General features: G+C 55.6%; 55 protein-coding genes, 1 other RNA gene and 1 other annotated feature (2 of these 57 running past the window's edge). Of the genes, 33 read left to right on the top strand and 23 right to left on the bottom strand.

Annotation, left to right across the window (positions count from 1 at the left end):
• The 8 genes from tig to ACR8BN_RS14410 all read left to right on the top strand — a co-directional run.
• Positions 1-559 carry the 3' end of a trigger factor gene (gene tig / locus ACR8BN_RS14445; protein WP_010255408.1) on the top strand. Its footprint begins 746 nt before the window's first position, so the window shows 559 of its 1,305 coding nt (coding positions 747-1,305); its start codon lies off the left edge, out of view; its stop codon occupies positions 557-559.
• Between the two features lie 336 nt (positions 560-895).
• Positions 896-1,519: an ATP-dependent Clp endopeptidase proteolytic subunit ClpP gene (gene clpP, locus ACR8BN_RS14440; RefSeq protein WP_010255410.1), complete on the top strand. Its 624-nt coding sequence runs from the start codon at positions 896-898 to the stop codon at positions 1,517-1,519.
• A gap of 134 nt (positions 1,520-1,653) precedes the next feature.
• Entirely contained in the window at positions 1,654-2,925 is a 1,272-nt protein-coding gene (clpX, locus tag ACR8BN_RS14435) for an ATP-dependent protease ATP-binding subunit ClpX (protein WP_010671205.1), read from the top strand.
• A gap of 186 nt (positions 2,926-3,111) precedes the next feature.
• Positions 3,112-5,466, top strand: a complete 2,355-nt coding sequence (gene lon, locus ACR8BN_RS14430; RefSeq protein WP_010255415.1) for an endopeptidase La — start codon at positions 3,112-3,114, stop codon at positions 5,464-5,466.
• A 214-nt stretch (positions 5,467-5,680) separates the two neighbouring features.
• Positions 5,681-5,953, top strand: a complete 273-nt coding sequence (hupB, locus tag ACR8BN_RS14425) for a nucleoid-associated protein HU-beta (protein ID WP_009091701.1) — start codon at positions 5,681-5,683, stop codon at positions 5,951-5,953.
• Positions 5,954-6,200: 247 nt separating this feature from the next.
• A complete protein-coding gene (gene ppiD, locus ACR8BN_RS14420; RefSeq protein WP_039388316.1) occupies positions 6,201-8,069 on the top strand; it encodes a peptidylprolyl isomerase in 1,869 nt (622 codons plus the stop codon).
• Positions 8,070-8,209: 140 nt separating this feature from the next.
• On the top strand, positions 8,210-8,563 hold the full coding sequence (locus ACR8BN_RS14415) for a ComEA family DNA-binding protein (protein ID WP_010255849.1): 354 nt from the start codon (positions 8,210-8,212) through the stop codon (positions 8,561-8,563).
• Between the two features lie 100 nt (positions 8,564-8,663).
• Complete coding sequence (locus tag ACR8BN_RS14410; RefSeq protein WP_010671209.1) at positions 8,664-9,062, top strand: YbgC/FadM family acyl-CoA thioesterase; 399 nt, start codon at positions 8,664-8,666, stop codon at positions 9,060-9,062.
• Between the two features lie 50 nt (positions 9,063-9,112).
• Here the strand turns inward: ACR8BN_RS14410 and queC are convergent, their stop codons facing one another.
• Positions 9,113-9,808, bottom strand: a complete 696-nt coding sequence (queC, locus tag ACR8BN_RS14405) for a 7-cyano-7-deazaguanine synthase QueC (protein ID WP_031592184.1) — start codon at positions 9,806-9,808, stop codon at positions 9,113-9,115.
• 41 nt (positions 9,809-9,849) lie between these two features.
• Positions 9,850-11,568 carry an SgrR family transcriptional regulator gene (locus ACR8BN_RS14400; protein ID WP_434747051.1) on the bottom strand — a complete coding sequence of 573 codons (1,719 nt, stop codon included), beginning with the start codon at positions 11,566-11,568 and terminating at the stop codon, positions 9,850-9,852.
• 92 nt (positions 11,569-11,660) lie between these two features.
• Between ACR8BN_RS14400 and cof the strand changes: the two genes are divergently transcribed.
• Positions 11,661-12,482 (top strand): HMP-PP phosphatase, encoded by an 822-nt coding sequence (gene cof, locus ACR8BN_RS14395; protein WP_434747050.1) that lies wholly within the window; start codon positions 11,661-11,663, stop codon positions 12,480-12,482.
• A 34-nt stretch (positions 12,483-12,516) separates the two neighbouring features.
• Here the strand turns inward: cof and ACR8BN_RS14390 are convergent, their stop codons facing one another.
• The gene (locus ACR8BN_RS14390) at positions 12,517-13,551 is read right to left on the bottom strand and encodes a PLP-dependent cysteine synthase family protein (protein WP_010255863.1); all 1,035 of its coding nucleotides are present in this window, start codon (positions 13,549-13,551) and stop codon (positions 12,517-12,519) included.
• A 117-nt stretch (positions 13,552-13,668) separates the two neighbouring features.
• On the opposite strand from ACR8BN_RS14390, the gene ACR8BN_RS14385 reads away from it, so the two are divergent.
• The 5 genes from ACR8BN_RS14385 (at position 13,669) to amtB (ending at position 19,609) form a co-directional block, all read left to right on the top strand.
• Positions 13,669-14,130, top strand: a complete 462-nt coding sequence (locus ACR8BN_RS14385) for an Lrp/AsnC family transcriptional regulator (RefSeq protein WP_031592177.1) — start codon at positions 13,669-13,671, stop codon at positions 14,128-14,130.
• 24 nt (positions 14,131-14,154) lie between these two features.
• Positions 14,155-15,924, top strand: coding sequence for a SmdA family multidrug ABC transporter permease/ATP-binding protein (locus tag ACR8BN_RS14380; RefSeq protein ID WP_434747049.1), 1,770 nt, complete (start codon positions 14,155-14,157; stop codon positions 15,922-15,924).
• Positions 15,917-17,692 (top strand): SmdB family multidrug efflux ABC transporter permease/ATP-binding protein, encoded by a 1,776-nt coding sequence (locus ACR8BN_RS14375; RefSeq protein ID WP_010671215.1) that lies wholly within the window; start codon positions 15,917-15,919, stop codon positions 17,690-17,692. The genes ACR8BN_RS14380 and ACR8BN_RS14375 overlap by 8 nt, the downstream gene beginning before the upstream one ends.
• Before the next feature lie 257 nt (positions 17,693-17,949).
• Positions 17,950-18,288 carry a P-II family nitrogen regulator gene (gene glnK / locus ACR8BN_RS14370; RefSeq protein WP_003850469.1) on the top strand — a complete coding sequence of 113 codons (339 nt, stop codon included), beginning with the start codon at positions 17,950-17,952 and terminating at the stop codon, positions 18,286-18,288.
• 34 nt (positions 18,289-18,322) lie between these two features.
• Positions 18,323-19,609: an ammonium transporter AmtB gene (amtB, locus tag ACR8BN_RS14365; protein WP_010255877.1), complete on the top strand. Its 1,287-nt coding sequence runs from the start codon at positions 18,323-18,325 to the stop codon at positions 19,607-19,609.
• A gap of 49 nt (positions 19,610-19,658) precedes the next feature.
• Here amtB and tesB read toward each other — a convergent pair whose 3' ends face one another.
• Entirely contained in the window at positions 19,659-20,522 is an 864-nt protein-coding gene (tesB, locus tag ACR8BN_RS14360; protein WP_010255880.1) for an acyl-CoA thioesterase II, read from the bottom strand.
• A 190-nt stretch (positions 20,523-20,712) separates the two neighbouring features.
• On the opposite strand from tesB, the gene ACR8BN_RS14355 reads away from it, so the two are divergent.
• Positions 20,713-21,270, top strand: a complete 558-nt coding sequence (locus ACR8BN_RS14355) for a YbaY family lipoprotein (RefSeq protein WP_010255881.1) — start codon at positions 20,713-20,715, stop codon at positions 21,268-21,270.
• A 39-nt stretch (positions 21,271-21,309) separates the two neighbouring features.
• Here the strand turns inward: ACR8BN_RS14355 and ACR8BN_RS14350 are convergent, their stop codons facing one another.
• Positions 21,310-21,621, bottom strand: a complete 312-nt coding sequence (locus ACR8BN_RS14350) for an MGMT family protein (RefSeq protein WP_031592174.1) — start codon at positions 21,619-21,621, stop codon at positions 21,310-21,312.
• A 175-nt stretch (positions 21,622-21,796) separates the two neighbouring features.
• Between ACR8BN_RS14350 and ffs the strand changes: the two genes are divergently transcribed.
• Positions 21,797-21,893, top strand: an RNA gene (gene ffs, locus ACR8BN_RS14345) — signal recognition particle sRNA small type.
• 139 nt (positions 21,894-22,032) lie between these two features.
• Here ffs and ACR8BN_RS14340 read toward each other — a convergent pair.
• From ACR8BN_RS14340 to ACR8BN_RS14330, 3 genes are all read right to left on the bottom strand, one after another.
• Entirely contained in the window at positions 22,033-22,248 is a 216-nt protein-coding gene (locus ACR8BN_RS14340) for an HHA domain-containing protein (RefSeq protein ID WP_003850458.1), read from the bottom strand.
• Positions 22,249-22,272: 24 nt separating this feature from the next.
• Complete coding sequence (gene tomB, locus ACR8BN_RS14335; RefSeq protein WP_003850455.1) at positions 22,273-22,650, bottom strand: Hha toxicity modulator TomB; 378 nt, start codon at positions 22,648-22,650, stop codon at positions 22,273-22,275.
• 147 nt (positions 22,651-22,797) lie between these two features.
• Positions 22,798-23,151 carry a hypothetical protein gene (locus tag ACR8BN_RS14330; RefSeq protein ID WP_010255885.1) on the bottom strand — a complete coding sequence of 118 codons (354 nt, stop codon included), beginning with the start codon at positions 23,149-23,151 and terminating at the stop codon, positions 22,798-22,800.
• A gap of 341 nt (positions 23,152-23,492) precedes the next feature.
• Between ACR8BN_RS14330 and ACR8BN_RS14325 the strand changes: the two genes are divergently transcribed.
• Genes ACR8BN_RS14325 through ACR8BN_RS14315 form a run of 3 tightly spaced genes read left to right on the top strand, consistent with a single transcriptional unit; the run spans position 23,493 to position 25,891 of the window.
• Positions 23,493-24,161 carry a metal ABC transporter ATP-binding protein gene (locus ACR8BN_RS14325; RefSeq protein WP_033766689.1) on the top strand — a complete coding sequence of 223 codons (669 nt, stop codon included), beginning with the start codon at positions 23,493-23,495 and terminating at the stop codon, positions 24,159-24,161.
• Positions 24,158-24,997 (top strand): metal ABC transporter permease, encoded by an 840-nt coding sequence (locus ACR8BN_RS14320; protein WP_010255890.1) that lies wholly within the window; start codon positions 24,158-24,160, stop codon positions 24,995-24,997. Before ACR8BN_RS14325 ends, ACR8BN_RS14320 begins: the two co-directional genes overlap by 4 nt.
• 15 nt (positions 24,998-25,012) lie before the next feature.
• Entirely contained in the window at positions 25,013-25,891 is an 879-nt protein-coding gene (locus ACR8BN_RS14315) for a metal ABC transporter substrate-binding protein (protein WP_434747048.1), read from the top strand.
• A 45-nt stretch (positions 25,892-25,936) separates the two neighbouring features.
• Here ACR8BN_RS14315 and ykgO read toward each other — a convergent pair whose 3' ends face one another.
• From ykgO to ACR8BN_RS14295, 4 genes are all read right to left on the bottom strand, one after another.
• On the bottom strand, positions 25,937-26,077 hold the full coding sequence (gene ykgO, locus ACR8BN_RS14310; protein WP_010255896.1) for a type B 50S ribosomal protein L36: 141 nt from the start codon (positions 26,075-26,077) through the stop codon (positions 25,937-25,939).
• A gap of 11 nt (positions 26,078-26,088) precedes the next feature.
• Positions 26,089-26,343 carry a type B 50S ribosomal protein L31 gene (locus ACR8BN_RS14305; protein ID WP_434747047.1) on the bottom strand — a complete coding sequence of 85 codons (255 nt, stop codon included), beginning with the start codon at positions 26,341-26,343 and terminating at the stop codon, positions 26,089-26,091.
• A gap of 162 nt (positions 26,344-26,505) precedes the next feature.
• Positions 26,506-29,661, bottom strand: a complete 3,156-nt coding sequence (locus tag ACR8BN_RS14300; protein WP_031592166.1) for a multidrug efflux RND transporter permease subunit AcrB — start codon at positions 29,659-29,661, stop codon at positions 26,506-26,508.
• Between the two features lie 16 nt (positions 29,662-29,677).
• Entirely contained in the window at positions 29,678-30,871 is a 1,194-nt protein-coding gene (locus ACR8BN_RS14295) for an efflux RND transporter periplasmic adaptor subunit (RefSeq protein WP_010255904.1), read from the bottom strand.
• A 142-nt stretch (positions 30,872-31,013) separates the two neighbouring features.
• Here ACR8BN_RS14295 and acrR point away from each other — a divergent pair, with 142 nt between their 5' ends.
• Positions 31,014-31,652: a multidrug efflux transporter transcriptional repressor AcrR gene (acrR, locus tag ACR8BN_RS14290; RefSeq protein WP_010255906.1), complete on the top strand. Its 639-nt coding sequence runs from the start codon at positions 31,014-31,016 to the stop codon at positions 31,650-31,652.
• Here acrR and rsmS read toward each other — a convergent pair.
• From rsmS to priC, 3 genes are read right to left on the bottom strand one after another with little or no spacing between them, the layout of a single operon-like run.
• Complete coding sequence (gene rsmS, locus ACR8BN_RS14285; protein WP_010255907.1) at positions 31,649-31,801, bottom strand: pleiotropic regulatory protein RsmS; 153 nt, start codon at positions 31,799-31,801, stop codon at positions 31,649-31,651. The two genes, acrR and rsmS, sit on opposite strands and share 4 nt — an antisense overlap.
• Before the next feature lie 8 nt (positions 31,802-31,809).
• A complete protein-coding gene (locus ACR8BN_RS14280) occupies positions 31,810-32,055 on the bottom strand; it encodes a hypothetical protein (RefSeq protein WP_434747046.1) in 246 nt (81 codons plus the stop codon).
• 57 nt (positions 32,056-32,112) lie between these two features.
• Positions 32,113-32,634 (bottom strand): primosomal replication protein PriC, encoded by a 522-nt coding sequence (gene priC, locus ACR8BN_RS14275; RefSeq protein ID WP_191923362.1) that lies wholly within the window; start codon positions 32,632-32,634, stop codon positions 32,113-32,115.
• Positions 32,635-32,691: 57 nt separating this feature from the next.
• On the opposite strand from priC, the gene ACR8BN_RS14270 reads away from it, so the two are divergent.
• The 6 genes from ACR8BN_RS14270 to htpG all read left to right on the top strand — a co-directional run bounded on the left by ACR8BN_RS14270 (position 32,692) and on the right by htpG (position 38,985).
• Complete coding sequence (locus ACR8BN_RS14270) at positions 32,692-33,081, top strand: DUF454 family protein (RefSeq protein ID WP_010255914.1); 390 nt, start codon at positions 32,692-32,694, stop codon at positions 33,079-33,081.
• A 144-nt stretch (positions 33,082-33,225) separates the two neighbouring features.
• A complete protein-coding gene (apt, locus tag ACR8BN_RS14265; RefSeq protein WP_010671221.1) occupies positions 33,226-33,777 on the top strand; it encodes an adenine phosphoribosyltransferase in 552 nt (183 codons plus the stop codon).
• Between the two features lie 158 nt (positions 33,778-33,935).
• Positions 33,936-36,020: a DNA polymerase III subunit gamma/tau gene (gene dnaX, locus ACR8BN_RS14260; protein ID WP_143990507.1), complete on the top strand. Its 2,085-nt coding sequence runs from the start codon at positions 33,936-33,938 to the stop codon at positions 36,018-36,020.
• Positions 35,362-35,423 (top strand) — a sequence feature (DnaX frameshifting element). (Overlaps the previous gene by 62 nt.)
• Positions 36,021-36,075: 55 nt before the next feature.
• Entirely contained in the window at positions 36,076-36,408 is a 333-nt protein-coding gene (locus ACR8BN_RS14255) for a YbaB/EbfC family nucleoid-associated protein (RefSeq protein WP_031592161.1), read from the top strand.
• Positions 36,408-37,013, top strand: a complete 606-nt coding sequence (gene recR, locus ACR8BN_RS14250) for a recombination mediator RecR (RefSeq protein WP_003850420.1) — start codon at positions 36,408-36,410, stop codon at positions 37,011-37,013. The genes ACR8BN_RS14255 and recR overlap by 1 nt, the downstream gene beginning before the upstream one ends.
• Positions 37,014-37,110: 97 nt before the next feature.
• Complete coding sequence (htpG, locus tag ACR8BN_RS14245; protein WP_029519428.1) at positions 37,111-38,985, top strand: molecular chaperone HtpG; 1,875 nt, start codon at positions 37,111-37,113, stop codon at positions 38,983-38,985.
• A gap of 358 nt (positions 38,986-39,343) precedes the next feature.
• Here htpG and ACR8BN_RS14240 read toward each other — a convergent pair whose 3' ends face one another.
• Positions 39,344-40,213, bottom strand: a complete 870-nt coding sequence (locus tag ACR8BN_RS14240) for a LysR substrate-binding domain-containing protein (RefSeq protein ID WP_022626103.1) — start codon at positions 40,211-40,213, stop codon at positions 39,344-39,346.
• A gap of 186 nt (positions 40,214-40,399) precedes the next feature.
• Here ACR8BN_RS14240 and ACR8BN_RS14235 point away from each other — a divergent pair, with 186 nt between their 5' ends.
• The 4 genes from ACR8BN_RS14235 to ACR8BN_RS14220 all read left to right on the top strand — a co-directional run bounded on the left by ACR8BN_RS14235 (position 40,400) and on the right by ACR8BN_RS14220 (position 44,467).
• Positions 40,400-41,260 carry a DUF6024 family protein gene (locus ACR8BN_RS14235; RefSeq protein WP_010255933.1) on the top strand — a complete coding sequence of 287 codons (861 nt, stop codon included), beginning with the start codon at positions 40,400-40,402 and terminating at the stop codon, positions 41,258-41,260.
• A 129-nt stretch (positions 41,261-41,389) separates the two neighbouring features.
• Positions 41,390-42,034: an adenylate kinase gene (gene adk, locus ACR8BN_RS14230; protein ID WP_010671225.1), complete on the top strand. Its 645-nt coding sequence runs from the start codon at positions 41,390-41,392 to the stop codon at positions 42,032-42,034.
• Positions 42,035-42,147: 113 nt separating this feature from the next.
• Positions 42,148-43,107 carry a ferrochelatase gene (gene hemH / locus ACR8BN_RS14225; protein ID WP_031592157.1) on the top strand — a complete coding sequence of 320 codons (960 nt, stop codon included), beginning with the start codon at positions 42,148-42,150 and terminating at the stop codon, positions 43,105-43,107.
• Between the two features lie 58 nt (positions 43,108-43,165).
• Entirely contained in the window at positions 43,166-44,467 is a 1,302-nt protein-coding gene (locus ACR8BN_RS14220; protein ID WP_010255936.1) for an inosine/guanosine kinase, read from the top strand.
• A 436-nt stretch (positions 44,468-44,903) separates the two neighbouring features.
• On the opposite strand, the gene ybaL is transcribed toward ACR8BN_RS14220, so the two are convergent.
• A complete protein-coding gene (gene ybaL, locus ACR8BN_RS14215; RefSeq protein WP_031592155.1) occupies positions 44,904-46,598 on the bottom strand; it encodes a YbaL family putative K(+) efflux transporter in 1,695 nt (564 codons plus the stop codon).
• A gap of 591 nt (positions 46,599-47,189) precedes the next feature.
• On the opposite strand from ybaL, the gene ushA reads away from it, so the two are divergent.
• Positions 47,190-48,905, top strand: a complete 1,716-nt coding sequence (gene ushA, locus ACR8BN_RS14210; protein ID WP_221932381.1) for a bifunctional UDP-sugar hydrolase/5'-nucleotidase UshA — start codon at positions 47,190-47,192, stop codon at positions 48,903-48,905.
• 34 nt (positions 48,906-48,939) lie between these two features.
• Here the strand turns inward: ushA and ACR8BN_RS14205 are convergent, their stop codons facing one another.
• Positions 48,940-49,371 carry a multidrug/biocide efflux PACE transporter gene (locus ACR8BN_RS14205; RefSeq protein WP_022626100.1) on the bottom strand — a complete coding sequence of 144 codons (432 nt, stop codon included), beginning with the start codon at positions 49,369-49,371 and terminating at the stop codon, positions 48,940-48,942.
• Between the two features lie 89 nt (positions 49,372-49,460).
• Here ACR8BN_RS14205 and ACR8BN_RS14200 point away from each other — a divergent pair, with 89 nt between their 5' ends.
• Positions 49,461-50,330, top strand: a complete 870-nt coding sequence (locus ACR8BN_RS14200) for a LysR family transcriptional regulator (protein ID WP_010671230.1) — start codon at positions 49,461-49,463, stop codon at positions 50,328-50,330.
• On the opposite strand, the gene ybaK is transcribed toward ACR8BN_RS14200, so the two are convergent.
• The 3 genes from ybaK to copA form a co-directional block, all read right to left on the bottom strand.
• Entirely contained in the window at positions 50,327-50,806 is a 480-nt protein-coding gene (ybaK, locus tag ACR8BN_RS14195) for a Cys-tRNA(Pro)/Cys-tRNA(Cys) deacylase YbaK (RefSeq protein ID WP_022626098.1), read from the bottom strand. The genes ACR8BN_RS14200 and ybaK overlap by 4 nt on opposite strands.
• Before the next feature lie 174 nt (positions 50,807-50,980).
• Positions 50,981-51,784 carry a TraB/GumN family protein gene (locus ACR8BN_RS14190; protein WP_064704609.1) on the bottom strand — a complete coding sequence of 268 codons (804 nt, stop codon included), beginning with the start codon at positions 51,782-51,784 and terminating at the stop codon, positions 50,981-50,983.
• Between the two features lie 71 nt (positions 51,785-51,855).
• Entirely contained in the window at positions 51,856-54,369 is a 2,514-nt protein-coding gene (gene copA / locus ACR8BN_RS14185) for a copper-exporting P-type ATPase CopA (protein WP_434747045.1), read from the bottom strand.
• 97 nt (positions 54,370-54,466) lie between these two features.
• On the opposite strand from copA, the gene cueR reads away from it, so the two are divergent.
• On the top strand, positions 54,467-54,871 hold the full coding sequence (gene cueR / locus ACR8BN_RS14180) for a Cu(I)-responsive transcriptional regulator (RefSeq protein WP_039388344.1): 405 nt from the start codon (positions 54,467-54,469) through the stop codon (positions 54,869-54,871).
• Here the strand turns inward: cueR and ACR8BN_RS14175 are convergent.
• The gene (locus tag ACR8BN_RS14175) at positions 54,859-55,305 is read right to left on the bottom strand and encodes an NfeD family protein (RefSeq protein ID WP_010671234.1); all 447 of its coding nucleotides are present in this window, start codon (positions 55,303-55,305) and stop codon (positions 54,859-54,861) included. The two genes, cueR and ACR8BN_RS14175, sit on opposite strands and share 13 nt — an antisense overlap.
• Positions 55,305-55,837, bottom strand: partial view of an SPFH domain-containing protein gene (locus ACR8BN_RS14170; RefSeq protein ID WP_010259065.1) — the 3' portion only. Its footprint extends 382 nt past the window's final position; only the last 533 of its 915 coding nucleotides appear in the window; its start codon lies off the right edge, out of view — the gene reads right to left on this strand; its stop codon occupies positions 55,305-55,307. Before ACR8BN_RS14170 ends, ACR8BN_RS14175 begins: the two co-directional genes overlap by 1 nt.

Below are 55,837 nucleotides of genomic sequence, written 5' to 3'. Positions count from 1 at the left end.
TGAAGAGTTCATCAAACGTTTCGGCGTTGAAGATGGTTCAGTTGCCGGTCTGCGTACTGAAGTGCGTAAGAACATGGATCGCGAGCTGAAAGGCGCGATCCGTAATCGCATCAAAACTCAGGCAATCGACGGTCTGGTTGAAGCGAACGAAATCGACGTGCCAGCTGCGCTGGTTGACAGCGAAATCGACGTTCTGCGCCGTCAGGCTGCACAGCGTTTCGGTGGCAACGAACAGCAGGCGCTGGAACTGCCACGCGAACTGTTTGAAGAGCAGGCTAAACGCCGTGTTGTTGTCGGTCTGCTGCTGGGCGAAGTGATTCGTACCCACGAGCTGAAAGCTGACGAAGCACGCGTAAGCACCATGATCGAAGAGATGGCTTCTGCGTATGAAGATCCGCAGGAAGTCATCGAGTTCTACAGCAAGAATAATGAGCTGATGAACAATATGCGCAACGTTGCGCTGGAAGAGCAAGCGGTTGAAGCGGTCCTGGCGAAAGCTAAAGTGACCGAGAAAGAGACCAACTTCCAGGATCTGATGAATCAGACCGCTCAGGCCTGATCACGCATTTAACCGTCTGTGCTAAGCCCGTGACTGAAAAGTCGCGGGCTTTTTTGTGTTTTGCGTCCGGATAGCCACACTTCGCCGCTATTTGTTTAATAAACAGGCGAATTATTCACGCATCGCTTTTTCCGGGTTAGCGAACAGGGAAAAGATTGTTATGCTTGAAACATGCGTGCAGCATCCCCAGATACAGGGAGTATGCAGAAATGAGAGTGAGGCTGGCTGATTAACCGTCCTGAAGGTGTCGGAAAAAGGCGCGGCGTGGAGTTTCCCGCGCGTCTTACGTAGAATCGGTACAGAATGTTGCCAATGAAATTTATCCAGGAGACGGTAATGTCATACAGTGGCGATCGTGAATATACAGCACCGCACAATGCGCTGGTGCCAATGGTGGTTGAACAAACTTCGCGTGGTGAGCGTTCTTACGACATTTACTCCCGTCTGCTTAAAGAGCGCGTCATTTTCCTGACCGGCCAGGTCGAAGACCACATGGCTAATCTGATTGTGGCGCAGATGCTGTTTCTGGAAGCTGAAAACCCGGAAAAAGATATCTATCTCTACATTAACTCGCCAGGCGGTGTGATCACGGCCGGTATGTCGATTTACGACACCATGAAATTTATCAAACCGGATGTCAGCACTATCTGTATGGGTCAGGCCTGTTCTATGGGCGCTTTCCTGCTGACGGCGGGCACCAAAGGCAAACGTTTCTGTCTGCCGAACTCACGTGTGATGATCCACCAGCCGCTGGGCGGTTATCAGGGTCAGGCGTCAGACATTGAGATCCATGCGCGCGAAATCCTGAAAGTTAAGCAGCGTATGAATGAGCTGATGGCTGAGCACACCGGTAAAACGCTGGAAGAAATTGAGCGTGACACCGAGCGTGACCGTTTCCTCTCTGCAAATGAAGCGGTAGAGTATGGATTAGTCGATTCAATTCTGACGCATCGCCAATAAGACCCGACTTACCGTTGTCCCTGGTCTATAGTTAACAGGACAACGGTACTATTATGGGTTGAATGAATTTCGGCCGTCTCTGCACGGCCTGAGCCGTACGCGGGTATGGCCTGAGAACAAGAAGAGGTTAACTGATGACAGATAAGCGCAAAGACGGTTCAGGAAAGTTGCTGTACTGCTCTTTTTGCGGCAAAAGCCAGCATGAAGTGCGAAAGCTGATTGCCGGGCCGTCAGTGTATATCTGCGATGAGTGTGTTGACCTGTGCAACGACATCATTCGCGAAGAGATTAAAGAAGTTGCCCCGCATCGTGAACGTAGTGCGTTGCCAACCCCACATGAAATTCGCCATCACCTCGATGATTATGTCATCGGTCAGGAAAGAGCGAAGAAAGTGCTGGCGGTTGCGGTTTACAACCACTACAAGCGTCTGCGCAACGGCGATACCAGCAATGGTATCGAGCTGGGCAAAAGCAACATTCTGCTGATTGGCCCGACCGGTAGTGGTAAAACGCTGCTGGCAGAAACGCTGGCACGTCTGCTGGATGTGCCGTTCACCATGGCTGATGCCACCACGCTGACTGAAGCCGGTTACGTGGGTGAAGATGTTGAAAACATCATCCAGAAACTGCTGCAGAAATGCGACTACGACGTACAGAAAGCACAGCGCGGCATCGTTTACATCGATGAAATCGACAAGATCTCACGTAAGTCTGATAACCCGTCGATTACCCGTGACGTGTCAGGCGAAGGCGTACAGCAGGCACTGCTTAAACTGATTGAAGGCACCGTGGCTGCCGTTCCTCCGCAGGGTGGACGTAAGCATCCGCAGCAGGAATTTTTGCAGGTTGATACCTCTAAAATTCTGTTTATCTGCGGCGGCGCATTTGCCGGTCTGGATAAAGTGATCGCCCAGCGTGTGGAAACCGGATCCGGTATCGGCTTCGGCGCGACCGTAAAAGGGAAATCGCAGAAAGCCAGCGAAGGCGAACTGCTTGCGCAGTGTGAACCAGAAGATTTGATCAAATTTGGTCTGATCCCTGAGTTTATCGGTCGTCTGCCTGTTGTTGCGACCCTGAGCGAGCTGAGCGAAGAAGCGCTGATTCAGATTCTGCGTGAGCCGAAGAACGCCCTGACCAAACAGTACCAGGCGCTGTTTAACCTGGAAGGCGTTGAGCTGGAGTTCCGTGACGAGGCGTTAACCGCCATTGCTAAGAAAGCGATGTCACGTAAAACCGGTGCACGTGGTCTGCGTTCAATTGTAGAAGGCGCGTTGCTGGAAACGATGTATGACCTGCCTTCCATGGATGACGTGGAAAAAGTAGTGATTGATGAATCAGTTATTGAAGGTCAGTCTGAGCCCATGTTGATCTACGGCAAGCATGAAGCCCAGGCATCTGGCGAATAATTAAACAGATCGTCCATCCTGTAGTAATAAAAAAGGGGAAAATGTTTCCCCTTTTGCTTTTCTCGCCTCTGTGACGTTGAATGTCGGACAATCATCCCCATATACTCAGATACCTGTGGGTTTAACTGCATACCTGCCTGATGCGGTTCCCATCACCTGGCGGACATTAAACAAAGAGAGAGCTCTATGAATCCTGAGCGTTCTGAACGCATTGAAATCCCCGTGTTGCCGCTGCGCGACGTGGTGGTTTATCCGCACATGGTAATTCCGTTGTTTGTTGGCCGGGAAAAATCAATTCGGTGCCTTGAAGCCGCAATGGATCATGATAAAAAAATCATGCTGGTCGCACAGAAAGAGGCTTCAACGGATGAACCTGGCATTAACGATCTCTTCTCAGTAGGGACCGTTGCATCAGTATTACAAATGCTGAAACTGCCGGATGGCACCGTCAAAGTCCTGGTCGAAGGTTTACAGCGCGCCCACATTACGACGCTAGCCGATAACGGTGACCATTTTGTGGCACAAGCTGAATATCTGGTTTCGCCAGAGATCGAAGAGCGCGAGCAGGAAGTGCTGGTGCGTACGGCGATCAATCAGTTTGAAGGCTACATCAAACTCAACAAAAAGATCCCACCCGAGGTTTTAACCTCGCTGAACAACATTGACGATGCGGCCCGCCTTGCCGACACCGTCGCAGCACATATGCCACTGAAGCTGGCAGACAAACAGTCTGTGCTGGAGATGTCCGACGTCAACGAACGTCTGGAATATCTGATGGCGATGATGGAATCTGAAATCGATCTGCTGCAGGTTGAGAAGCGTATTCGCAACCGTGTTAAGAAGCAGATGGAGAAGAGCCAGCGCGAGTACTATCTGAATGAGCAGATGAAGGCGATTCAGAAAGAGCTGGGCGAGATGGACGACGCGCCCGACGAGTACGAAGCGTTAAAACGCAAAATCGATGCGGCAAAAATGCCGGAAGAAGCGCGCGAGAAAGCGGAAGCTGAGCTGCAGAAGCTGAAAATGATGTCCCCGATGTCCGCTGAAGCGACTGTGGTTCGCGGCTATATCGACTGGATGGTTCAGGTTCCGTGGAACGCGCGCAGCAAAGTGAAGAAAGATCTGCGTAAAGCGCAGGAGACGCTGGATACCGACCATTACGGGCTGGAGCGCGTGAAGGATCGTATTCTTGAGTATCTTGCGGTTCAGAGTCGCGTCAGCAAAATCAAAGGGCCGATTCTGTGCCTGGTCGGACCGCCAGGGGTAGGTAAAACCTCTCTCGGTCAGTCGATCGCCAAAGCGACCGGACGCAAATATGTGCGTATGGCGCTGGGTGGCGTGCGTGATGAAGCTGAAATCCGCGGTCACCGTCGTACTTACATCGGCTCTATGCCGGGTAAATTAATCCAGAAAATGGCGAAAGTCGGGGTTAAAAACCCACTGTTCCTGCTGGATGAAATCGACAAAATGTCATCTGACATGCGCGGCGATCCGGCTTCAGCGCTGCTGGAAGTGCTTGATCCTGAGCAGAACATTGCGTTCAACGACCACTATCTGGAAGTCGACTATGACCTTTCTGATGTGATGTTCGTTGCTACATCGAACTCAATGAACATCCCGGCACCGCTGCTGGACCGTATGGAAGTGATTCGTCTGTCGGGTTACACCGAAGATGAAAAACTGAACATCGCTAAGCAGCATCTGCTGACCAAACAGATTGAGCGCAACGCCCTGAAAGCCAATGAAATTACGGTTGAAGACAGCGCGATTGTGGGCATTATCCGTTACTACACCCGTGAAGCCGGTGTGCGTAGCCTTGAGCGTGAGCTGTCGAAATTGTGCCGTAAAGCGGTGAAATCACTGCTGATGGACAAGACGAAAAAGCACATCACCATCAATGGCGAAAACCTCAAGGATTTCCTGGGGGTTCAGCGCTTCGACTACGGTCGTGCGGACAGCGAAAACCGTGTGGGTCAGGTAACGGGTCTGGCGTGGACCGAAGTGGGTGGCGATCTGCTGACCATCGAAACCGCCTGCGTACCCGGTAAAGGCAAGCTGACTTACACCGGTTCTCTGGGTGAAGTGATGCAGGAGTCGATTCAGGCTGCGCTTACCGTGGTGCGTGCCCGTGCCGAGAAGCTTGGCATCAATGGTGACTTCTACGAAAAACGTGATATTCACGTTCACGTACCTGAAGGCGCTACGCCGAAAGATGGTCCAAGTGCCGGTATCGCCATGTGTACTGCGTTGGTCTCCTGTCTGACCGGTAACCCGGTGCGGGCGGATGTGGCGATGACCGGTGAGATCACCCTGCGTGGTCAGGTGCTGCCGATTGGCGGGCTGAAAGAGAAACTGCTGGCAGCGCACCGTGGTGGCATTAAAACCGTGCTGATCCCTGACGACAACAAGCGCGACCTGGAAGAGATTCCACAGAACGTGATTGCCGATCTGGAGATCCATCCGGTGAAACGCATTGAAGAGGTGCTGAATCTGGCACTGGAAAATGCGCCATACGGTATGCAGGTCGTAACAGCAAAATAGTGATTAACGGCAAAAACCGTTAAAAAGCGGAGCTGGCAAGGCAATTGGCGCTTGCCAGCTTTTTTTTGTGCCGTTAATTTAGGTGGCTGCCGACGCGACGTTCTCAGAGAAATTCCGTTGTTTCGGCTCCACAGGCTTGATATAACTTGCTGCGCGTTCGCACCCTGCCGGATGCAGGGTACGATGTGAAATAATAAAAGAGGGGATGAAGAGAGTGAATAAGTCACAATTGATCGACAAAATTGCTGCCGATGCTGATATTTCTAAAGCTGCAGCGGGACGTGTTTTAGATGCATTTATGGGCTCAGTTTCAGATGCGCTGAAAGACGGTGATGAAGTGGCTCTGGTAGGTTTCGGCACATTCTCTGTGCGTGACCGCGCTGCACGTACCGGCCGCAACCCGCAAACCGGTAAAGAGATCACCATCCCGGCCGGTAAAGTGCCAGGCTTCCGTGCTGGTAAAGCATTGAAAGACGCTGTCAATTAATAACAACGAATAGATTCATTGACGCATTTTCTTCAGTGGATTAGAGGACGATTAACCCGTTCTCATGTAACATACGGGCACATCAATCAGATGTGCCTTTTTTGTTTTAACCGGTGAGAATCGGGCCGTAAGATGGACCTGGACCGGATTGAGACTGCCAGCCAAGCCAGCAATTGCGTGAGTCGCCAGCCAATGGCGAATTGCGACCGAGCTTTACATTCACACTACAGCGGAGTGTTGCCATACCATGATGGACAATTTACGCGCGGCGTCGAACCATGTCGTGCTCAAGATTATTTTGGGGCTGATTATCCTCTCCTTTGTGCTGACGGGCGTTGGCAACTATCTGATTGGCGGCAATAACGACTATGCGGCCAAAGTTAACGGCCAGGAGATTAGCCGGGGACAGCTGGAGCAGGCGTTCAACAGCGAGCGCAGTCGTCAGCAGCAGATGCTGGGCGATCAGTTCTCTCAGCTGGCCAGCAACGATGGCTACATGCAGCAGATTCGCCAGCAGGCGCTGTCGCAGTTAATCGATCAGGCGCTGCTTGATAGCTACATCAAAGATCTCCACCTCAGCATCAGCGACGATCAGGTGAAGCAGGCTATCTTCAATCAGCAGGCTTTTCAGACCAACGGTAAATTCGACAATGCCAAATATCTGAGTCTGATCAGCAATATGGGCTTCAGCGCCGACCAGTATGCCGAAGCGCTGCGTAAGCAGCTCTCTAATCAACAGCTGATCAATGCCGTGGCTAACACCGACTTCACGCTGAAAGGCGAAGCCAGCAAACTGGTGGACCTGGTTTCACAGCAGCGTGAGATTCGACAGGCGACGCTGGACGTCAATGCACTGGCGGCGAAACAGGCCGTTACTGACGACGAAATCAGCCAGTATTATCAGCAACATAAAACCAGTTTTATGGCACCAGAGCAGTTCCGTGTCAGCTACCTCCTGATGGATGCGGCCAGCATGCAGCAGGATGCCAGCGAGGCCGATATTCAGGCCTGGTACGACCAGCATAAAGCGGACTATTCACAGCCACAGCGTACGCGCTACAGCGTCATTCAGACCAAAACTGAAGCCGATGCCAATGCGGTTCTGGCGCAGCTGAAAGCAGGTGCCAGCTTCGCTGACGTGGCAAAAGCCAAATCCATTGACCCGATCTCTGCGCGTAAGGGCGGCGATATGGGCTGGCTTGAGCCCTCTACGACTCCGGATGAACTGAAAAATGCCGGTCTGACTGAGAAAGGCCAGATGTCAGGCGTCATCAAATCTTCAGTGGGCTTCCTGGTGGTTCGTCTTGACGATATTCAGCCAGAGCAGGTTAAGCCACTGGATGAAGTGCGCAGCGCCATTGCAGCGAAAGTGAAGCAGGAGAAGGGCGTTGATGCCTTCTACAAAGTGCAACAGAAAGTCAGCGAAGCGGCCAGCAATGACAATGAGTCACTGGCGGGTGCAGAGCAGGCTTCTGGTCTGAAAGCGAAAGAGACTGGCTGGTTCAGTCAGGATTCGCTGCCAGATGAGCTTAACTTCGATGCGGTGAAGCAGGCGATCTTTAACGGGGGTCTGGTCGGGCAAAACGGCGCGCCGGGCAACAACTCCGATATCATCACTGTCGATGGCGATCGTGCCTTTGTGCTGCGTATCAGTGAGCATAAACCGGAAGCGGTAAAACCGCTTGAGCAGGTTAAGGCGCAGATCACTGACACGCTTAAGCATGATAAAGCGACGCAGCAGGCGAAAGCTCAGGCCGATAAACTGCTGGCCGATCTCAAAGCCGGTAAGCAGGATGCGCTGACTGCCGCAGGTCTGACGCTGAGCGCCAGCAAGACCGTTGATCGCAATGCGCAGGATCCGGTGGCACAGACTGCCTTTAACCTGCCTCAGCCTGCGGAAAATAAACCTTCCTGGGGTGTCAGCGAAGATATGCAGGGCAATGTGGTACTGGTGGCGGTTGATAAAGTTAAAACCGGCAGCATGCCGCAGGCGCAGATTGACGAAATGGTCAAAGGCGTCACGCAGAATAATGCGCAACTGGCGTTTGAAGCGTTACTGCAAAACCTGCGTAAAGAGGCCAAAATTAAGTACGGCGCTGCCGCACAAATGCAGTAAGCCTCGCAGAAACTGCGCAACGACTGTAACAATCAAAGGCCGCATTCGCGGCCTTTTCCATTTCTGAAATCCCGCTTTTGAGCCTTGCGTGCAGTAGTGCCACTCTGTCGCTGCTGTTTACACACAAGGAGAAACACAGCATGGCTAAACCTAAACTCGTTGCCTTCTATCTTTCACTCGCGCTGGGCGGCGCACTCTGTCACAGCAGCGTCTCTGCGGCACCTGAACCTGTCAGCGCAGCCGTCACGCAGAGCTCACACCCTGCGTCGAAGCCGGAAGCCGCCGCGCAGCCACAGCAGGAGCAGGTCAGCATCAATGAAGCGACAGCCGAACAGCTCTCTGCCGTTATGAATGGGGTGGGGCTGAAAAAGGCGCAGGCGATTGTGAGCTATCGCGAACAGTACGGACCATTTAGCGCGATTCAGCAACTCAGTGAAGTGCCGGGAATCGGCAATGCGCTGATAGAGCGAAATGCGGCCCGGCTGAAATTGTGAAGCAGTACACATCTGTGATGCTTAACCCACGATAGACAGGCGACTCTGCTAAAGTGAACAGGTCCAACCAGTTAATTCACAGCAGCAGGAGAGCATGACCATGCAGACCACCATAAAAGTGCGCGGCTATCATCTGGATGTCTATCAGCACGTCAATAATGCGCGCTATCTTGAGTTTCTGGAGGAGGCGCGCTGGGAGTGGCTGGAAGAGGTGGAAGCATTCCACTGGTTGCAGGAGCAGAAACTGGCTTTTGTGGTGGTAAACATCAACATCAACTACCGTCGCCCGGCCGTACTGGGCGACGTACTGACTATCGACAGTGAGATCACGCAGTTGAATGGCAAAAGCGGCATTATTGCGCAGCGGGTTTTACTTGCAGGTCAGGAGACCGTGGTGGCGGATGCCGCACTCACTTTTGTCTGTATTGATTTGCGGACTCAGAAGGCGGTTGCGCTGGAAGGGGAGTTACGCGAGCGACTGATGCGTCTGATGGCATGAGCCGATAAAAAGGCGGCAAACCAGATTCTCTGCCGCCACGTCAGACAGTCTTAGTTAAGACCGCTTTTTGCTTTCATTGCTGCCATTACGCCAGCACGATCGTTGAGATAACCCTGCAGGCCATTGGCCCGTAAATGACAGGCTGCACACTCACCACATCCGTCACCTTTTACGCCGTTATAGCAGGTCAGCGTCTGCTCGCGTACCAGCGCAAGCTGCTGCCAGTAATCCGCCAGCGCCCAGGTTTCCGCTTTATTGAGCCACATCAGCGGCGTCTCAAAACGAACATCGCGCGCCATGCCAAGCGACACCGCATGGTTCAGCGCTTTGACAAACTCATCGCGACAATCGGGATAGCCGGAGAAATCGGTCTCACAGACGCCAGTGATCACCGCTTCCGCTTCGACCTGATAAGCGTAAACCGAGGCCAGCGTCAGAAAGAGAATATTGCGACCCGGCACAAACGTACTGGGTAATCCACTGGCCTCGGGATTATAAGCCGGCACCGGAATGTTATCCCGCGTCAGGCTGCTGACGGCGAGTTCGTTCAGCATGGTGACATCCAGCACTTTGTGCGCACGTGCGCCCAGTTTAATCGCCAGGTCGCGGGCCACATCGATCTCTTCCCGATGGCGTTGTCCATAGTCGAAAGTGACGCAATGAACATCATCATATTGCTCTAAGGCCTGAATCAGGCAGGTAGTGGAGTCTTGTCCACCGCTGAAAACTACAACAGCGCGTTTCATGGTGTTTTCCTGATAATTAATTTTGCGCTTATGGTAATGCCTCAGTCCGCCGCTGAACAGCTGCATGGCGGATCAATGGGCGGCGGAATCCATGCGCGGCTGAAATCGAACCAGCCCAGCGCATTCAGTTCAATCCCTTCAACGCCCGGCGGCGCGTAGATTTGATAGCGATAATTGAACAGTGGCAGCAGGATGCCGCCCGTCATCAGCTGATGATAAAGCTGATGCAGCGAGCGGGCACGCGTTTCGTCGTCAGCAATTTGCTGGATAGCCAGCAGTTGCGCCTGAATCTCTTCGCCCTGCAGTGTGGGCCACAGCGGCCGCCATAGCGGGTCAGTCTGCAACCAGCTGGCCAGCGTAAAGACCGGCGCATCACCAATCAGTCTGTCGCCCATCACGATATCCGCCTCATCAAGCGGGTCGATGCCGTGCCAGTTTTTTACCGGATGAAAAACCACCTTCAGGGTGCAGCCATGCTGTTTTAACAGTGCAACCAGCGCCTGTGACATTTGATGCAGCTCAACCGGCAACTGATAATGCAGCGTCAGGGTCGCCGGTAAGGGAACCGTGACAGCATCAATCAGCGGCACGCTCCAGCCAGGTAATAGCTCTTTGCTGGGAGTGATGAGTCCCTCATCCAGTGGCAACCGGCTGACAATGCCGCTTTGCTGGATCAACTGGAAAAGCGTGCGCGCCTGATCAGGGGTAAATCCGGCTCGTGGTCGGCAGACCAGATAACAGAAGCCGAGGCTGATACTGCTGCTGACCGGTTGCAGCGTCCTGAGCTCTGTGGCATCCCCTATCGCAATCTGCACCGGATGACGACAGCTGCTGCCGAGAGCGGGATCAAACAGCTGAGGAGTAATCCAGTACTCCACCGCCTGCAGCAGAGGACGCTGCAGATGCCAGCGCGCGTGACTTTCAATCCTGACCAGCTCGGCGCTGAAGTGCCTGAGTTTCCACGGCCCGCTGCCCGTGGCGGGATCGATGGGATGGGGCAGCAGGCACAACAGGTGGGCGAGCCGATGTGGCAGCCAGAAATCAGGGCGTCGCAGTACGAAACGCACCGCAAGCGGATGGGGCGCATCCACGCTGAGCACATCGGCCAGTAACATACTGACGCGCGTATCCCGCAACAGCTGGCGGAACTGCGCCACCAGTTGTGCCGCCTGCAGAGGCTCGTCGTTGTGCCACATCAGCTGAGGCCGTAACCAGAATAACCAGCCAGATGACGCCTCGTCGTGTTGCCAGTGATGCGCCAGATCGCCGACCGGCTCATCCTGCTCAAAACGGGTCAGACCGGAATAGATCTGGCGGGCCAGGTGCTGTTCGGCCCGACCGGTAATCTGGCGCGGCTCGGTGCTCTCCATCGGGCGATAGTAGGGGATGCGCAGAACCGGCGTATCGTTCTGCCACTGTCCACCCATTAATGGCCGCAGCATATTGATCAATCTTTCCTGCGGCAGATCCAGCAGTTGCAAGGCCTCAGCTGCGTCTCCGGCGTCGAGCTGTTGTTGCAGCAACTGCTGACGTAATTGTTCAGGTGAGCGCAGAAACACTATCTGTCCCTGTTTGCCACGGCCTGGCTCGCCGCGCCAGCTGAGCCAGCCTGCATGCTGCCACTGTGACAGCAACGTGCGCAGATGACGCTCGCTGCAGATACAGTGGCGGGCCATCTCCGCCACGCAGGTTTGCTGTGGGGCACCCTGGCTCTGCTGCCACAGACGCTGAAACTGATTAAGACGGTTAAGCTGGCGCATGTTAAACCCGGAACAGTTTTTTAAAAGTATTCACTATTAGTTCCGCAATTAACAGGCAATAGTGGAGTTCATCTTTCAGCAGGAGGTAAATCATGGTGCGTTTAGCCGCGTTCGATATGGATGGCACATTATTGCTGCCGGATCATCAGCTGGGTCAGCAGACGCTGGATAGCCTGCAGGCGTTGCATCTGCGTGGCATTAATCTGGCGCTGGCGACGGGCCGCCATCTGCTGGAGATGCAGATCTTACGGGAAAAAATGACACTGCCCGCGTGGCTGATTACCGGTAATGGCACTCGTGTACACGACAGGCAGGGCAATCTGCTCTTTGCGCGTGATCTGCCCTCTGCGTTCGCCGAAGAGGTGATCCACCGCCGCTGGGATTCGGCCGCCACCATGCATGTTTTCAACGATCAGGGGTGGTTTACCGATCACCCACAGCCTGAACTGCTGGTGGCCCATCAGATCAGCGGATTTGGCTATCAGCTGTGCGATCTTAAAAGGTTGCCCGCGCATCAGGTGACAAAAATCTGTTTTATCGATCAGCATCAGCGCCTCTGTCAGCTAAAAACAGAGCTGGATGCCGCACTGGGCGAGCAGGCTAACATCTGCTTCTCTGCCGTGGATTGTCTGGAGGTGTTACCCGCCAGCTGCAATAAAGGCAGCGCGCTGGCACTGTTATGTGACCATCTGTCGCTGACCATGGCGGAGTGTATGGCGTTTGGTGATGCGATGAACGATCGCGAGATGCTGGCGCAGGCCGGACAGGGTTTCATCATGGGCAATGCGATGGCGCAGCTGAAAGCCGCGCTACCGCATCTGCCGGTATTAGGGCATTGCGAGACACAGGCGGTGTCTCACTATTTAAATCACTGGCTGGCAACACCCGACCTCGCGTATTCCCCCGAATGCTGAGGATTGCCGTGAACCGGACAGGATGTCCGGTTTTTTATTCCAGCTCGCGCTGCCACGGCGTGATATCGCCAATATGCTTTGCCACCCATTCAGGCTGATAGTAGCTATCAGGATAACGTTCGCCGCTGTCGCACAGCAGTGTCACCAGTGCTCCCTGCTGATTCGCTGCCCGTAAGCGTTTTGCCACCTGCATCATGCCCCAGAAATTGGTGCCGGTAGAGGCGCCAGGCTTGCGTCCCAGAATCTTTTCCAGTTTCAGCATGGCGGCCAGCGTTGCACCATCCGGCACTTTGATCATTTCGTCGATCACGTCAGGCATAAACGATGGCTCCACTCGCGGACGGCCAATTCCTTCGATCATGCTGCCGCGCGCGCTGGTCAGGGTGGCATCACGCTGCTGCCAGTAATCAAAAAACACCGAATGCTGCGGATCAACCACCAGCAGTTTGGTTTCCAGTCCCTGATAACGGATATAGCGGCCCAGCGTGGCTGAGGTGCCGCCCGTGCCCGCACTCATGATTATCGTATGGGGAATCGGATAAGGCTCATGCTCCATCTGACGGAAAATGCTCTCTGCAATATTGTTATTGCCGCGCCAGTCGGTGGCACGTTCAGCATAGGTAAACTGATCCATAAAATGGCCATTGAGCTCCCGCGCCAGCCGTTCAGATTCAGCATAGAGCTGGCAGGGATCTTCAACAAAATGGCACTGTCCGCCATAAAAAGTGATCTGCTCAATTTTACGCTTCGCCGTGCTCGCCGGCATCACCGCAATAAAGGGCAGACCCAGCAGCCTTGCGAAATACGCCTCAGAAACGGCAGTGCTGCCTGACGAGGCTTCGATAATCGGCGTATCCTGTTTAATCCAGCCGTTGGAGAGGCCGTAGAGGAACAGGGATCGTGCCAGCCGGTGTTTAAGACTGCCACTGGGATGGGTACTTTCATCTTTCAGATAGAACCAGATGCCGGGAAAGTCCGCCAGATCGAAACGGATCAAATGGGTCTCAGCCGATCGTTGAAAATCAGCGTTAATTTCGTTGATAGCGTGGCGAATCCAGCAGGTGTGCATCTCAGGCGTCCGGTAAAAAAGTGATGCGGCTATTTTATGGCACGTGCAGGAAAAAGAGATTGCACAATTACCGCTAAAATGGCGGTAATGGAGAAAATGATTCTCCTGGAGCCGCGAATGTTAGATAAAACTGACCTTAAATTGCTCTCACTGCTGCAGCATGACTGCACGCTGTCGCTACAGGCGCTGGCGGATGCCGTCAACCTCACCACCACACCCTGCTGGAAGCGCCTGAAAAAGCTTGAAGATGATGGCATTATTCGCGCACGGGTGGCGCTGCTGGATGGAGATAAAATCGGACTGTCACTGACGGCGTTTATGTTTGTTAAAACGCAGCAGCACAGCCGCGACTGGTATCAGGCATTTGTCTCGGTGGTGAGCAGCATGCCGGAGGTAATGGCCTTTTATCGTATGGCAGGCGAGTATGATTACCTGCTGCGCATTCAGGTGGCCGACATGAAAAGCTATGATGCTTTCTACAAGCGAGTAGTGAATGGGGTGCCCGGCCTGATTGATGTGACATCCAGCTTCGCCATGGAAGAGATTAAATACACCACGGCTTTACCTGTCGCCCCCTGAGGGCCTGAGATTGAGAGCAGCGTTGTGCGATTATTCAGTCAATTAAGTTGGTATTTTCTGCGGGAGTGGCGGCGCTATCTGGGCGCGGTCCTCCTGCTGATTGTTATTGCTATTCTGCAGCTGCTGCCGCCGCATGTGGTCGGGGTGATTGTCGATGGCGTGACGCGTGACAACATGAGCACCAGCCGCATCATGATGTGGATTGGGATCATGCTGGCAACGGCGGTGGTGGTCTATCTGCTGCGCTATGTCTGGCGTGTGCTGCTGTTTGGTGCCTCCTACCAGCTGGCGGTTGAACTGCGCGAAGATTTCTATCGCCAGCTGAGTCGTCAGCAACCGGCATTTTATCTGCGTCACCGCACCGGCGACCTGATTGCGCGCGCCACCAACGACGTGGATCGGGTAGTGTTTGCTGCCGGGGAAGGGGTTCTGACGCTGGTCGACTCGCTGGTCATGGGCTGCGTGGTGCTGCTGGTAATGAGCACGCAGATCAGCTGGCAGTTGACGCTGCTTGCGCTGGTGCCGATGCCCATTATGGCCATCGTGATCCATCGCTACGGTAATCAACTGCACCATCGCTTTAAGCTGGCACAGGCCGCCTTCTCCAGCCTCAACGATCAGACGCAGGAGAGCCTGACCAGCATCCGGATGATTAAATCTTTTGGCCTTGAACAGCATCAGTCGCAGCAATTTTCCGATATCGCCCGCGATACCGGTGAAAAAAACCTGCGCGTGGCGCGGGTCGATGCCCGTTTCGATCCCACTATCTATATCGCTATCGGCTTCTCAAACCTGCTGGCGATTGGTGGCGGCAGCTGGCTGGTCTGGCATGGAGAGATGACGCTGGGGCAGCTCACCAGCTTTGTGATGTATCTCGGCCTGATGATCTGGCCGATGCTGGCGCTGGCATGGATGTTTAATATTGTTGAACGCGGCAGCGCCGCCTGGAGCCGCATCGGCGCGCTGCTGGCGGAAGCACCAGCGGTGGAAGATGGCGATAAGTCACTGCCATCTGAACCGGGCACGCTGCAGGTCGCGATTCGCGCCTTCCACTATCCGGCCAGCGTGGGTCCGGTCTTAAGCGATGTCAGCTTCCAGCTGAAACCCGGCGAGATGCTGGGGCTGTGCGGGCCAACCGGCAGTGGCAAAAGTACGCTGCTTAGCCTGATACAGCGCCACTTTGATATTCAGCAGGGCGACATCCGTTATCACCAGATCCCGCTGCCGCAGTTGCGGCTGGACAGCTGGCGCAGCCGTCTGGCCGTGGTCAGCCAGACACCGTTCCTGTTCTCAGACAGCGTGGCGAACAATATTGCGCTGGGGAAACCGGGCGCAACTCAGCAGGAGATTGAGCATGCCGCCACGCTGGCCTGCGTTCATGACGATATCCTGCGTCTGCCGCAGGGCTATGAAACGGAAGTCGGGGAGCGTGGTGTGATGCTGTCGGGTGGACAGAAGCAGCGTCTTTCGATTGCCCGGGCGCTGCTGCTGAATGCGGAAATCCTGATTCTGGACGACGCGCTTTCCGCGGTGGATGGCCGTACCGAACACGAAATCCTGCATAACCTGCGCATCTGGGGGCAGGGACGCACGCTGATAATCAGCGCGCACCGCTTATCGGCACTGACGGAAGCCAGTGAAATCCTGGTCCTGCAGCAGGGCAGAGTAGCGCAGCGGGGTGACCACGACGCGCTGACCAGCAGTGCTGGCTGGTATCGGGACATGTACCGTTACCAGCAACTGGAAGCGGCGCTGGATGATGATGAAAATGAGAAAGGAGTGCCGCATGGCTAAGTCTGCACGCTTGTGGCCTACCCTGAAGCGTCTGCTGAGCTACGGTAAGCCGTGGCGTAAATCCCTGTCACTGGCGGTAGGGATGCTGTGGATCGCTGCCGCGGCGGAAGTGACCGGACCGGTTCTGGTCAGCTATTTTATCGACAACCTGGTGGCGAAACATCAGATGCCCTGGGGAGTGGTCGCAGGACTGGTGGTCAGTTTTATCCTGCTTCAGCTGCTGGCCGCCGGGCTGCACTACTGGCAGGCGCTGTTGTTTAACCGAGCCGCTATCGGCGTGGTACAGCGGTTACGCAGTGACGTGATGAATGCCGCACTCTGTCAGCCGCTGAGTGCCTTTGATACCCAGCCGGTCGGGCAGATTATTTCACGCGTGACTAACGACACCGAAGTGATCCGCGATCTCTACGTCACGGTGGTTTCAACCGTGCTGCGTAGTGCCGCACTGGTCGGCGCCATGATGGTGGCGATGTTCAGCCTTGACTGGCGCATGGCGCTGGTGGCGATGATGATCTTCCCGCTGGTACTGGTGGTGATGTTCATCTATCAGCGTTACAGCACGCCCATTGCCCGTCGGGTTCGCAGCTATCTGGCAGACATCAATAATGGCTTTAACGAAGTCATCAGCGGCATGAGCGTGATCCAGCAGTTTCGTCAGCAGGCGCGATTTGGTGAGCGAATGGGCGAAGCGAGTCGCTCTCACTATCTGGCGCGAATGGAAACGCTGCGTCTGGATGGCTTTCTGCTGCGTCCGCTGTTGAGCCTGTTTTCAGCGATGGTGTTGTGCGGGCTGCTAATCCTGTTTAGTTTCTCGATGCCTGGCGTGTTTGAAGTGGGGGTACTCTATGCCTTTATTACCTATCTGGGGCGTCTGAATGAGCCGCTGATTGAGCTGACCACTCAGCAATCGATGCTGCAGCAGGCAGTGGTTTCAGGTGAGCGTATTTTCGAACTGATGGATGCCGCACAGCAGCAGTATGGTGCCGATCAGCAACCGCTGGCTTCAGGTCGTATCACCCTGAACAATCTGAGTTTTGCCTACCGTGAAAACCGCGATGTGCTCAGTGATATCAACCTTGAGGTTGCCCCACGCGAGTTTGTGGCGCTGGTGGGACATACCGGCAGCGGTAAAAGCACGCTGGCGAACCTGTTAATGGGTTACTACCCGGTGACGCGCGGCGAGATCCGCATTGATGATCGACCCATCAGCGACCTGAGCCATGCCGTGCTGCGGCGCGGTATTGCGATGGTGCAACAGGATCCGGTGGTGCTGGCCGATACGCTGCTGGCGAATGTGCGGCTGGGACGCGACATCAGCGAAGAGGCCGTCTGGACGGTGCTGGAACAGGTGCAGCTGGCTCCGCTGGCGCATGCGTTGCCGGAGGGGATTCATACCCGGCTGGGCGAGCAGGGCAACAATCTGTCGGTCGGACAGAAGCAGCTGCTGGCACTGGCCCGGGTGCTGGTTGATCTGCCGCAGATACTGATCCTCGACGAAGCGACGGCCAATATCGACTCCGGCACCGAGCAGGCCATTCAGCAGACGCTAGAGACGCTGCGCCAGCACAGCACGCTGGTGGTGATTGCTCACCGCCTCTCAACGATTATTGAAGCAGACAAGATTCTGGTGCTGCATCGTGGTCGTGTGGTTGAGCAGGGTACGCATCAGCAACTGCTGGCGATGCAGGGACGTTACTGGCAGATGTATCAGCTGCAGCAGGCAGGTGAAGATCTAGTATCGGGCGTCGCTGTAACAACTGAAGGCTGACTTGCACCTTTTTTGCGCACCTTTATCAGATTAATCTGTATAAATGCACTCCTTTGACGCCTGAAGCACCAAAGGAGTGCAGTCCTCCGCTGCAATTTCCCCTGTACGGCCTCTCTGTTTCCCATCCTCTTTAAAGCATCCCTTGCCGCGTCTCGCCTGAACAATGGATTACCGACATTTTCACACTCTGGCACAGGCTTTGCTTATATACCTGCGTGTCCGTAAACGTTACCTATTTACTCGCTGGAGGGGATCCAATGAAGCTGGTTACCGTCGTAATTAAGCCATTCAAGCTGGAGGATGTACGTGAAGCTTTATCCTCTATCGGCATTCAGGGACTGACCGTCTCCGAAGTGAAAGGTTTTGGCCGTCAGAAGGGCCATGCAGAGCTTTATCGTGGCGCAGAGTACAGCGTGAACTTCCTGCCTAAGGTCAAAATTGATATCGCTATTGCCGACGATCAGTTAGACGAAGTGGTGGATGTCATCAGTAAAGCGGCTTACACCGGCAAAATTGGCGACGGTAAAATTTTCGTAGCTGAACTGCAGCGCGTCATCCGTATTCGTACCGGCGAGACCGACGAAGCCGCTCTGTAATAAAGACTCAGTACTGTGATGGGATGGAATAAAAATGAATAAAATTTTCGCTAAGTTGGGCCTCACCAGCCTGGCACTGTTACCCTCACTCGCGATGGCTGCGCCTGCCGTTGCGGACAAGGCTGATAACGCATTTATGATGATTTGCACCGCGCTGGTGCTGTTTATGTCAATTCCAGGTATCGCGCTGTTTTACGGTGGTTTGATTCGCGGTAAAAACGTGCTGTCGATGCTGACCCAGGTTGCCGTCACCTTCTCACTGGTCTGCGTATTGTGGATGGTTTACGGCTATTCACTGGCGTTCAGTGAAGGCAACGCATTCTTTGGCAGCTTTAACTGGGTGATGCTGAAAAACATTCAGCTGACCGCCGTCATGGGCAGCTTTTATCAATATATTCACGTCGCGTTCCAGGCCTCGTTTGCCTGTATCACGGTGGGCCTGATTGTCGGTGCTATCGCAGAACGCATCCGTTTCTCTGCCGTACTGATTTTTGTCGGCGTCTGGCTGACCCTGGCTTACCTGCCTATCGCGCACATGGTGTGGGCTGGCGGTTTCCTGGCACAGGATGGCGCGCTGGACTTTGCTGGCGGCACCGTGGTGCATATTAACGCCGCTGTCGCCGGTCTGGTGGGCGCTTATCTGGTGGGCAAACGTGCCGGCTTTGGTAAAGAGGCCTTCAAACCACACAACCTGCCCATGGTATTCACCGGCACCGCCATTCTGTATGTCGGCTGGTTCGGCTTCAACGCCGGTTCTGCTTCTGCAGCAAACGAAATCGCGGCGCTGGCCTTCCTCAACACCGTTGTCGCAACAGCGGGCGCCGTGTTGTCATGGACCTTTGGCGAGTGGGCGGTACGTGGTAAGCCTTCGCTGCTGGGTGCCTGTTCAGGCTTTATTGCCGGGCTGGTAGCGATTACGCCTGCCTGTGGTTATGTCGGCGTCGGCGGTGCATTAATCATCGGCCTGGTCGGCGGACTGGCGGGACTGTGGGGCGTGACCACCCTGAAAAAATGGCTGCGCGTGGATGATCCCTGCGATGTGTTCGGCGTGCATGGCGTGTGCGGCATTGTCGGCTGTATCCTGACTGGCGTGTTTGCCTCCTCATCACTGGGCGGCGTAGGCTACGCAGAGGGTGTCACCATGGGCCATCAGGTCTGGGTACAGCTCTTCAGCGTGGGCCTGACTATCGTCTGGTCGGGCGTTGTCGCCTTCATCGGCTTCAAGCTGGCTGATTTGATTGTCGGTCTGCGCGTTCCGGAAGAACATGAGCGTGAAGGTCTGGATGTAAACAGCCACGGCGAGAATGCTTACAACCAGTAATGGATGGGCACTGAAAAGATCAACCGGGGGCGAGTAATCGCCCCCTTTTTTATTCGCTGCGCTGACGCATCACTCCTTCCTGAACCGTTGAGGCCACCAGCACGCCCTGCTGATTGTAGAACTCGCCCCGGACAAAACCCCGTGCGCCTGACGCCGAAGTACTGACCACGCTGTAGAGCAGCCATTCACTGAAGTCGAACGGGCGGTGGAACCACATTGAGTGGTCGATAGTGGCAACCTGCATGTCCGGCTCTAAAAAGCCTTTACCGTGCGGCTGGAGCGCGACCGGCAGGAAATTGAGGTCGGAAGCATAGCCGAGCAGATATTGATGGATACGTAAATCGTCGGGCAGTGGGCCGGTGGCACGGATCCAGACCTGGCGCTCCGGCTTATCCACATGGCCCCGGAGAGGATTGTGAATCTGTACCGGGCGGATCTCCAGCGGACGTTCAGCAATAAATTTTTCACGTAGCTTTTCTGGCAGCAGATGCGCCATTTTCTGCGCCATCGCCTGTTCAGTTAACAGATTCTCTGGCCCCGCCACCTGCGGCATCGGATTCTGATGTTCAAAGCCGCTTTCCGGTGACTGGAACGAGGCGGTCATATAAAAAATCGGCTGCCCATTCTGAATGGCACTGACCCTACGTGCGCTGAAACTTTTGCCATCACGCAGCGTTTCAACATCATAAATAATCGCTTTCTGACTATCGCCGGGCCGCAAAAAATAGCTGTGAAAAGAGTGAATAATGCGATCTTCCGCCACGGTTTGCTTTGCGGCATACAGCGCCTGACCCACCACCTGACCGCCAAACACCTGACGAAGGCCAATATCTTCGCTCTGGCCGCGATATAAACCCTCTTCCAGTTTTTCCAGATTTAATAAATTCAGCAGATTTTGCAGTGCCTGACTCATGGCGCGTTCCTCAATATAGTGACCTGCTCAGTGTGAAAGATCGGACCAGTTGACGTCAATCAGACTTTCTGGATTGTCGGTGCCAGGCAAAATTTCATTTTTGTGCCAACATTAAGGACATACGGCGAGTGAAGCGCTGTAAGCAGGATTCGCTGCCGACAATCATTTTGATCAAATGGAGACGACATCAATGAAACTCAGGCATGTGTTCAGTGGAGTAGTTATGGCGGTTGCTGTTGTAGGATGCGCCGACAAGAGTAAACCCGTGCCAACGCCAACTCTGGGTTCTGCGGTTGCAGGACAGACGGCGGCGATTGCGCAGCCTAACGTAAGTGGTTCAGTCTTTATCCGCCAGCGCATTGCGCTGCCGCCGGATGCGGTATTAACCGTGACGCTTTCTGATGCGTCCGTCGCCGATGCACCCTCAAAAGTGCTGTCGCAGCGTGTAGTGCGTACCGAAGGCAAACAGGCACCGTTCCAGTTCGTGCTGCCGTTTAACCCAGCCGACATCAAGCCTGATGCACGCATTCTGTTAAGCGCAGCTATCTCAATCGACGGTAAGCTGGCCTTTATCACTGAAGGCGTGAAGCCGGTAATTAACCAGGGTGGCACCAAAGCAGAGCTGCTGCTGGTACCGGTTCCGTCTATGGCGATGCCAACCCAGCCGGGCGCAGCGACCACCGTTCCTTCAACCTCACCGACTCAGGTGACGCCGTCTGCTGCGGTTCCTGCTCCAACCCGTCTGTAATCTCTTTTCGGGGCGACATTGTCGCCCTTTTTACCCTGTCTAAAATCGCCAGCGATAAGCCTCGAGATCGAGCTGTCCGTCATCACTCACCTCTATGCCTTCCGCCTCCAGTGCATCCCGCTGCCGCAACAGACGGTCACCCTGAAGAGAAATTGTGCCGTGTCGGTTTACGACGCGATGCCAGGGAAGGGTAGTGCCCTCGGGTAAGCGACTCAGCACGCCACCAACCTGACGCGCCGCGCGCGGAGAACCGGCCAGTAGCGCCACATCGCCATAGGTGGTGACGCGGCCAGCCGGAATAGCGGCAACAATTTGCCAGATGCGTTGCTGGAAAGTGTCTGGCTGATTCATGTACTTATTTCATCAGGAAAAAGGGTTTTAACTTTAGCACGGGGAAAAGGCGGAGAAAGCGTAAAAGCAGTGGTTGTTCAAGAAAACAACGGTTGTCCCGACTACGCTTGCAATTGCCACCTCCTTCCCAGATAATGCCCCCGCTCTCGTAAAGAGGGCTTGTCAATGGGGGCCCTGTTGGTTCTCCCGCAATGCTAGCTTGTGAACTCGGTCAGATCCGGAAGGAAGCAGCCGTAGCAGGTGACGCGTGTGCCGGGATGTAGCTGGCAGGGCCCCCACCACTTTCTCCCTTCGATATTCTCTCACCTAAGCTGCAGACAGGCAAAACCCGCCTGGGCCGATCCTTTGCCGGCAGGCAGGATTATCTATCTGGTACTTTGTTGGGGTAAAACTGAGCAGTAAGCGATCAGATTAACGGACAAATTTCCATACTGAACCCGGGACTTTATCGTAGAGCTTGTTCATCGTCAGTTCCGCCAGGCGATGGTCAGCTGCTGAGTAAAATACCGCTAATTCATCTTCCGGTAATTCATACTTATTTTTTTCAATCACCCTTTCCAGGGTATCAAGAGAGCGGCAGCGCCGCAGTCGCATCAAATAATCGGTTTTAGTCAGGGTTTTGTTCATAAATAAACCGTTCTCATGTCTTTACTATAATGAATGGCTCGGTTGCTGGAGAAAAGCGCACTCTTCAGTGAACAGATTAAATAAGCGTTTTGCTGAACGTTGCCACCGCTGAAGATCCGGACTATTGACACCATAATTGCTGAATAGCATAAAAGTATCATCAAGATATTCATCGATTTGCGAAATCAGCGCTTCATCTTCAACGTGCTTAATTTTGTAATTCATGGTGAAAGAGGCGATATGCTCAATCAAATCGTTAAGCTGTAGATTGCTTTCAGAAGTGGGATCATTAACCCAGCCATGATGGCTGTCGGTTAATGTTGCCATGCTGTCGTCAAACAGACTCTCACAAAGGTATTTAAGCTGGGCAATATCATGCCGTTTCGGTGAGTATTCGTCCATCTTTTTCCCCTCCATAGCTAGCACAGTTGCCGCAGGGCGGCGAGAGAAGATCACGCGGCCAGGAAGCGATTATTCGGGCAGTTATTAAACGGGATGTCTTAAAGATAGTGTAAAACCATTAGTTCTGCTCACCTCCATTACTAAATATTACAATTCATCGCCAGGGGAGGGTTGCTCATTGTCGATCACATCAAACTCAAGTGCACCGGGCTTAATGTGAAAGTTTACCTGTTCTGACTGCGTCACGGTTTCATTTAGATCCAGGCAGGGACTAAATAAATTCCAGTCAAAATCGTAAAGTAATTTGAAACTATTCAGATCCTGGTATTCAACCGAAATGATTTTTAAACTGCCTGGAACTAACCGGGCATTTTGTGAGTACCAGCGTAAATCCCCTACCAGCAAATCGGTTATTTTGAGAATATTCCGCTGAACAATCTCTGCTATTTTTGCGCAGTCCGATTCACCCGCAGCAATATCACATTCAATACGTGACAGCATATCTGTTCCACTTATAACCGTTAATAAACCTATCATTGGTTTTCTGCAACTGGTTTGCAAGTCAGTTGAGCACAAAACTCTCAGTTTCTGAGATTTGCCAGACGCAGCCGCAGGCCTTACCGCCAGCGCGGGTCTGCCAATGCGTGCAGGTGGTATTTATCTTTTGATACACAATCCCACATTCAACAGAGAGCAACATCAGGTATCTTTACTGTTATGTTATAACATTATGGTGAAGTAATGCGTCAGAGTGGACTACTTATGTCACTGGGCGGGCGGCTGGGAGTAGCACTGCTATTTATCACGCTGCTTGCCGTGGCAATAAAATGGGGGATCAGCGCATGATCCTGTTTAACGCGCTTCGCGCGGGCTACCAGGGACAGGTTGTGACCCCGGCTATTACCGGCCAGCTCGCAGCAGGCTCGATGACCGCGCTGGTCGGCGCGAACGGTAGCGGCAAATCAACCCTGTTAAAAACCATTGCTGGCTTACTGCCACCGATAGCCGGGCGCTGCGAGCTGCAGGTTGCACGCCGGGATATCGGCTGGTTGCCGCAGCGCACCGAACTTGAGACCCGCTTTCCCCTGACGGTATTTGAACTGGTCTCTATTGGCTGCTGGCCACGCTGCGGCTGGTTCGGCGGCATTAACCGGATACTGCGTCGGGAGATCTGGCAGGCGCTGGAAGCGGTTCAGATGAGTGATTATGCGGATGCACAGCCCGCGACGTTATCCGGCGGACAACTGCAGCGGGTATTGTTTGCGCGGCTGATGCTGCAGCGCAGCCAGCTCTGGCTTCTGGATGAGCCTTTTAACGGCATTGACAGCCAGACGGTGACGCTACTGATGTCGATCCTTGAGCAGCAACAGCAGGCTGGAACAACCCTGCTGGTGGTGCTGCACGATCGTCCGCTGGTGGCGCGCTACTTCAGTAACGTGATGTCGATGGATGAACGTGAGGTTAACTGCACCTGCCTGCCTGCTTCCTCTCTGGGGAGTCGTGCGCCGTGACCCTGATTCAACCCTTTATTGAGTTTGGTTTTATGCGACGCGCGCTGGTGGCCTGTCTGGCGCTGGCCGTCAGCGCCACGCCGCTCGGGGTATTCCTCTCCCTGCGACGCATGAGCCTGATTGGCGATGCCTTATCACACGCGGTGCTGCCCGGTGCCGCCATTGGCTATCTGATCTCCGGATTGTCACTGGTCGCGATGGGTGTTGGCGGCCTGATCGCCGGTTTAGCCGTGGCGCTGCTCTCTGGCGCGGTCAGTCGCTACACGCCGCTGAAAGAGGATGCCAGTTTCGCCGGCTTCTATCTGGGTTCACTGGCGCTGGGCGTCACGCTGGTTTCATTACGCGGCTCAAGCGTGGATCTGCTGCACGTTCTGTTTGGCTCGCTGCTGGCGGTAGACAACGCAGCGCTGTTGCTGGTGGGCGGCATCGCTGCCTTTACGCTGATTCTGCTGGCGGTGATCTATCGTCCGCTGGTCATTGATGCATTTGACGGCGACTTCCTGCGTGCGCAGGGAAAATGGAGCGCGCCGCTGGTGCATGGTCTGTTTTTAATGCTGGTGGTGCTGAATCTGGTGGCGGGTTTTCAGGTGCTGGGCACTCTGATGTCGGTGGGTTTAATGATGTTGCCCGCCGCCAGCGCCCGCTTCTGGAGTCGCCATCTCGCCGCGATGCTGGTTATCGCCATTTTCATGGCAATGATTTCGGCGCTGGCCGGGCTGATGCTCTCCTGGCACTTCTCATTGCCGGCGGGTCCCGCTGTAGTGCTGAGCGCCGCCATGCTGTTTTTTTTCTCCATTCTTACAGGGCCGTGCGGCGGAATTTTACGCCGCCATTAATCTTAAGGGGTATCTATGAAAAAATTACCGGTTAGCCTGGCGCTCGCTGCGCTGTTTGCCACGCCTCTGGCGATGGCCAAAACGGTGGATGTCGTGGCCAGCTTTACCGTGCTGGCTGACATCGTTAAGCAGGTCGGCGGCGAGCATGTAAAGGTTAAAAGCCTGGTGGGGCCGAATGGCGATCCACATACTTTTGAACCGACACCGCAGGACAGTCAGGCGCTGGCGGAGGCCGATCTGGTGTTTGTCAGCGGACTGGGACTGGAAGGGTGGATGGATCGGCTGGTCAGCGCCTCAGGGTATCGCGGTCAGCCCGTTGTCGCTTCAACCGGTGTCACCACCCGCAGCATGGAGGAGGAGGGTAAAACCGTTACCGATCCTCACGCCTGGAACAGCATGCAGAACGGCGTTATCTACGCGACCAACGTGATGAATGCGCTGGTCAAAGCCGATCCTGAAGATGCTCCGGCCATTCGTCAGCGTGGACAGAATTACATTCAGCAACTGCAGGCGCTGGATCGCTGGGCAAAAACCGCCTTTGACGCTGTTCCAGCCGATAAGCGTAAAGTGCTGACCAGTCATGATGCGTTTGGTTACTTTGGACAGCGATATGGCGTGACTTTCCTGGCGCCGGTAGGGTTCTCTACTGAGGCGGAAGCGAGTGCCAGCAACGTGGGTAATTTAATCACCCAACTTAAGCAGCAGCACATCAACCGCTATTTCATCGAGAACCAGACCGACCCGCGTCTGGTAAAACAGATTGCCAGCGCCACCGGGGCAGAGCCGGGTGGTGAGCTCTACCCGGAAGCGTTATCCACGGCCTCTGGCCCCGCAGCCACCTATCAGGCGGCTTTTAAACACAACGTGAATGCGATGCTGAAGAGCATGCACTAAGCATAAAAAAGGCCGGGCAAGCCCGGCCAGTCATCACGACACAAACTAGCGTTTTTTCTTTCTTCCCTGTACTGCTTTAAACCGCGGGTTTGATTTACAGATAACGTAAATACGGCCTTTGCGGCGGACTACTTTACAATCCCGATGGCGATTTTTTGCTGAACGCAGCGAGCTTAATACCTGCATGATCCTCTCCTCTATTTCTTTCCAAGAAAACGCCCGAAACGCTGGTTAAAGCGTGCGGTGCTGCCCTCTTTGGCAAAATCTTTCTGTTTGCCGGTGTAGAACACATGTGAGGCAGACGACACATCCAGGGTGACGTAAGGCAGCGTTTCGCCTTCGAACTCCAAGGTGCGATCGGTTTTGATGGTTGATCCAATTTTGAACCAGACATCAGCCGACGTGTCATGGAAGACCACGTGACGATAGTGAGGATGAATATTCGCTTTCATAATGCACACCTATGTAATGTTATACTATAACAATATTATGCGATGCACAGGCCAGGATTGCAACTGTCCGTGAGACAGGAAAAGCAAGGGAACAGGAAATGAGAAGGGCAGAATCGCAGGCATAAAAAAAGGCCGCTTGCGCGGCCTCAGATGATTTACAGCTTAGTGAGTCTGGTTATGCTCAACCGGATGACTGTTCGCTGATTCTTCTTTTTTCTTGCCAAAGCGGCGGCGTACCACCACAAAGAACACAGGAACGAAGAAGATCGCCAGTATGGTCGCGGTGACCATACCACCGATAACACCGGTACCTACGGCGTTTTGCGAACCGGAACCGGCCCCGGTACTGATCGCCAGCGGCAGTACCCCGAGAATAAACGCCAGTGACGTCATCAGGATAGGACGCAGACGCATACGGCACGCTTCCAGCGCAGCTTCAATCAGCCCTTTACCTTCTTTATCCATCAAATCTTTAGCAAATTCGACGATAAGGATGGCGTTCTTGGTGGAGAGGCCGATGGTTGTCAGTAACCCCACTACGAAGTAGACGTCATTACTCAGGCCACGCAGGGTGGTAAAGATCAGTGCACCAATGACCCCGAGTGGGACAACCAGCATAACCGAGAATGGAATCGACCAGCTCTCGTACAGTGCGGCGAGACACAGGAAGACCACAATCAGTGAGATGGCATAGAGCGCAGGGGCCTGGTTGCCTGACAGGCGTTCCTGATAGGACATGCCGGTCCAGTCATAGCCGATACCGGCAGGCAGTTTCGCCGCCAGCTCTTCCATCAGGTCCATTGCCGCACCTGAGCTTTTGCCTGGCGCAGCCTGTCCCAGGATTTCCATCGCAGGCAGACCGTTGTAACGCTCAAGACGCGGTGAACCATATTGCCATTTCGCTGATGAGAAGGCAGAGAAGGGCACCATGGTTCCGCTGCTGTTGCGCACGTACCATTTACCAATGTCGTCCGGTAGCATGCGGGCGTCCGCTTTACCCATGACGTAAACTTTCTTCACGCGACCGCGGTCAATGAAGTCATTGACGTAGGAACCGCCCCAGGAAGCCGCCAGCGTGGTGTTGATATCACTCAGTGATACGCCCAGCGCCTGTGCTTTCTCCTGATCGATGGTCAGCTTGTACTGTGGCGTATCTTCCATCCCGTTAGGACGGACGCCAACCAGCGTATCAGGATGTTGCGCAATCATGCCGAACAGCTGATTACGCGCTTCCGTCAGCTTATCGTGGCCAAGGTTATTCTGGTCGATCAGCTCAAAGTCGAAGCCGGTCGCGTTACCCAGTTCAATAATGGCTGGCAGGTTGAAAGGAATGACCATTGCATCTTTGATCGCGCCCAGCGCCTGCATGGCACGGCCAGCAATCGCCGGTACTTTCATGTCGCTGCCGGTACGCTCATCCCACGGCTTGAGACTGACGAAGGCGATACCGGTGTTCTGTCCACGACCGGCAAAGCCGAAGCCGTTAACGGTAAACACCGATTTAACCGTGTCTTTCTCCTGGGTCAGGAAGTAATCCGTCACCTGATCCAGCACTTTCTGCGTACGTTCCTGGGTTGCACCAGCAGGCAGCTGCGCCTGAGCCAGCAGCAGACCCTGATCCTCTTCCGGTAAGAATGAAGAGGGCAGGCGCACAAACAGAAACGCCATACCGACCACGATCACCAGATAGATCAACATATAGCGACCCGTACTGCGAACCATGTGACCCACACCATCCACATAGTGGTTGGTGCTTTTGTCGAACATGCGGTTGAACCAGCCGAAGAAACCGGTGGTTTTACCGTGCTCGCCTTTTTTAATCGGTTTCAGCATGGTGGCACAGAGTGCCGGCGTCAGAATAAAGGCGACCAGCACCGACAGCGCCATTGCCGAAACGATAGTGATGGAGAACTGACGGTAGATAACACCGGTCGAACCACCAAAGAACGCCATTGGAATAAATACGGCAGCCAGCACCAGTGCGATACCGACCAGTGCGCCCTGGATCTGCTCCATTGAACGCTTAGTCGCTTCTTTTGGCGGTAATCCCTCTTCCGCCATCACGCGCTCAACGTTCTCGACCACTACGATGGCGTCATCCACCAGCAAGCCGATGGCCAGCACCATCCCGAACATCGTCAGGGTGTTTATCGAATAGCCAAAAGCGCTGATAACGGCAAACGTACCCAGCAATACCACGGGGACCGCGATGGTAGGAATGAGCGTGGCGCGGAAGTTCTGCAGAAACAGATACATAACCAGGAACACCAGCACGATCGCTTCGATCAGCGTTTTCACCACTTCGAAAATCGAGATCTTGACGAAAGGCGTGGTGTCATACGGATAGACCACTTTCAAACCGGCCGGGAACGTCGGCTGCAATTTGGCCAGTTCTTCTTTCACCGCATTGGCGGTATCCAGCGCATTCGCACCGGTGGCCAGCTTGATACCGATACCGGACGCAGGCTTGCCGTTATAACGGGCAACGATCTCGTAGTTTTCCGCGCCAAGTTCAATCCTTGCCACATCACGCAGACGAACCTGAGAACCATCTTCATTCACTTTCAGCAGGATTTTGCCGAATTCATCGGTAGAGGTGAGACGGGTTTGCGCAATGATAGAGGCGTTAAGCTGCTGTCCCGGAACCGGAGGCGTACCGCCCAACTGACCGGCAGCAACCTGGGTGTTCTGCGTATTCAGCGCGCTGATAACATCAACCGGCGTCAGGTTGTAGTTGTTCAGCTTGTGCGGATCCATCCAGATACGCATCGCGTACTGCGCACCAAATACCTGGGTATCACCCACACCTTTGGTACGGCTGATCGGATCTTTGATGGACGATGAAATAAAGTCAGAAATATCATTCTGCGTCATATTGTCATCGTCGCTGATGAAGCCCGCTACCATCAGGAAGCTACTGGAAGATTTCTTAACCTGAATCCCCTGTTGCTGTACTTCCTGCGGTAACAGCGGCGTCGCCAGCTGCAGTTTGTTCTGCACCTGAACCTGCGCGATATCGGCATCTGTCCCTGACTCAAAGGAGATCGTCAGGGTCAGCGTACCGGATGAGTCGCTGCTTGAGGACATATACATCAGTCCATCAATGCCGTTCATATTTTGTTCGATGACCTGGGTCACCGAGTCCTGCAGCGTTTTAGCATCTGCACCAGGGTAGGTGGCCTGAATCTCAATCGCCGGCGGTGCAACATTGGGATATTGCTCAATCGGAAGTTTGAGAATCGATAGCGCACCGACCAGCATAATGATGATGGCGAGCACCCACGCAAAGATGGGCCGATCGATAAAGAACTTAGCCATGAATCAACGGCTCCTGTTATGACGATGACTTGTCAGACTGCGGCTTTGAATCGGGTGCCGCTTTCGCATCGTCTGAGACTTCTTGTGGGGTAACCTGTGCGCCCGGCTTGGCTCGCTGCAGACCCGTGCTGATCACACGTTCACCCGCTTTAACACCGTCGGTGACTAACCATTTGTCGCCAATCGCCTGAGAGGTGGTGACCTGACGAGCTTCCACTTTGTTATCTGCACCCACCACCATGACCGTTGCCTGACCCGTTGGGGTACGGGCTACCGCCTGTTGCGGAACCAGCAACGCATTAGGATTGGTACCTTCATCCAGACGTGCGCGAACAAACATGCCCGGTAACAGCGCATGGTTCGGGTTCGGGACAATGGCGCGCAGAGTGATAGAGCCGGTGGTTTCATCAACGGTAACGTCAGAGAACTCCAGCGTACCGGTCTGCGGATAGCTGTTGCCGTTCTGCATCAGCAGGGTCACGTTGGCTTTACCATCGTTCTGCTTCAGCTGACCCGACTCCAGTTCTGAACGTAAGCGCATGAAATCTTCGCTCGACTGGGTGACGTCGACATACATCGGATCAAGTTGCTGCACAGTGGCCAGGGCGGTGGTTTGTGCGTTTTGTACCAGCGCACCTTCCGTTACCGACGATTTGCCGATGCGGCCACTGATAGGCGAGGTGACTTTGGTATAAGCCAGGTTAATGCGGGCCGTTTCTACGTTGGCTTTTGCTACCTGAACCGCAGCATCGTTTTGCGCGGCCGTGGCAACGGCGGTGTCGTAATCCTGCTGACTGATATATTTGGTGCCGAGTAAAGGCTTGTAACGTTTGACGGTCAGCTGAGCGATGCGAGCATTGGCCTGCGCCTGAGTCAAATCACCTTTAGCGCTGTCATAGGCGGCCTGATAGGTAGCAGGATCGATCTGATAAAGAGACTGACCTGCTTTGACATCGCTGCCTTCAACAAAGTTACGCTTCAGAATGATACCGGAAACCTGCGGACGGACTTCGGCGACACGATATGCCGAGGTGCGGCCAGGTAATTCAGTCGAGATTTTCAGGGGTTCAGTTTTCAGTGTTACAACCCCCACTGCTGGCGGTTGCTGGGCGGCTTGTTCGGATTTATTGTTGTCACATCCTGTTAACAAAAAGCTGCCTGATAGCATCAGGACGGCCGCCAGAGGCGATAATCCTCTGATTTTATTCATAAATAAACCTCTAGTGTCCGATATCAATTGGTCAATGGATCACAAACTGAAAAACCCATTGCTGTGTCAAGTCGCAGGTCATGCTATGGTACATACATTCGCAAATGTATGTAAACTTACCTGTTTGTAAAAAAAGCCCCTTATGGCACGAAAAACCAAAGCGCAAGCACTTGAAACGCGACATCAAATTCTTGATGCCGCCATTGTTCTGTTTTCGCAGCAGGGCGTTTCAGCCACTTCTCTGGCGGATATTGCAACCGCTGCCAGCGTCACGCGAGGGGCCATCTACTGGCACTTCAAAAATAAAGCCGATGTATTACATGAAATATGGCTTCGTTGTGATGCTGGTCTGGACGATGTGGAACTTGAGTATCAGACAAAATACCCTGGCGATCCACTCTCTGTGTTGCGAGCGATGCTGGTCTATATCTTTGACGCGACAGCAAAGGATCCGCAGCGCCGCGCCTTGATGGAGATCATTTTCCACAAATGTGAATTTGTGGGCGAAATGTCGGCACTGAAGAATATGCAGCAGAGCTTACTGCTGGAATGCTACGACAAAATTGAAGATGTCCTGCGCCAGTGTATCGAAGCCGGACAGCTTCCGGGCAGTCTCAGCACGCGTCAGGCCGCTCTTATCCTGCGCGGTTACGTCAACGGTATGATGGAAAGCTGGCTGTTTGCACCGGACAGTTTTGATTTAGCCGGAGACGCGCCGACGCTGGTCAATGCCTTTATCGATATGCTGCGCCTCAGTCCGACGCTGACTGCCCACCACTAAGCCGATGGGCGATCGCGCTTGTTTTCGAAATCGCGCTGCACCATGGCCAGCGCTGAAAGCACGGTTTCCACCGGCAGTTGATGCTCTTCCAGTAGCTGAATCAAATCAACTGCCAGTTTGACGTCGTCAGGGGCATTTTCCAGTGACATCTCTTCTCCTAAATACGTAGTCGGGCTGCGACCAGCAGCATCACTAATGCACCGATAATCGCCACGCCCAGTGCGCCGATATGCAGCGTTGCCAGGGTGCTCAGCTCAAAATAGGTGGCGATATAGCCGCCAATCAGAGCCCCGATCATCGACAGAGTCAGGGTAGCAACCAGGCCGCCCGGTGGTCCCGGCATCAGCAGGCGCTTCAGCAACCCCAGCAGTAAACCGCTTAACAGCCACACAAGTAAAGCCATGGTTCTTCTCCGCGCCGAATCACACCCAGTATAGGAGCGCTTTTGTCACGCTGCGCTTTATTCGCTGCTGCGCAACGACGAGGCCCATTCAACCGAGCGAATTGCCTGCCGACAGCGTGCCAGTCGCTGCTCTAACGTTTCCAGATCCTGTTTCAGCTGATGCTGTACCGCCAGCGTTTCGGCCAGCGCCAGTCGCTGCTCACGCTGATCGATCATTGCCAGCAAACGCCGTTCAAATTCACGGTACTCCTGATATTTTGCGGCGCGTGGGTTCCTGACGGGCTGTTCGCGGCGGGTACGCAGCTGTTGCGTACTCGCCTCACGTTGCAGGGCGGCAATCTGATCGACCAGGCGTTCAGCCAGCCAGGCACTGCGGGCCAGATCGTGGCTGCTGTCGCACAGCCTGGCAAAATTCTGTTCCACTTCCAGCAGGTAATCAGCCAGCCGCGTGCCTTTGGTGCGAAACAGCTGAGTATCAAAACGTGGCAGACGGCAAACCCCATCTGAATGGCAGGCAAGCTCCTGCCGCAGGGCGATAAGGAGCTGTTGCAGGCGCTGTTGTATGGCGATCGCACTCATCGCGTGACGCTCAATTGTGCTAACGTACGCTGATGAGGAAAGAGTTGGGCGGCATTCATGCAACGCATTCTGTTATTAACCCTCGGCTGGCTGGCGATTGTGCTGGGGACGCTGGGCATTGTATTACCTTTATTACCTACCACGCCATTCATGCTGCTGGCTGCCTGGTGTTTTGCCCGTTCATCGCCGCGTTTTCATCACTGGCTACTGTGGAAATCGCCATTTGGTCGCTATCTGCGCCACTGGCAGCAGCATCGGGCGATGCCGCCAGGGGCTAAAGTACGCGCTATCTGCCTGATAGTCGCCACCTTTAGTCTCTCACTCTTCCTGGTGCATCAGCTCTGGGTACGCATCATGCTGCTGATCATGCTGGCGGCGCTGCTGCTGTTTATGTGGCGTATTCCGGTGGTGGCAGAAGCAGCGGACGCGCCGCCGCCACCGCGATAAAGTTGCATTTAGCCGGTCATTTGCTTAGATTTGGGCGTCTTCGTGCGTGGCTTCCCTTTGTGAATTGACTTCCGCTGAGCCTTTTATCAGGTATAAGCGCTTTTGAAGCTGCGCGAAACAGAATTTTTTACCAGGCGTATCATTATGACCGACACTGCGCAGCAGCTTGAATTCATTAAAAACAGCATTAAAAGCATTCCCGATTATCCTAAGCCAGGCATCCTGTTCCGCGATGTCACCAGCCTGCTGGAAGATCCCAAAGCCTATGCCGCGTCGATTGCGCTGCTGGTTGAGCGTTACCGTAATAAAGGCATCACTAAGGTGGTGGGGACGGAAGCGCGCGGTTTCCTGTTTGGTGCACCGGTGGCGTTAGGCCTCGGCGTCGGTTTTGTTCCGGTGCGTAAGCCCGGCAAACTGCCCCGTGAGGTCTACAGCGAATCCTATGAGCTGGAGTACGGCACCGATAAGCTGGAATTGCACAAAGATGCCATCCAGCCAGGCGATCTGGTGCTGGTGGTTGACGATCTGCTGGCGACCGGCGGGACGATTGAAGCGACCGTTAAACTGATTCGTCGTGCAGGCGGTGAAGTCAAAGACGCGGCTTTCATTATTAACCTGTTCGATCTGACCGGAGAAACGCGTCTTAATGCTATGGGCGTTGAGAGCTACAGCCTGGTTAAATTCCCCGGTCACTAAGCCACTCTTTCGGCCTTGCCATCCGGCGAGGCCGTCACGCCCTCGGCGTCAAGATAACGAGTGCCAGCCAAAAGCGTAGCTGATAGACTACTGCAATCTTATACAGGGGTTGCAGAGCGTCTGCGCTCATCTTTCCATCCAACTTCGTCGAACTCCACATGAGCTATCAGGTACTTGCGCGAAAATGGCGTCCCCAGGCTTTTGCTGATGTTGTCGGTCAGGAACATGTTCTGACGGCGCTGGCGAATGGATTGTCTCTGGGACGCATCCATCATGCTTATCTCTTCTCCGGCACCCGCGGAGTAGGGAAAACCACTATTGCGCGTCTGCTGGCCAAAGGCCTTAACTGCGAAACCGGTATCACTGCCACCCCCTGTGGTCAGTGTGATAACTGCCGTGAAATTGAGCAGGGCCGCTTTGTCGATCTGATTGAGATCGACGCCGCTTCGCGTACCAAAGTTGAAGATACCCGCGATCTGCTCGACAACGTGCAGTACGCCCCGGCGCGTGGCCGCTTCAAAGTCTATCTGATCGATGAAGTGCATATGCTGTCGCGTCACAGCTTCAATGCGCTGTTAAAGACGCTGGAAGAGCCCCCATCACACGTTAAATTCCTGCTGGCGACCACCGATCCGCAGAAACTGCCGGTGACCATTCTCTCGCGCTGCCTGCAGTTCCACCTCAAAGCGCTGGATGTGGATCAAATCCGTCAGCAGCTTGAGCATGTTCTGAAACAGGAACAGATTGAGAGTGAAACCCGGGCGCTGCAGCTGCTGGCGCGGGCTGCCGATGGCAGTATGCGCGATGCGCTGAGCCTTACCGACCAGGCCATCGCCATGGGGCAGGGCGCGGTGACCAGCAGTACGGTCAGCGTCATGCTCGGCACGCTGGATGATGAACAGCCGCTGGGGCTGCTGGAAGCGCTGGTCGACGGTGACGGTCAGCAGGTGATGAACCTGTTGAGCCAGGCCGCGTCACGGGGTGTGGAATGGGAAGCGCTGCTGGTAGAAATGCTGCGCCTGCTGCACCAGATTGCGATGGTGCAACTGCTGCCGACCTCGCTCAACGACGATGATGAGAGTAACGCCCTTCGCTTGCGTGAACTGGCGCGCGTGGTGCCGCCCGCCGATCTGCAACTCTATTATCAGACCCTGTTGATGGGCCGCAAGGATCTGCCGATTGCGCCCGATCGTCGCATGGGTGTGGAGATGACGCTGCTGCGTGCACTGGCGTTTCATCCTAAAGCTGCCGTGGCTGAACCCATTGCGCGTCCCGCATTAACTCAGCAGACGGCACCTGTCGCCCCTGCGCAGACGTCCCCGGCAGCATCCGGGCCATCGCCGTTAGCACGGCAACCGGCAGCACAGCCAGCCTCACCGTCACCTGCCGCTGCGCCGCCGTCGCACACCGCGTCGCCCGTAGCGCAGCAGATGCCGGAGCAGACGCAGCAGCAGGTTGCTGCTCAGCCGCAGATGGCCGCGCCCGATGCTGCACCGCAGCATTCGCCGTCGCCAGATGCCGCACCTGACACTGCACTCTCCAGTTCCACCAGTCAGCTCCTGCAGGCGCGCACTCAGTTGTTGCGTCAGGGAGCGAACAAGCCAAAAAAGCGTGAGCCGGCAGCGCCAGGTGCGCGGCCGGCCAACTCCGCGCTGGAGCGGCTGGCCTCGGTCACCGAGCGCAGTCAGCAGCGTATCCGCGATCGCGAGCCTGCCGCCCCGGTAAAAGAGGAAGCGTACCGCTGGAAAGCGGTTAATCAGCCGGTAGAAGTGGCGGAGCCGGTGGCGACGCCAAAGGCCTTGCGTTCTGCGCTGGAGCATGAGAAAACCCCTGAGCTGGCGGCGCGTCTGGCCGAAGAAGCGCAGCAGCGCGATCCCTGGGCCGCAGAGATTGCGATCCTGCCACTGCCGAAACTGGTGCAGCAGCTGGCGTTAAATGCCTGGAAAGAGACCACCGAAAGTGGGGTCTGCCTGCATTTGCGTAGCAGCCAGCGTCACCTTAATTCACCGTCGGCGCAGCAGGTATTAAGCGATGCGCTGAGTCAGCATGCCGGGCAGAGAGTTGAACTCTCGGTAGTTGAAGACGATAATTCATCGGTGTTGACGCCACTTGAATGGCGTCAGGCCATTTACGAAGAGAAACTGGCGCAGGCGCGTCAGTCGATCACCTGTGATACCCACATCCAGACGCTGCAGCGCTTTTTTGATGCCGATCTGGATGAGGAGAGTATCCGACCTGTTTGAACACGCTGCTGCTATCTTAACGATAGCGTTGTAGCCTCAGCTGAGAGAGAAAACTATGTTTGGTGGTAAAGGCGGATTGGGCAACCTGATGAAACAGGCCCAGCAGATGCAGGACAAAATGGCCAGGGTTCAGGAAGAGATTGCCGCGATTGAAGTGACCGGTGAGTCTGGTGCTGGCCTGGTAAAAGTCACCATTAACGGCGCGCACAACTGCCGTCGCGTGGAAGTCGATCCCAGCCTGCTGGAAGATGACAAAGATATGCTGGAAGATCTGATTGCAGCCGCGTTCAACGATGCAGCACGTCGCATTGATGAAACCCAGAAGGAGAAGATGGCTTCTGTCTCTTCAGGCATGCAGCTGCCACCAGGCTTTAAGATGCCGTTCTGATGCAAACCAGTCCACTGCTTGAATCTTTGATGGAGTCGCTGCGCTGTCTGCCCGGCGTTGGGCCGAAGTCGGCACAGCGCATGGCGTTTCAGCTGCTGCAGCGCGATCGCAGCGGTGGCATGCGGCTGGCGCAGGCGCTGACCCGGGCGATGTCGGAGATTGGACACTGCGCCGATTGCCGGACATTCACCGAGCAGGAAATTTGCACCATCTGCGCCAATCCACGGCGTCAGCAGAATGGTCAAATCTGCGTGGTGGAAAGCCCGGCGGATATTCACGCCATTGAGCAAACCGGCCAGTTTGGCGGTCGCTACTTTGTGCTGATGGGACATCTCTCGCCGCTCGACGGCATCGGTCCGGCTGATATTGGCCTGGATCGTCTGGAACAGCGACTGGAGAGTGAAACCCTGCAGGAAGTGATCCTCGCCACCAACCCGACGGTGGAAGGCGAGGCGACCGCGAACTACATCGCGGAACTCTGTGGTCAGTATGGCGTCGACGCCAGCCGTATCGCGCACGGCGTGCCGGTGGGCGGTGAGCTGGAGATGGTTGATGGCACCACGCTGTCCCATTCACTGGCGGGCCGCCAGAAGTTTAAATTTTAATCACTTGCCGGTGTTGTGACAGACACCGGCTTGAAAATCTCCCTGTCACCCCCACATCAACCTCAACGTTTGTTCAACCTGTTTTGTTGAGGTAGCAATGACCATGAAAGGACAAGAGACCCGTGGCTTTCAGTCGGAAGTAAAACAACTTCTGCACCTGATGATCCATTCTCTCTATTCAAACAAAGAAATTTTCCTGCGTGAGCTGATCTCCAACGCCTCGGATGCAGCAGACAAACTGCGCTTCCGTGCCCTGTCAGATTCCAGCCTGTATGAAGGTGATGGCGAGCTGCACGTTCGTCTCTCTGTTGATAAGGACAACCGTACCATTACGCTCAGCGACAACGGTATCGGTATGCGTCGCGATGAGGTCATTGAGAACCTCGGGACTATCGCCAAATCAGGCACCAAATCCTTCCTTGAATCCCTGGGCTCCGATCAGGCGAAAGATAGCCAGCTGATTGGTCAGTTCGGTGTCGGTTTCTATTCTGCATTCATCGTGGCGGATAAAGTCACGGTGCGTACCCGTGCCGCGGGCGCGTCAGCCGAAGAAGGCGTGTTCTGGGAATCCGCAGGCGAGGGCGAATATACCCTGGCTGAGATTGAGAAAGCCGATCGCGGTACCGAGATCACCCTGCATCTGCGCGAAGGCGAGGATGAGTTCCTGGATGCATGGCGCGTGCGAAACATCATCAGCAAATATTCCGATCACATTGCGCTGCCGGTTGAGATCGAAAGCAAAGATGAAGAAGGCGAAGGGACCCACTGGGAAAAGATTAACAAAGCCCAGGCACTGTGGACCCGCAACAAATCTGAGATCAGCGACGAAGAGTACAACGAGTTCTACAAACATATCGCCCACGATTACAGCGATCCGGTCGCCTGGAGCCACAATCGGGTAGAAGGTAAGCAGGAATATACCAGCCTGCTCTACATTCCGGCGCGTGCGCCATTCGATATGTGGAACCGCGATCAGAAACATGGCCTGAAACTCTACGTGCAGCGCGTCTTTATCATGGATGACGCTGAGCAGTTTATGCCGAACTATCTGCGCTTTGTGCGTGGCCTGATTGACTCCAACGATCTGCCGCTGAACGTCTCCCGTGAGATCCTGCAGGATAGCCGCGTGACCCAGAGCCTGCGCGCCGCGCTGACGAAGCGTACCCTGCAGATGCTGGAAAAACTGGCAAAAGATGACAACGAGAAATATCAGACCTTCTGGAATGAGTTTGGTCTGGTGCTGAAAGAGGGCCCGGCGGAAGATCACGCTAACCAGGAGACGATCGCTAAGCTGCTGCGTTTCGCCACCACCCAGAGTGAAGGTTCGGCACAAACCATTTCACTGGAAGATTACGTCAGCCGCATGGTGGAAGGCCAAGAGAAGATTTACTACATCACCGCTGACAGCTATGCCGCCGCGAAGAGCAGCCCGCATCTGGAACTGTTCCGCAAAAAAGGCATTGAGGTGCTGCTGCTCTCCGATCGCATCGACGAATGGATGATGAGCTACCTCACTGAGTTCGATGGTAAAACCTTCCAGTCAGTCAGCAAAGCGGATGAATCGCTGAGCAAGCTGGCGGATGAAGAGACCGAAGAGCAGAAAGAGGCGGAAAAAGCGCTGGAGCCTTTTGTTGAGCGGGTGAAAACTCTGCTGGGCGAACGCGTGAAAGAGGTGCGTCTGACGCATCGCCTGACCGATACCCCGGCGATTGTCACCACCGACGCTAACGAGATGACCACGCAGATGGCGAAGCTGTTTGCCGCGGCCGGACAGGAAGTGCCGGAAGTGAAGTACCTGTTTGAAATCAACCCGGATCATCCGCTGGTGAAACGTGTTGCGGATACGCAGGATGAAGCACGCTTCGGTGAGTGGATTGAGCTGCTGCTGGATCAGGCCTTGCTGGCCGAGCGCGGCACGCTGGACGATCCTAACCAGTTTATCCGCCGCATGAACCAGCTGCTGACCGCATAACGGCAACAGGCCGGTGGTTTTCACCGGCCTGAAGTTGCAGATACGATGCTGGCTCAGGGAGCATACGCCCTCCGCAAAGACGCAAAAAGCCGCCCTCCATGGCGGGCTCAGCGCGGGCGATTACGCACCTCATCCCTGAGGTGCGCCCGTTGCCGGGCCAACGCTTTGCGTTGTTCAAAAACGCTCCCGGCGTTTTTGTCCATGGCCCGCGATGCTTTGCGCCAGGCGTATGCTCCCATCGCATTGACTCTGATGCCGTCTGTCTGACTCAGTCAGCGCTGATTGTGAGCGGGATTTCAGGGTTAAAAAGCAGTAAATTTGTCAGTTGTCTGAAGCCGGTGACCCTCACCGGCTTTTTTTATGGTTTTGCGGCATCCTGCAGCCAGTCGCGAAACAGGCTGATCTCCGTATCATGCCGCCGGCTCTGCTTTGTCATCATCCATGTGGCACGCTCGACGCGTACAAAGCCAAGCGGTGCTAGCAGCGTGCCATCCTCCAGCTCTTTGCGTACCAGTAAACGTGGTGCCATCAGGACGCCAAGACCACTTCGTGCGGCCTGAATCCCCAGTGTCAGACTCTCAAAATGCTTTCCGCCGTTAAAGCGGCCACTGACCCCAGCTTTGTCCGCCCACTCTGACCAGGCGTGCAGCCGGGTATCCGCATGCAGCAGGGGCATCGCGGCCAGATCCTCGCCGACCCGCAGCTGCGAAGCAAAGTGAGGTGCGCAGAGCGGGCCAATCTCATCCTCGCTGACCAGCGTGGCGTCTATGTCAGATTCAGGTGGCTCGCCATGACTGAGGATCAGTACATCCACATGTTCACTGCGCAGTTGCGAGATCTGCGTCAGCGGCTGGAAGTGAACCTCAATCTCCGGATAGCGTTGATAAAAGCTGGCGATACGGGGAATCAGCCATTGCGACAAAAAGCTGGGGGCGCAGGAGACCCGAATCTGCTGAAGCAGCCCGGTACGAATGCTTTCGCAGCTGCTGCGCAACTCACTGAACGCCTGCTGACAGCTCAGCAGCAGACGTTCACCGTGTGAGGTCAGTTTCACGCGGCCATGGCTGCGGACAAAAAGTGGTTTGCCCATCCAGCTCTCCAGCTGGCGAATCTGATGGCTGATGGCGCTGTGCGTAACATGCAGATGTTCAGCCGCCACGCTAAAACTGCTGTGTAAGGCTGCCTGGTGAAAATAGTGCAGCGCTCTTAGTGGCGGCAGTCCGTTCATCCTCTTCCCCTGTGCAAAAATCTAACAGGGATTGTCAATTTATATCATTTTAAAGTCCAGCCGCATTGACCTAGTCTGTAGGGCAAATTCTGGCGGGTTGACTCAGCCTTATATCTGTGATTTTTCAGGGTATTCCGCCTCGCTTAACCAGCGTTCACGCCGCACACTCCCCGAAGCGAGACAACCATGGCACACCGCTCTTTATCCTCTGAAACTTCAGCAGAGGCGCGCCATCGGTTACGCCTGGCGCTCTCACGTTTTTACCGGCTGGAGCAGTTCGATCTCTTCTTCGCGCCCTCGCTGCATGTGGCTCAGGTCCTTCTTTCTCAGCTCTTTCTGCGGCAGGAGCAGGCGCGCAATCAGCACCGTTACGCCTCGCACTTTCCGGTAACCGAACTCAACATCCTGCCAGCAGTTCCGCTGATCGCGGGCAGCATCATGCTGGTACCGCATGTCGAATTGCCCAATGGCCGCGTGCGTCCGCTGCGGGATTGCCAGAACCAGGGGGTGACGGAAGCGAGCGAGAGTTTTGCCAGCGTGCTGCATCAGAAACTGATCGACGAAGCCCATCTGTTTGTCACCCGACTGGATCGCCACGCTGAGATCTGCAGCGATCTGGTGCTGGTGGCGTTGCGGACCCATGACTTCAGTACGCTGGTGCGCAGCGAACTGCGGCTTTTCGAACAGGGGCTGACCCTGACCGCCACGCATGAGGCACTGCGCCGCTTCGACGATCCGCACTGGCGGCCTTACAATGCCGCCACCGTCGATGCGCTCTCCCTGTCAGACCCGCTGCCGCTGAACTCCTGCCATCAGCCCGGCTTGCCGTTTGCCAGTTTTAATGTCCCGGCCTCCGTGATCACATCGCTGTCAGATGCGGAAGATGTGGTGAAATGGCCGCAGCAGGCGCGGCTGCTGCTGAATGCTAACGTGCGCGGCAGCGGCAAAAAAAGCGTGAATATGACCCATCATCTGAGCCGACGACTGCAATTCCTGCTCGGCTCAGGCGGTAAGTCTGAAAAAGCGTCAGGCAGACCAGGCGGGTAGGGGCCAGGGCCAAAAAGCGACTCAGGTCGCCCTGCGCGATCCGCGCCCTTCCTTGTGATGAGCGGGTCATAATGGTATGTTCTTTCGCTTCTAAGATAGATCAATGCGATTCGCAAGGGGATTTACGCAATGCGTATTATTCTGCTCGGAGCTCCGGGCGCAGGTAAGGGGACTCAGGCCCAATTCATCATGGAGAAGTATGGCATTCCGCAAATCTCCACCGGCGACATGTTGCGTGCAGCAGTAAAAGCAGGCAGCGAGCTGGGCAACCAGGCGAAAGCCATTATGGATGCTGGCAAACTGGTGACCGATGAGCTGGTGATTGCGCTGGTCAAAGAGCGTATCACCCAGGAAGACTGCAAAAACGGTTTCCTGCTGGACGGTTTCCCGCGCACTATTCCTCAGGCAGATGCAATGAAAGAGGCCGGGATCACCGTTGATCACGTGCTGGAGTTCGCCGTACCGGATGAATTGATCGTTGAGCGTATCGTGGGCCGTCGCGTTCACACGCCATCAGGCCGCGTTTATCACGTCACTTTTAATCCACCGAAAGTGGAAGGCAAAGATGATGTGACCGGCGAAGAGCTGACCATGCGTAAAGACGATCAGGAAGAGACCGTGCGTAAGCGCCTGGTTGAATATCATCAGATGACCGCGCCGCTGATTGCTTACTACAGCAAAGAAGCGGAAGCGGGCAACACCGCCTATCACAAAATCGACGGCACCCGTAAGGTGACCGAAGTGAGTGCCGAGCTGGCTAAGATCCTGGGCTAAGTTCACAGGGGCCGGTATTACTGGCCCCTTTTGCAGTAATCGCTTTTACCTCCCGCTTATTCCGCTACAATTTCCCCGTTTTCACGCATCCCCGTTGTTATCAAGGAACTCAAATGAGGCAAGATAAGCCCGGCGTGTTATTGGTTAATTTAGGTACGCCAGACGCGCCCACCACACCTGCAGTTAAACGCTATCTGAAACAGTTTTTAAGCGATCCGCGCGTGGTCGATGCGCCGCGCTGGCTCTGGTGGCCGGTTCTCAATGCCGTTATTCTGCCGTTTCGCTCGCCGCGCGTCTCTAAGCTCTACGCATCGGTCTGGATGGAAGGCGGTTCACCGCTGCTGGTTTACAGCATGCGTCAGCGCGATGCGCTGGCGGCACGGGTCGATATGCCCGTCGAGCTGGGCATGAGCTACGGTAATCCGAGCCTGAAAAGCGCGGTAGATAAGCTGATGGCGCAGGGCGTGACCCGCCTGATTGTGCTGCCGCTCTATCCGCAATTCTCCTGCTCCACCGTGGCGGCAGTGTGGGATGGCCTGACCGCGGTATTCAAAGATTACCGCTCGCTGCCTGATGTGCAGTTTATCCGCGACTACGCCGAACATCCGGCCTATATCGCCGCGCTGAAAGCGACGGTAGAGCGATCCTTTGAGCGGCACGGTCAGCCCGATCTGCTGGTGTTATCCTTCCACGGCATTCCGCAGCGTTTTGCTAACGAAGGCGATGACTACCCGCAGCGCTGTGCGGATACCACGGCGGCCCTGGTCAAAGCGCTGGGCCTGCGTGACGATCAGTACATGATGACTTTCCAGTCGCGTTTCGGTCGTGAGCCCTGGCTGATGCCCTACACCGATAAAACCATGGAAAGCCTGCCCGCTAAAGGGATCAAACATGTTCAGGTGATGAGCCCGGGCTTCTCGTCAGACTGTCTGGAGACGCTGGAAGAGATCAGTGGTGAAAACTGCGAAATCTTTATGCATGCCGGGGGTGAGAAGTTTGAGTATATCCCTGCGCTGAACGCCGATGAGGCGCATATCGACATGATGGTGCAACTGGTCGACGCTCGCCGTTAAAGCGCAGGCGGAGAGTGTGATATCATTCTCCGCCTGTTTTTCCAGACGGCACCTCCCGATGAAATTTCCCGGCAAACGCAAATCCAAACACTACTTTCCTGTCAGCGCACGCGATCCCCTATTACAGCCCGCCCAGCACGATGTTGATGCAGGCAGCTGGGTGGTGGGTATCGACCAGACGCTGGTGGATATCGAAGCCAAAGTCGATGACGCTTTTCTCGCACGTTATGGCCTGAGTGCCGGGCACTCGCTGGTTATCGATAATGCCGTCGCGGAAGCGTTGTACAACGAGCTGATGCAGGAAGCGCTGATCACCCATCAGTTTGCTGGTGGCACCATCGGTAATACACTGCATAACTTCTCGGTGCTGGCCGATGACCGCTCCGTGCTGCTGGGCGTCATGTGCAATAACATCCAGATTGGCGGCTACGCCTATCGCTATCTCTGCAACACCTCAAGCCGGGTCGATCTTAACTATCTGCAGGGCGTGGATGGCGCCATTGGCCGCTGCTTTACGCTGATTGGCGAACATGGCGAGCGAACCTTTGCTATCAGCCCCGGCCAGATGAACCAGCTCCATCCGGATAACGTACCGGAAGAGGTGATCGCCGGAGCCTCTGCGCTGGTACTGACCTCCTATCTGGTGCGCTGTGCCGAAGGTGAACCGATGCCGCAGGCAACGTTACGGGCGATTGAGTATGCCAAACGCCACAACGTGCCGGTGGTGCTGACGCTGGGCACCAAACATGTGATTGGCGACAATCCTCAGTTCTGGCGCGATTTCCTGCGCGAGCATGTCAGCATAGTGGCGATGAATGAAGAGGAAGCGCTGGCGCTGACCGGCGAAAGCGATCCGCTGCTCGCTGCCAATATGGCGCTGGACTGGGTCGATCTGGTGTTGTGTACTGCTGGCCCGATTGGGCTCTATATGGCGGGTTACACCGAAGAAGAGTTCAAACGCAAAACCAACCATCCGCTGCTGCCTGGCGCGATTGCTGAATTCAACCAGTATGAGTTCAGCCGGGTGATGCGCCAGCAGGATTGCCAGCAGCCGCTGCGCATTTTCTCGCACATCGCGCCTTATATGGGCGGACCGGAAAAGATCATGAACACCAACGGCGCCGGAGATGGTGCGCTGGCGGCGTTACTGCATGACATCACCGCCAACAACTATCACAGCCTGAATGTGCCGAACTCCAGCAAACATGCGCGTCCTTACCTGACCTACTCGTCGCTGGCGCAGGTATGTAAATATGCCAACCGCGTCAGCTACCAGGTGCTGAATCAGCATTCGCCGCGTCTGACCCGCGGCCTGCCGGAGCGGGAAGACAGTCTGGAAGAGTCTTACTGGGATCGGTAAAGCTGGCAGCTGCCGCGCATAAAAAAGCCCTTCTGAAGAGAAGGGCCTTAGATGACTGGCAACGTCTGGCTCGGTTAGCGATAAGATCGAGCCTGCTCAGGGAACACGGACAGATCGGAAAGTCGCTTAAGCCATCCCTGACCGCTCGGCCCGAACGATTACGCACCTCATCCCTGAGGTGCGCCCGTAGCCGGGCCAACGCATTGCGTTGTTCAAAAACGCTCCCGGCGTTTTTAGTACGCACCTCATCCCTGAGGTGCGCCCGTAGCCGGGCCAACGCTTCGCGTTGTTCAAAAACGCTCCCGGCGTTTTTGTCCGGGCGGCGGGACGCTTGCCTCCTCAGCCCGCGTTCCCTGCGTGTTGAGTTTATTCGTTGCGGTAAAATTCACCCTGATTTTGATATATCAGTAGCCTGCCAGGCTTTGCTAAACAGGAATCAGCGCACGACATCGCAGGGCTTTAAATCTTCGCCCTGCGTCATCTCATCCTGCAGGATTTGCAGCATACTGCTGGCGATCTCACGTTCGCCCATCACCACACGGGTGGCACCCCGTTCCATGATGTACTCGACTTCATCGTCGTAGTGGGCGCGGGCGATAATCTCGATATTCTGATGTTTTTCACGCGCGGCTGTGACCACTTCACCCGCTTCATAGCCATTCGGAATAGTCAGTAACAGCCAGCGCGCGCAGTCGAGTCGGGCCAGTTCCATGGTGTCAGCGCGGGCTGCATTACCCAGCACCGCCTTAATACCGCGCTCGCGCAGCGCTTCAACACGGGCGCGGGAGTTTTCAACTACCACCAGCGGAACATTGGCCTCAAGCAGCTTCTGACCAATCAGACTGCCCACCCGGCCGTAACCTACAATTACCGCGTGATTGCAGAAATCCACCGGGATCTGCTTCTCGTCTTCAATCGCCTCTTCCAGCGTCTGCTCTTCCATCGTCTCCGTTTTCGCCAGGAAACGCTCCAGCAGGCTAAACAGGATTGGATTAAGCATAATCGACAGGATGGCCGCGGCCAGCACCAGGTTGCGGCCCTCGTCAGTCAGCAGGCCTAGCGAGATACCCAGACCGGCCAGAATAAAGGCGAATTCACCAATCTGCGCCAGACTGACCGAAATGGTCAATGCCGTACGACGTGAATGGCCGAGCAGCGACACCAGCAGCCAGGCGGCGACCGATTTACCCACCACAATAATGACCAGCGCGCCCAGCACTGCCAGCGGCTGCGTCACCAGAATCGACGGGTCAAACAGCATGCCGACCGACACAAAGAACAGCACGGCAAAGGCATCACGCAGCGGCAGGGTATCGCGCGCGGCGCGATGGCTCAGTTCCGACTCATTCAGCACCATACCGGCGAAGAAAGCGCCCAGTGCAAACGACACATCAAAGAACTCAACGGCACCAAAGGCAATGCCCAGCGCCAGCGCTAACACGGCGAGAGTAAACAGTTCACGCGAGCCGGTGGCGGCGCTGCGGGCGAGGATCCAGGGGACGGCACGCCGTCCCACCACCATCATCAGCACCATAAAGGCGGCGACTTTGCCGATGGTCCACAGCAGGTCCCAGGCCAGCAGTCCGGCGCTGGCGTTGCCCTGTTCCATCATGCCGGCAATCGCAGGCAGCAGCACCAGCGTCAGCACCATCACCAGATCTTCAACAATCAGCCAGCCAATGGCAATCTGCCCGCGCTGGCTATCGATCAGTTGCCGCTCTTCAAGCGCGCGCAGTAACACCACGGTACTGGCGGTAGAGAGGCAGAGACCAAAAACCAGGCCGGTCATCCACGACCATCCCAGCGTCCATGACAATCCCATTCCCAGTAACGTCGCAACCGCGATCTGTGCGATGGCACCGGGAATGGCGATCGACTTTACCGACATAAGATCTTTCATTGAGAAGTGCAGGCCGACACCGAACATCAGCAGTATCACGCCGAGTTCTGCCAGTTCAGGGGCCAGATTAGTGTCTGCAACAAAGCCGGGGGTAAAAGGGCCAGCCATAACGCCTGCCATCAGGTAGCCCACCAGGGGAGAAATACGCAGGCGGTTCGCCAGCATCCCAAGGAGAAATGCCAGAACCAGTGCCCCGACAATGGTAGTGATCAACGGTGTGGTGTGATGCATGCCTGTCTCCTTGTATACAAATGTATCCGCTTGTAACAAATGAGTTTAATTCAAAATCTATTCTTCCGCTGAGCAATTTGCGGGAATACCCTAAAAAAATAGGAAAATAAGATGAAAACGCAACCGGAAGGCTGTTTTTATTCATTATCCATAATTCTGGCTGATTTGGCGGTTTAAACCGCGGCGGATAAATAAAAATTATTACAACTAAATGACCTGAGCGTGACGCAGATAAGTATCAAATCTGCAGACAGACGCACTAAAGCCGTTCAGCGGCGCTTTTGGAGGAGTAAGCAGTGGGTTAACAAAAAACATTGCAGCCTGTCGCGGTGTAATCGGCATAAACAGCCGTGGCTCTGACGTGATCGCCTGCGCTTATGCTGGCGCAGCCACGCTAAGCAAAAGCGGTCCGGAGATAAAAAGAGCGGCATACAGAGGCAGGTGGATGTGCGTTGGCCTTGAGTTCGCCGGGGGAATGTGCGACACAGTGGGGCAAACCGGCAGAAAATCGGGCCAGACGGCAAATTAAGGAGAATCACAGTGTTGTTATCTAAATGGACAGGGGCGGGCGTGGCACTACTGGTGGCCCTGATGCCGCTGTTTTCACAGGCCGCCCAGGCCGATCGCACCTATCGTTTCAGCCTGCTGCACACCAACGATGAACATGGTCATTTCTGGTTTACTGAGCAGGGTGAATATGGTCTGGCGGCGCAGAAAACCTTAATGGATACGATGCGCTACGATGTGCAGTCCAGAGGCGGCGGCGCATTGATTCTCTCTGCCGGTGATGTGAACACGGGCGTGCCGGAGTCCGATGAGCTGGACGCTGAACCCGATTTTCGCGCGATGAACCTGATTGGCTATGATGCCATGGCGCTGGGCAACCATGAGTTCGACAAGCCCATCGCGGTCCTGCGCAAGCAGGAGAAGTGGGCGCGATTCCCGCTGCTTGCCGCCAACGTTTATCAGAAAAGTACCGGTCAGCGCCTGTTTAAGCCCTGGGCGGTATTCAACCGTCTCGGGCTGAAAATTGCGGTGGTCGGGCTGATCACCCCTGACACGGCGAAACTGGCCAATCCGGCGGGCCTGACGGATACCGAATTCCGCGATCCGATTGCGGAGGCGGAGAAGGCGGTGGCCGAACTGCGCGCCACAGAGAAGCCGGACGTGATTGTCGCGCTGACCCACCTTGGTCACTATGACGACGGTAAGCATGGCAGCAATGGCATTGATGACGTCACCCTGGCGCGCAGCCTGCCTGCCGGCACCATCGATCTGATTGTGGGTGGTCATTCGCATGATGCGGTCTGCATGGAAAAAGAGAACGTCAGCGTCAAAAATTATCAGCCGGGCCAGCCCTGCAAACCCGATCAGCAGAACGGGATCTGGATTATGCAGGCGGATAAATGGGGCAAATATGTCGGACGTGGTGACTTCACCTTCCGTAACGGGCAGGTGACGCTGGAGGCTTATCAGCTGGTGCCGGTCAACCTTAAACATAAGATAAAGAACGCGGATGGCAGCGAAACCTGGCTGACCTGGCAGGAAGAGATCCCGAAAAACACCGCCATGATGAAACTGCTGATGCCATTCCAGAAACGGGCTGAGGCGAAGTTAACCGTGAATGTCGGCAGCGCCGACGGCAGCTTCAGCGGTGAAAAAGAGCAGGTTCGCTTTGAGCAGACAAATCTCGGCCAGCTGATTCTGCGCGCTCAGATGGCACACACCAAAGCCGATTTTGCGGTAATGAGCGGTGGCGGTATTCGCACCTCGCTGAAATCGGGCAAGCTGAGCTGGCGTGACCTGCTGCAGGTCCAGCCGTTTGGCAATCAGGTGGTCTCGGTCAGCCTGACCGGGGCGGAGATCAAAAAATATCTGGATGTGGTCGCTAATATTCAGCCTGACTCAGGCGGCTACGCCCAGTTTGCTGGTATCAGCCTGACCGCAGACGGTAAACAGGTCAGCGACGTCAGCATTAACGGTAAACCGCTGCAGGATGCGCAGCATTATCGCATGGCAACCAACAGCTTCAATGCGGCTGGCGGCGACGGTTATCCGCGTCTGGATAATCATGCGGGTTATCTCAACAGCGGAGCAGTTGATGCGCAGGTGTTGCGTGACTGGATCAAGACGCACTCGCCGGTCAAAGCCAGCGACTATCAGCCGAAAGGGCAGATTGTGCATCTGAGCGATGAGCAGATCCGGGCGCGGGATGAGGCTGCGGAAAAAGCGCGCAAGCGTAACTATCCAAAAATGATCCTGGCGTGGATCTGGCCTTGGGGAAACGAAACAGCCGCCACGCATTGAACTGACCGGGAGGCGCTTGCGCCTCCCGTTTTTCTTACGCCCGGCAGGGGTGACGTCTGATCCAGCGCTCGCGCAGTTTGTCCCACACCCAGTTGTAAGCCATGGTGTAGGGCAGGAAGAAGAGGAAAAAAGCCACTTCTACCAGGAAAGCCTGACCCAGAGAGATATCCAGCATCCAGGCGGCAATGGGCAGACCAATCAGGATAAATCCACCTTCAAATCCCAGCGCATGTAATACACGCACGCCCGGGCCGCGTTTCTGGCCTGGCGCATAGAGGCGATCGAATCCGCTGTTATAAATCATGTTCCATAGCATCGCGACCGTAGAGAGCATAATCGCCAGCGATCCCATCTGAAACAGCGGTTTATTCATTGCCCATGCCGCCAGCGGCGAAACGGTCAGAATCGCCAGCGTTTCAAAGCAGACAGCATGAAGAATACGTTCTTTAAGTGAGCGGGTACGCATTGTGAGTTCTCCTTCAATAATGCGGCGCATTTTCACACGTCAGAATGCTAAGATAAAATGAACACCTATCGAAAAAAGCGATGGTTCAGATGCGTTACTCCCCGGAATCCCTTGAGGCTTTTATGCAGACTGTGGCGAGCGGTTCTTTCTCTGCCGCTGCGCGCGCGCTGGGTAAAAGTCAGTCCACCATCAGCGCGGCGGTAGCCAGTCTTGAAGACGACCTTGGCTTTGCGCTATTTGAACGGGCAGGGCGTCAGCCGGTTCTCACCGAGCAGGGACGCCGCGTTATTCCTCAGGTTCAGCAGATCCTGGCAGCCAGCGAGCGGCTGGATGCGCTGGCGATACGGCTGTCGCAGGGCGTTGAACCCCGGCTCAGTTTTGCCATGTCAGACTTCTGGCAAACCGATCATCACGAGCATCTGCTCAGGCAATTTGATGCCCGTTATCCGGAGATTGAACTGGAGGTCATGATTGCCGAGGATGGTGATGTGCTGGATCTGCTGCAGGCCGGGCGGGTACATCTGGGCGTGGTGCGGGCACAGCCCAATCTGCCGGTGGATATCGCGGTGGCGCGACTGCAGGTTGAAGCGCAGATGGCGGTCTTTTTACATCGCGATCATCCGCTGGCCCAGCTTAAGACCCTGAGCGAGAGCGAGCTGGAAGGGGTTCGTCACCTGCGATTAAATACCTGGGTTGAGGCATCTGAACCCGCGCCAATGGGGCGCATCTGGTCGGCACCGACCTATCTGTTACTGCTGGAGATGGCGGAGCAGGGATTTGGCTGGACGATTCTGCCGCGCTGGCTGGTGAAACAGTTTGGTCATGGCGTTCTGAAAGAGTTGTCGATGCCGGGCTGGCCTCAGCATATCGCCATTGAGGTGGTCTGGTCACGCCGTACGCCACCCGGCCCAGCGGGTCGCTGGATGATCGATCAGCTCTGCGCCCAGCCACGGGTTTAGTCGTGGCGGGCGATATCCGCAAACGGGGCGTCCAGCAGTCGTGAAAGATCCTGGGGAGCCAGTTCGATATCCAGCCCACGCTTACCGCCTGAGATGAACATGGCGTCAAACGCGCTGGCAGAGTGGTCGATCACCGTAGGCAGCCGTTTTTTCTGCCCCAGCGGACTGATGCCGCCCACCAGATAGCCGGTAACCCGCTGTGCCAGCTGTGGGTCGGCCATATCCGCTTTCTTCGCGCCCAGCGCCTTTGCCACCTTCTTCAGATCCAGTTGCGTCGATACCGGCGTAATCGCCACTGCCAGCTGTTTCGCCTCGCCATTCAGCGCCACCAGCAGCGTCTTATAGACCTGGCGCGCATCCAGATTGAGTTTACGTACCGCTTCGTCACCAAAATGGGTTTCGCTGCTGTCATGCTCATAGGGATGCAGGGTGAAGCTGACTTTTTGTTTTTCCAGCAATTTTACGGCGGGCGTCATACAGGTTCCTTACTAAGAAAAATCTTATTACGCAGAATCGTGGAAAAAGGTGGCGAAACTTTGTTCTTTGAGTGAAAATTAGCCGCGCGCCAGCAATCCGATTGCTGAGCGATAACCAAAATCATAAACAAATTCCTCTTTGACGGGCCGATAATATTATCGGCTCTCTTTTTTTCAGGGCTTCTTCAGCATCTCAGGCAGGTTATCTTCGCCGTAGAGATGCAGAGCACCGACCGCCACCACATAGTTTCCCGCTGATAATCCCTGAAGCCGGTCACGCCACTGCGCATTTCGCTGACCGATCAACGTATCATTCAGCGCCTGGCTGAAGGTAGCGGGCAGGGTGATTTCCGGCTGGCGTGGCGGCGTATCGAGCCACCAGCTCACCATCATCTGCAGCAGGCGCGCATTGGTGTGCCAGTGCAGCAGCGTATCCTGCAACAACGCCATGCCGTCATCCGGCAGCGCAGTCAGCAGGGCGATCTGCGCCTCTGCGCCTTCCAGTTCAATCACCGGTTTGTTCAGACCTTTCGCGGCCTGCAACAGCTGATAATCAATGCCGTAGTCAGGTCGCAATCCCAGCCTTTGTGCCTGCTGCGCCTGTAACATCAGCGCCACCTGCCAGGCGGGCAGATTATCAAACAGGCTCAGATTGAGGCTCATCTCCTGACAGAGTGCGGTGAGCGTTTGCATCGCGTGGCTATCCAGCCGGGTGGAAAGCGCGGGACGATCGCCGTGGTGATCAAAGGGTGAACCACCCTGAGTAATATCCGCTTCCACAATCAGTGCATCCGCCTGCTGCAACTGACGCAGCAGACGGGCGGGCAACGGCTGCATGTCGCGCGTCCCCATGTGGATGCTGCCGACCAGATGCAGCTGACGATCGCCAAGCCGGACATCCATCGCAGGCCAGCGGTAACTGGCGGGAAAAAGTTGGCTGATAAAGCCGCGCAGTGAGCGCCAGATGTTGCCTGTCATTCCCGGTCCTTTGCGATTCAAAACCCCATGCTAGCGACTTCAGCGCGTGAAAAACAGCGCTGAAACGGCGATCACTCGCGCGGTGGCCGGTAACGCAGCAGGCGGTTAGCATTGCTGACCACGGTAATGGAGGAGAGCGCCATCGCTGCACCCGCCACAATCGGGCTGAGCAGGGTACCGGTCAGCGGATAGAGCACACCCGCTGCCACCGGAATGCCGATGCTGTTATAGATAAATGCCCCAAACAGATTCTGCCGGATATTGCGCAGGGTCGCGGAAGAGAGCGCTAACGCGTCTGCCACGCTGTTCAGGTCGGCACGCATCAACGTAATGCCTGCGGTTTCCACCGCCACATCGCTGCCGCCACCCATGGCAATGCCCACATCGGCCTGCGCCAGTGCGGGCGCGTCATTGATGCCATCACCCACCATCGCGACGCGACGGCCCTGCTGCTGTAATTGTTCAATTGCAGCCGCTTTGCCTTCCGGCATCACGCCGGCAATAACTTCATCAATACCGACCTCGGCCGCAATGGCGCGCGCGGTATTTTCATGGTCGCCGGTCAGCATAATCAGGCGAAAACCCTGCTGATGCAGTCGCTTCAGGGCTGCGCCGCTTTCCGGTCGAAGCTGATCGCGCAGCGCGATAAGCCCGGTTAGCTGGCCCTGCTCAGCCAGTAACACCGGCGTTGCACCCTGTTGCGTCAGCCGTGCAATCTCTGCCTCCGCCGCCTGGTAATCGACGCCGTTATCCTGCATCAGCGCGGCATTACCCAGCAGCAGCGTTCTGCCATCCAGACTACCGCTGACCCCTTTGCCACGTATTGTACGAAATTGCGCTAACAGAGGCGGCTGGGTCAGTTTCGCTTCGGCGACAATCGCTTTCGCCAGTGGATGACCCGAGGCGAACTCCAGCGCAGCCGCGGTCGCTAATACTGATTCACGGGTGGCATCACCCCAGACCTGCACGTCACTGACCTGCGGCTTGCCGGCAGTGAGTGTGCAGGTTTTATCAAACACCAGGGTGTCGATTTGGCTGGCGCGCTGCAAGGCATCGGCGTCACGCACCAGCACGCCCAGCTCGGCGGCGCGGCCAACACCGGCAATAATCGACATCGGCGTCGCCAGGCCCAGCGCACAAGGACAGGCGATAATCAGCACGGTTGTCGCGATCACCAGCATATAGGCAATTTGTGGCTGCGGTCCGAACAGATACCATACTGCGCCGCTGAGCAGTGCAATCAACACCACTACCGGGACAAAAACGGCGGAGATGCGATCCGCCAGACGACCCACATCCGGTTTACTGCTCTGCGCCTGACGCACCAGCCGGATAATGCGCGACAGGGTGGTGTGATTACCCGTCGCCCGGGCGATAAATTCTACCGAGCCATCCTGTACCAGGGTGCCGGCAAAGATGGCTGCGCCCGGGGTCTTGCTTTGCGGCACCGCTTCGCCGGTCAGCATCGCTTCATCAAACCAGGCTTCACCCGTGGCGATTTCGCCATCGACCGGCACCCGATCGCCGGTGACCAGCCGCAGCGTCATGCCGGGCTGCACTTCGCTGACCGGAATCAGCCTGTCACCCTGTTGATCAACCTGCCGCGCCTGGGCTGGCGTCAGATCCAGCAATCTTTCCAGCGCCTTAGAGGATCGCTGACGCGCCCGCTGCTCCAGGGCATGCCCCAGATTGATCAGGCCCAGGATCATGACGCTGGCTTCGAAATAGAGATGGCGCGCCTGTGGCGGGAAAAAGTCGGGCCACAGCACCACGCTAAAGGAGTAAATCCAGGCGGCGCCTGTGCCGAGTGCCACCAGCGTATCCATGGTGGCGCTGCCATTGCGTAAACTGCGCCAGGCACTGCGATAAAAATGGCTGCCAGTGACGATCATGATCAGCAGAGTCACGATGCCCAGCGTCAGCCAGACGCCGTGGTTGTGGTCGGTGAGCATCATGTTGTCGCCCACCATGCCCCAGATCATCAGCGGCACGCCAAACGCTAAGGCGACTGCAGACTGCCAGCTGAAACGCCGCATCGCGCTGCGGGCGCTGAGCTGCTGCTTCTCCCGCCGCTCCTGCTCGTCATCCACCACCTGCGCGCCATAACCTGCGGCATCGACGGCCGCTACCAGCTGCTGCGGGTCAGCGTCGCCCAGCACCAGCGCACTACGTTCGCCGAGATTGACGCGCGCCTGGCTGACGCCTGCGACCTGCTGCAGCGCTTTTTCCACCCGACTCACGCAGCTGGCGCAGGTCATGCCCTCAATCAGCAGCATATGGGTGGGGAGTGTTGTTTCTGCCGGGCGGGAAGCGGACTCCGTTGTCAGCGCCTCCGGCGGCGGCTCTGATGCTGTCAACGGTTCAGACTTTGGGGAAGCGTCCGCCGCTTTCAGCGTCGCGTGATAGCCCGCCTGCTCCACAGTAGCGATCAGCGCCGCCGCATCCGCGTGACCGGAAACCTGCGCTTCCTTTTGGGTCACGTCGGCCTGGTCAACATCATCGCGTTGTTCCAGTGCCTCTTTGACACGTTTGACACAGTGGCCGCAGGACAAGCCGTCCAGTGCCAGAGAAATAGTGTGTGACATAATCAACTCCTTCTGTAATCCCATTTGACCGATTGGTCATTTTCGATTCATGCTTAAGCATAAACCTTCCATCAAGGGGAAGGTCAAGGGGACGAAAATGAACATCAGCGATGTGGCAAAAAAGACCGGACTGACCAGCAAGGCGATTCGTTTTTACGAAGAGAAGGGGGTGGTGACGCCGCCGTTGCGCAGTGAAAATGGCTACCGCAGCTACAACGGACACCATCTTGAGGAGCTGAACCTGTTACGCCAGGCGCGACAGGTTGGCTTCACGCTGGATGAGTGTCGTGAGCTGGTGGCGCTATTTAACAATCCGTCGCGCCACAGTGCCGATGTAAAAGCCCGCACTCTGCAGAAAGCGGATGAAATTGCGGCGCATATTGAAGAGCTGCACGTCATGCGCGCCCGCCTGCTGGCGCTGGCAGAGGCCTGTCCCGGCGATGACAGCGCCGAATGTCCGATTATCAACAATCTGGCCGGGTGCGGCGGTCAGCGTGGCTGAATACGCAGCGTAATCCCCTCAATGCCGGTTACGACCACTGCTGTGCCCGCAGGCAGATCCTGCTCCGCCTCAACCCGCCAGCTGCTGTCCCCGATCCGCACATGGCCGGTGCGGTTATGCAGCGCGGTATCCAGCGTCAGCTGCAACCCGATCATCTGACTGCCGCGCTGGTTGAGAGCATTGGGTTTCTGACGCGCTTCACGGTGGCGCATCCAGCGATACCACAAAAAGACGCAGATCAGCGTCAGCACGGCAAACAGAGAGCCCTGCGCCGTCCAGCTTACCGGCACAAACCACTCAATGAGGCCGACGATGACCGCCGCCAGCCCGCTCCAGAGCAGGTAACCGCTGGTGCCCAGCATCTCAGCCGCCAGCAGTAACCCACCCAGCGTCAGCCAGAACCAGTGCGGATGCGCGATAATATCGACCAGCATCAGCGTTTCGACTCAGTGCGTGATTCCTTCAGCAGTTCACCGATGCCCGCAATCGAACCCAGCAGACTGCTCGCCTCCAGCGGCATCATCACCACTTTGCTGTTGTTGGCTTCACCGATTTTTTGCAGCGCATCGGTATATTTCTGTGCCACAAAGTAGTTAATGGCCTGAATATCACCTGAAGCGATCGCTTCCGAGACCATCTTAGTGGCGTTAGCTTCCGCTTCAGCCTGACGTTCGCGCGCTTCTGCCTGCAGGAACGCCGAGGTCCGTTCACCTTCTGCTTTGAGGATTTGCGACTGCTTATCCCCTTCAGCGCGCAGGATCGCCGCCTGCCGCACCCCTTCGGCGGTCAGAATATCGGCGCGTTTAGTTCGCTCCGCTTTCATCTGCGCATTCATCGCACCAATCAGCTCCTGCGGCGGACGCACATCGCGGATCTCGATGCGGGTGATCTTGACGCCCCACGGATTGGTCGCTTCATCCACGATATGCAGCAGGCGGGTGTTGATGCTGTCGCGCTGTGACAGCA

It is taken from the genome of Pantoea sp. Lu_F5_004 (assembly GCF_051136245.1).
Taxonomy (GTDB): Bacteria; Pseudomonadota; Gammaproteobacteria; order Enterobacterales; family Enterobacteriaceae; genus Pantoea; species Pantoea agglomerans.
The sequence above is the reverse complement of the archived record's forward strand: the minus strand, read 5'-3'. Positions and strand labels throughout refer to the sequence as shown.

Excerpts from the sequence above, each read along its gene's own strand:
- ACR8BN_RS14305 (WP_434747047.1), bottom strand. The coding sequence starts at position 26,343 with ATGAAAGCGAATATTCATCCTCACTATCGTCACGTGGTCTTCCATGAC.
- ACR8BN_RS14240 (WP_022626103.1), bottom strand. The coding sequence starts at position 40,213 with ATGAACGGACTGCCGCCACTAAGAGCGCTGCACTATTTTCACCAGGCA.
- clpX (WP_010671205.1), top strand. The coding sequence starts at position 1,654 with ATGACAGATAAGCGCAAAGACGGTTCAGGAAAGTTGCTGTACTGCTCT.
- cueR (WP_039388344.1), top strand. The coding sequence starts at position 54,467 with ATGAACATCAGCGATGTGGCAAAAAAGACCGGACTGACCAGCAAGGCG.
- amtB (WP_010255877.1), top strand. The coding sequence starts at position 18,323 with ATGAATAAAATTTTCGCTAAGTTGGGCCTCACCAGCCTGGCACTGTTA.
- ACR8BN_RS14325 (WP_033766689.1), top strand. The coding sequence starts at position 23,493 with ATGATCCTGTTTAACGCGCTTCGCGCGGGCTACCAGGGACAGGTTGTG.
- clpP (WP_010255410.1), top strand. The coding sequence starts at position 896 with ATGTCATACAGTGGCGATCGTGAATATACAGCACCGCACAATGCGCTG.
- ACR8BN_RS14340 (WP_003850458.1), bottom strand. The coding sequence starts at position 22,248 with ATGAACAAAACCCTGACTAAAACCGATTATTTGATGCGACTGCGGCGC.
- ACR8BN_RS14270 (WP_010255914.1), top strand. The coding sequence starts at position 32,692 with ATGCAACGCATTCTGTTATTAACCCTCGGCTGGCTGGCGATTGTGCTG.
- adk (WP_010671225.1), top strand. The coding sequence starts at position 41,390 with ATGCGTATTATTCTGCTCGGAGCTCCGGGCGCAGGTAAGGGGACTCAG.
- recR (WP_003850420.1), top strand. The coding sequence starts at position 36,408 with ATGCAAACCAGTCCACTGCTTGAATCTTTGATGGAGTCGCTGCGCTGT.
- ACR8BN_RS14295 (WP_010255904.1), bottom strand. The coding sequence starts at position 30,871 with ATGAATAAAATCAGAGGATTATCGCCTCTGGCGGCCGTCCTGATGCTA.
- ACR8BN_RS14415 (WP_010255849.1), top strand. The coding sequence starts at position 8,210 with ATGGCTAAACCTAAACTCGTTGCCTTCTATCTTTCACTCGCGCTGGGC.
- ykgO (WP_010255896.1), bottom strand. The coding sequence starts at position 26,077 with ATGCAGGTATTAAGCTCGCTGCGTTCAGCAAAAAATCGCCATCGGGAT.
- tomB (WP_003850455.1), bottom strand. The coding sequence starts at position 22,650 with ATGGACGAATACTCACCGAAACGGCATGATATTGCCCAGCTTAAATAC.
- ACR8BN_RS14330 (WP_010255885.1), bottom strand. The coding sequence starts at position 23,151 with ATGCTGTCACGTATTGAATGTGATATTGCTGCGGGTGAATCGGACTGC.
- ybaL (WP_031592155.1), bottom strand. The coding sequence starts at position 46,598 with ATGCATCACACCACACCGTTGATCACTACCATTGTCGGGGCACTGGTT.
- lon (WP_010255415.1), top strand. The coding sequence starts at position 3,112 with ATGAATCCTGAGCGTTCTGAACGCATTGAAATCCCCGTGTTGCCGCTG.
- cof (WP_434747050.1), top strand. The coding sequence starts at position 11,661 with ATGGTGCGTTTAGCCGCGTTCGATATGGATGGCACATTATTGCTGCCG.
- priC (WP_191923362.1), bottom strand. The coding sequence starts at position 32,634 with ATGAGTGCGATCGCCATACAACAGCGCCTGCAACAGCTCCTTATCGCC.
- ACR8BN_RS14385 (WP_031592177.1), top strand. The coding sequence starts at position 13,669 with ATGTTAGATAAAACTGACCTTAAATTGCTCTCACTGCTGCAGCATGAC.
- ACR8BN_RS14300 (WP_031592166.1), bottom strand. The coding sequence starts at position 29,661 with ATGGCTAAGTTCTTTATCGATCGGCCCATCTTTGCGTGGGTGCTCGCC.
- ACR8BN_RS14190 (WP_064704609.1), bottom strand. The coding sequence starts at position 51,784 with ATGACAGGCAACATCTGGCGCTCACTGCGCGGCTTTATCAGCCAACTT.
- copA (WP_434747045.1), bottom strand. The coding sequence starts at position 54,369 with ATGTCACACACTATTTCTCTGGCACTGGACGGCTTGTCCTGCGGCCAC.
- glnK (WP_003850469.1), top strand. The coding sequence starts at position 17,950 with ATGAAGCTGGTTACCGTCGTAATTAAGCCATTCAAGCTGGAGGATGTA.
- ACR8BN_RS14175 (WP_010671234.1), bottom strand. The coding sequence starts at position 55,305 with ATGCTGGTCGATATTATCGCGCATCCGCACTGGTTCTGGCTGACGCTG.
- ACR8BN_RS14400 (WP_434747051.1), bottom strand. The coding sequence starts at position 11,568 with ATGCGCCAGCTTAACCGTCTTAATCAGTTTCAGCGTCTGTGGCAGCAG.
- htpG (WP_029519428.1), top strand. The coding sequence starts at position 37,111 with ATGACCATGAAAGGACAAGAGACCCGTGGCTTTCAGTCGGAAGTAAAA.
- queC (WP_031592184.1), bottom strand. The coding sequence starts at position 9,808 with ATGAAACGCGCTGTTGTAGTTTTCAGCGGTGGACAAGACTCCACTACC.
- ACR8BN_RS14220 (WP_010255936.1), top strand. The coding sequence starts at position 43,166 with ATGAAATTTCCCGGCAAACGCAAATCCAAACACTACTTTCCTGTCAGC.
- ACR8BN_RS14315 (WP_434747048.1), top strand. The coding sequence starts at position 25,013 with ATGAAAAAATTACCGGTTAGCCTGGCGCTCGCTGCGCTGTTTGCCACG.
- ACR8BN_RS14410 (WP_010671209.1), top strand. The coding sequence starts at position 8,664 with ATGCAGACCACCATAAAAGTGCGCGGCTATCATCTGGATGTCTATCAG.
- ACR8BN_RS14235 (WP_010255933.1), top strand. The coding sequence starts at position 40,400 with ATGGCACACCGCTCTTTATCCTCTGAAACTTCAGCAGAGGCGCGCCAT.
- ACR8BN_RS14375 (WP_010671215.1), top strand. The coding sequence starts at position 15,917 with ATGGCTAAGTCTGCACGCTTGTGGCCTACCCTGAAGCGTCTGCTGAGC.
- ACR8BN_RS14390 (WP_010255863.1), bottom strand. The coding sequence starts at position 13,551 with ATGCACACCTGCTGGATTCGCCACGCTATCAACGAAATTAACGCTGAT.
- ACR8BN_RS14200 (WP_010671230.1), top strand. The coding sequence starts at position 49,461 with ATGCGTTACTCCCCGGAATCCCTTGAGGCTTTTATGCAGACTGTGGCG.
- ACR8BN_RS14255 (WP_031592161.1), top strand. The coding sequence starts at position 36,076 with ATGTTTGGTGGTAAAGGCGGATTGGGCAACCTGATGAAACAGGCCCAG.
- hemH (WP_031592157.1), top strand. The coding sequence starts at position 42,148 with ATGAGGCAAGATAAGCCCGGCGTGTTATTGGTTAATTTAGGTACGCCA.
- ppiD (WP_039388316.1), top strand. The coding sequence starts at position 6,201 with ATGATGGACAATTTACGCGCGGCGTCGAACCATGTCGTGCTCAAGATT.
- ybaK (WP_022626098.1), bottom strand. The coding sequence starts at position 50,806 with ATGACGCCCGCCGTAAAATTGCTGGAAAAACAAAAAGTCAGCTTCACC.
- ACR8BN_RS14205 (WP_022626100.1), bottom strand. The coding sequence starts at position 49,371 with ATGCGTACCCGCTCACTTAAAGAACGTATTCTTCATGCTGTCTGCTTT.
- dnaX (WP_143990507.1), top strand. The coding sequence starts at position 33,936 with ATGAGCTATCAGGTACTTGCGCGAAAATGGCGTCCCCAGGCTTTTGCT.
- apt (WP_010671221.1), top strand. The coding sequence starts at position 33,226 with ATGACCGACACTGCGCAGCAGCTTGAATTCATTAAAAACAGCATTAAA.
- acrR (WP_010255906.1), top strand. The coding sequence starts at position 31,014 with ATGGCACGAAAAACCAAAGCGCAAGCACTTGAAACGCGACATCAAATT.
- rsmS (WP_010255907.1), bottom strand. The coding sequence starts at position 31,801 with ATGTCACTGGAAAATGCCCCTGACGACGTCAAACTGGCAGTTGATTTG.
- ACR8BN_RS14350 (WP_031592174.1), bottom strand. The coding sequence starts at position 21,621 with ATGAATCAGCCAGACACTTTCCAGCAACGCATCTGGCAAATTGTTGCC.
- ACR8BN_RS14280 (WP_434747046.1), bottom strand. The coding sequence starts at position 32,055 with ATGGCTTTACTTGTGTGGCTGTTAAGCGGTTTACTGCTGGGGTTGCTG.
- ACR8BN_RS14355 (WP_010255881.1), top strand. The coding sequence starts at position 20,713 with ATGAAACTCAGGCATGTGTTCAGTGGAGTAGTTATGGCGGTTGCTGTT.
- tesB (WP_010255880.1), bottom strand. The coding sequence starts at position 20,522 with ATGAGTCAGGCACTGCAAAATCTGCTGAATTTATTAAATCTGGAAAAA.
- ushA (WP_221932381.1), top strand. The coding sequence starts at position 47,190 with ATGCCGCTGTTTTCACAGGCCGCCCAGGCCGATCGCACCTATCGTTTC.